The organism is Pseudomonas sp. GW821-FHT04C07, from assembly GCF_059420325.1.
The window spans coordinates 1-55357 of sequence record NZ_JBWKTM010000004.1 but is presented as its reverse complement, the minus strand read 5'-3'; the positions used below and the strand labels follow the sequence as shown (position 1 = coordinate 55357).

Below are 55357 nucleotides of genomic sequence, written 5' to 3'. Positions count from 1 at the left end.
AGCCGACAAATCAGATTGTTGGAGAAAGAACTCGGCACCTACCTGTTCGAGCGACACGGAAGAGGGATGGTGATTACCGATGTCGGTAGAGAAGTGTTGGCGCATGCCACCCGAATCATGGAAGAGATGGAGTCCATTCGAAGTTCGGTGGTCGGCGGAAGGTCTTCTTTTCGGGGAACGGTAGTCATCGGTACCACCCCGACGGTCGCGGAAATCGTTACCGTGCCCCTGGTGCGCAAGATCAGAGAGGCCCATCCGAATCTGGCCGTCAGGTTTTCCTCGGCCTTCAGCGGCTATCTGCTGGACTGGGTGCAGCGCGGCGAATTGGAACTGGCCATTTCCTATGACCCCCAACCCCTGCATACGCTGCGAATCGTGCCGGTGATGATGGAGAACCTCCTTCTGGTCGGTCCCCCCAGCGCAAACTTGCGCATCGATACGCCGGTAGCCTTTGCGTCTCTGGCCGAGCAGCAACTGGTATTGCCAAGCGCTCGACATGGCCTGCGGGTGATTATGGATAACTGTGCTCGAGAGGTCGGGATCAAGCTCAAGACCAGCGTTGAAGCAGACTCGTTCGGCGCAATGATCGACCTGGTCCGCAATGGCTTTGGTTTGACGGCTTTGCCTCTGGCGTCGATTTACACTCAAGTCGAATCCGGCGTGCTGTGTGCGGCCCCGTTGGTCGACCCCGTCCCCATGCGCAAACTGGTTCAGGTGTTTCCTGCAGACAGGCGAGTCAGTCCGGCAGCCAAATTTGTCGGGGATGCCTTCATCGAGATTGCCGCCGATCTGGTCAATCGCAAGATCTGGGCGGGACACATGCTCTGAACAACCGACGAACCCGATTCGTCGGTACCTCCCCATGCAACAGCCGCACAACCTTGACCGGATTTTTAGAGGGAGGCCACCGTTGGCTTTCGAAAACACTCCGCTCGTGCTCATCCCCGGATTGCTCTGCGATGAGCGCCTATGGGCACAGCAAAAAGTTGCCTTGGAACACTCAAGGCACCTCTGCATTCCAGATGTCTCACTCGACGCCAGTATTGCGCAGATGGCCAAAAGAACACTGGACGAAGCTCCACCGTTTTTTGCCCTCGCTGCGTTGTCCATGGGCGGATATGTGGCCATGGAAATCATGCGGCAGGCGCCTGAGCGTGTAACGAAGCTGGCCCTGATAGACACCATGGTGCGACCCGACGATGAAGCCAGAGCCAAGGCTCGACGCGGCCTGTTGGACCTGGCGCAGATGGGCAGGTTCAGGGGCGTGACGCCGCAACTGCTGCCCAGACTCATGCATCCACGCTGCATCGGAACATCGATTGCGGATACCGTCCAGGCGATGGCCGAAGCAGTAGGAAAGGAGGGATTCGTTCGACAGCAACTGGCGATCCTGGAGCGTCCTGACTACCGGCCGGTCCTTGAGACGATTGCTGTACCGACCTTGATCGTTGTGGGTGAAGACGACCAAATCACCCCCCCGGTAGAGTCTGAAATCATTCATCGAGGCATACCGCACTCCAGCCTGGTTGTGCTTGCTCAATGTGGGCACCTGCCGCCTCTGGAACATCCGGAACTCACCACCCGGCTGCTGAGTCGGTGGCTTGACGATGAGCATCCAGTTGCTCATTGCCTCGCGGCTTTTCATGTTCTCCACCACTGATGACACTGTTTTGAACGATCAAACTCGATTACCTGGCGTAGTGGGTATCTTTCTATTAGGGATGCTGCAAATTCTGGTTTGGGGAGGTTCTTTCTTCCTGATGGCCGTCATGGCCGATCCGATCATGAAAGAGACGGGTTGGGCCAGCCAATGGGTCTATGGCGCACTTTCTCTGAGCATTCTTGTTTCGGCAGTATTGGCACCGCTGACCGGCAGGCTTATTGCCCGCTACGGCGGTCGCACCATACTGGCCAGCAGCGGCCTGGGTGTCGCAATCGGCTTGTTCTTGATGGCCAACTGCGCCTCACTGCCAATGTTTCTTTTGTCCTGGGCCGTGATCGGTATGGGGATGGCGCTGGGGCTGTATGAAGCGCTATTCGCCTCTTTGGGCGCTCTATACGGGGAACGGGCGGGGAGTGCGATTACGGGGATCACGCTCATTTCAGGATTTGCGACAACGCTTTGCTGGCCGGCGGTTGCGCTCGTTATCGAACACTTTGGTTGGCGCAACACCTGCCTGGCCTATGGGGGACTGCTGGCGATTGCCGTTGCACCGACTTATCTGTGGGTGCTGCCCCGAGGCGTGGGCCTACTGGCAAAAAGCAATGGACTAGCTGATGAGAGCGCCTCGATCGACCGGCGGATCTATGCGCTCCTCACGATGATTTTTGCGCTGGGCGCAGTGATCATGACGGCGCTGTCCGTCCAGCTTGTTTCATTATTGCAGGGGCAGGGGTATTCCCTCGCAGCCGCCATTGGACTTAGCGCTTTGCTGGGTCCCAGCCAGGTGGGTTCACGTGTTCTCCAGGTGCTTTCGCGAAAGCGACACCCCATCTGGACGACATTGATTTGTGTCGTATTTGTGGCGATGGGTCTGTTGCTTGTGACCCTGGCTCCGGCGTTGACCGCTCTTGGCCTTGTGCTTTATGGCGTTGGTAATGGGCTGCGTGCGATCGTCCGGGGTCTGCTGCCACTGACCCTTATGTCGCCATCGCAGTATGTTCTGCTGATGGGGCGCATGGCTCGACCGTCACTCATCGGACAAGCGCTGACCCCCCTCGCTGGCGGTTACCTTTTGCAGACGCTGGGCGCCGGTGGTGTGCTCGCGGGCTTGAGCTCACTGGCGGTGTTGAATGTGCTTTTGGTATTTTTGCTCATTCGGCTGGTGTGAAAAATACGGGCAAGTCCAGGCACCTACAGGGGCAAGGTATTACAGTGTTTGATCTCCTTGAGTGAAAACCCGGTGTACATTTCCTTGATATTGCCGAGCGTACGTATGCGATGCATGGCGAGTTCATGGAATGCCTCCATGTCTTTGACGACTACCTGCAAGAGGTAGTCGTATTTCCCCGAAACTTTGTGACAGGCAACAATGTTGGGCAGCGCCAGAACACCCGCCTCGAATTGCTCCATGGCTTCCTGGGAGTGACTATCGAGGGTGACGCTGATGAACGCAAAAAGCCCCAGCCCCATGCTCTTTGGGTTCAAGTGCGCGTGATACCCGATAATCACCTCCTCCTCCAGGCGCTTTAGGCGCTTCCAGCAGGCTGGCGCCGACAGGCAAACACGAAGCGCTATCTCGGCGTTCGTCAGGCGGCCATTCATCTGCAGAATTTCAAGAATTGAACGATCAACCTTGTCCATTTCCGCCATGTGTTCTCTCCATTTAACAATGAGTACGTGGTAGGGCGATTGGTCCCACCTCGTGGGCCCTTGATCAAGCATCCATTTCTGCAAATTGAAAATATTAGAAAGAAAATTACCTGAAGAACACATTTTGGATAATTAACGTCTGAAAAATAATTCATTACAGAGGCGTTTCGAAAGCTAATTTTTAAGGCCCTGAAATACAATTTCTTGTCGTTTCCGACACCCAAGCCACTGGCTCAGACAATAAAAACAAGTAAAAACGGAGGCAATTTTGAGCATATTCAGAACAAAAGACCTGGACGCAATGATTGCTGCTGCCCGAGCTCCTGCCGGGTTGAAAAAAGTGCTGGGGCCGATGGATCTGGTCCTGATTGGTATCGGTGCAATCGTGGGAACGGGTATCTTTGTATTAACCGGAACCGGCGCATTGACTGCGGGACCGGCCCTCACGGTTTCATTCCTGATAGCGGCGCTGGCCTGTGCATTTGCCGCGCTGTGTTATGCCGAGTTCGCCTCATCTGTGCCGGTAGCAGGCTCGATTTACACCTACAGCTACGCGACGCTGGGAGAGTTGGTGGCCTGGATGATCGGCTGGGATCTGATGCTCGAATACGGACTGGCCAGCTCGGCGGTGTCTGTTGGGTGGTCGGGTTACTTCCAGTCCCTGTTGAGCGGATTTGGGCTGGGTCTTCCGGTTGTACTGACCGCGGCTCCAGGCTCGTTGCCCGGTGTGGAAACCTGGTTCAACCTGCCAGCGCTGGTGATCATGCTGGCAATCACCTGGATGCTTTCGGTAGGAATCAAGGAATCGGCACGTGTAAACAACGTGATGGTGATCATCAAAATCGCCGTGGTCCTGCTCTTTATCGCCGTTGGTGTGCGACATGTTCAGCCGGCCAACTGGCAACCCTTCGCACCCTTCGGCGGCCATGGCATTTTTAGCGCTTCGGCCTTGGTGTTTTTTGCTTTTATTGGTTTCGATGCGGTTTCTTCTGCCGCCGAAGAAGTGAAAAAACCGGCGCGTGACCTGCCCATCGGCATTATCGGTTCCCTGGCCGTTTGCGCGGTGCTGTACGTTGCCGTTTCAATGATCATGACCGGCATCGTGCCCTATGCCCAATTCCTTGGCGTTGATCATCCGGTCTCATTGGCGTTGCAATATGCCGGTGAAAGCTGGGTTGCCGGGTTCGTTGATTTAGGCGCGATCGTTGGCATGACGACCGTCATTCTGGTGATGGCTTACGGTCAAACCAGGATCATTTACGCGATGTCGCGGGACGGACTGCTTCCCCAGCGCCTTTCCAGGGTTCACCCACGATTTGGAACCCCATATTTCGCCACCTGGATGGTGGGAATAATCTTCGGGCTGATCTCGGCACTGATTCCGCTGAACGTCCTGGCCGAACTGATCAATATCGGTACGTTGGCAGCATTCAGTCTGATCTCGGTGGCAGTGATCGTATTGCGCAAGACCCGCCCCGATCTTCCTCGCGCATTCAGATGCCCTGGCGTGCCCATTGTCCCGTTGCTCGCTATCGGGTTCTGCGTGACCTTGATGACCTTCCTCAAGCAGACGACCTGGCTGGCATTTGGAGCGTGGCTGGCAATTGGCCTGGTGATCTATTTCGCCTATGCGAGACGCCGCTCGCTGTTGCATTAATCCCGCATCTCGTCAGTTCCCTTTGGGGTGTCAATCAGCATCCAATCGTTTTCAGGTGCGAAATTGCATCCCGGCGCCAGCAAGACAATGCCGGCGCTGACGACGGCCCGGGTCGAGATGCGATCGGCCAGAGAGCCGGAGAAGAGTCCGAGCGCGTAGTAGATGAAGGCCGTCAGTGAATACAGCGATGGCCACGAAAAAAGGTTCTTCACGGAATTCGCCGCTGTTATCAGGGAGAGGGCGGGGGATTGCCTTAATAGATTCCGGGAATCAGCCGCGACGTGCGGGCACGATAGGCCGCGTACTCGTCGCCGAAGTGCCTGCTCAACATCGCTTCTTCGGCGCGTATGCGCGCGATGAGCGGCAGGAGCATCAGCGCGGTGAGCAGCACGCCGATGACGGAGCGAAATGCCAGCGCCCATCCCAGCGAATTGATGAGAAAACCGAGGTAGCTGGGATGGCGAATGACGCTGTACACGCCATCGGTGACCAACTGATGCCCCGGCTGGATGGCGACCAGCCCGCTGAAGCGTCGACCCAGTATGAATACCGGCCAGAGTCGTAGCGCTCCACCGACGGCGAAGAGTAAGACGCCAAACCAGCGCATTGTCTCTGCGCCCAACGTCCATAGGTCCTGGCGATCGGTATAGGCCGGTAGATAGGCGCTCAGCAATCCGATCAGCGAAATGACGACAATGACCCAGCGGTTGGAGCGATCTTCGTACTCTCCGGAACTGAGATTTCCTTCGGAAAAAAGCCCCGTAACATAGAGGACGAAAAGTACCAGGGTAAGAGCGGTCAAGGCCCCGTGTGCAAAGAACGCGGCAAATCCTCCTTCGCCGAGAATGGCCAGTCCCAGGTAGGCCAGGGTTCCGACGAGTGTGACGGTGGTTAATCTAAGCGTGGGCGTCGTCATCCTGAGCTCGCTTGCTGTTTATCTATTTCCTGGCTGCGGCGCTACGCGGGGGCATTGAACACGATTGCGCTTCGCATCGAGGGTAATGACTGTTTAAGTATATCGCAGGGAACGACCTCGGTTGATTTGCAGACGAGAGCCATTCTCAGGTGGACCGCCCGTGTAACCTGCCGCCATCTGTACTCACGCGACGTCAGGTTCAAATACCCTTGCGTGGCCAAACACCGTGCACCGTGCAAGTATGTCTGGAGTCATCTGCGTTTGCCGGGGTGCGTGCCATGGCCACCACCGAACGTTCGCCACGCCTGACCGCCAACCGTCTGCGGGCTCTGCATAGAGAAGGTTTCGTCCTGCTGCCAGGGGTGCTCGATAGCGCGCGGATCGAAACCCTGCGCAATGCCATTGACCGCCTGAAGCCACAACACTGGGACTACAGCGGCCTGCTCGAGCACTACAAATGCGTGTTCAATCGTGATCCGCTGTGGCTGCCGTTTCTCGACTTGCCAGCAATTATCGAGCTGGCCGAAATGGCCCTTGGTGCCGATTGCCACGTGATCGGCCAGACCGCCTGGCGCTGCCATCCGGGCTTCGTTGGTGCCGCGCTGCATCTGGACTATCTGGTGATGGAACTGCCACAAAGTCTGCTGGACGATCCCGCATTCAAGTTGCCGATGCAGATCTGCACTGCGCACCTTTACCTCGACGATATCGACGCCGATCTCTGTCCCACCCTGGTGATCCCCGGCAGCCACCGGGCCGGACGACCGCCTATCGCCGGCGAGAGCCAGTGGCAGGGCCGCCCGGCTCAGCCAGTGCTGTGCCGGGCTGGCGATGTGCTGATGTTTCGCAGTGAACTGTGGCACGCCGGCAGCAGTAACCGCACGCCAGACCGCACCCGTTACCTGTTACAGGTGCACTACGGCAGGCGAATGGTGGCGCAGAAGTTCGCGCCATACCTGCACTGGCGCTTCAACCCTGCCGTGCTGGCCGCCGCCACGCCGCGACAACTGCGCCTGCTGGGAGAGCACCAGGAAGCCGAATACGACTGAACTGTTTGGCATCGCGAAGGCAGCGTTGAGTGGCGGGTGAAGGATTGCTCTGGTTTTCGAGGTGATTGGATAAATCAATTGTCGGCCCTGCGCACTTATGGCTTATACCTGGCGCGCATCGACAGGTCGCTCTCCATCCATCAGAACCTGATCGGATGATGAGCGCTGTCCATGAGACCCCCATGCATAAGGACTGAGTCATGAGCCAACCACAACTGACCCACGTTGATTTGTACCTGCAACGCCTGGGCTACGACGCGCCGCCGCCACCGACGCTGGAAACACTGCGCGAGCTTCAGTTGCGCCACACCAGCGTTTTTCCCTTTGAAACGCTTTCTACGATGTTGCGGGTTCCGGTTCCAATCGATCTTGCGTCGGTGGAACGCAAAGTCCTGCACGAGGGGCGTGGAGGATATTGCTACGAACTCAACAACCTGTTCCTGGCGTTGCTTCAACAGCTTGGATTCCAGGCCAGAGGCATTACCGGACGCGTGGTGATGGGCGGTCCTGAAGACGCTTTGACTGCCCGCACTCATCGCTTGAGTTTGTTGACGCTGGACGGAACCCGTTATATCTCGGACGTCGGTTTCGGCGGCATGGTACCCACGACGCCACTTCGACTGGACACTGAACAAGAGCAGGCAACACCCCATGAGCCGTACCGCATAACGCACCATGAAGGCAGTTATACCCTGCGTGCGAAGGTCGCCGGCGACTGGCGTGCCCTCTATGTATTTGATCTGCAAGCGCAGTCAGCGATCGATTACGAGGTGGGTAACTGGTACGTCTCGACTCATAAGGACTCGCCGTTTCTTGGGCAGTTGGTGGTGGCGAGGACGGGGGAAGGGCTGCGCCGTACGCTGAACAATGGCAGTTATGCCCTCCATCGTATGGGATGTGAGAGTGAACGACGGCAGCTCACTGACGCCGATGAGATCATCGAGCTGCTACAAGGTGAGTTCGGGATCCGTGTTCCGCAACATCCTGAGCTCAAGCAGATCATTGCGCGGTTAATCACCCAGACCGTATAGCACCGGGATCGACCAGCGAATACCTGATTGAAACCTCCGCGCGCCACGGCCTTACCGGGTCAATAGCCCCCGCCACTGTGCTCGGAGCGTTCTTTGGCAGCCTGTTCCAGGCTTTCCCGACCGGCGCAGCTGATAAAACCCTTGTGGTCCACTTTGCCGGTTGCATCGAGGCTGATGTGGTAGGTCTGTTGCTGTCCGCCCTGAATGAGCAGGTAGTCGAGGCAGGCCCCGGGGTTTACCGTGCGCTTGCTCACCGATGCAGGCTGCCCCCCGATGTCGAGGACCTGCTGTTTGCTCATGCCTTCCTTGACCCGCGCGACCAACGGCTGGTCCCGGAAAATCTGCTCTTGCGGGGGGGCGCAAGCCGCCAATGCTGCCAGTACAAAAAAGGTCGCGAGTAGAAGATTGGACATGACCGGGCTCCCACGTTTGCCTGGTGCGCCCAACGCCTTTGCACATCAAGGTTTGGGCGAGCGGGGTATGGATTATCAATGTAGACCGCTAAGACCCTGGCTGCTTGAACTGAGTGCGAAACCAGTCTGCGATCATGGCTTTTTCAGCGTAGAGCCGGTCACTGCTGGTGGCGCGGCCGGGACGCTGCAGATAGAACTTGTCGCTTAGATGGGCATCGGCCTGGCGAAGCGTCTGGTCGTTTTGCTTGAGTACGTAATGCAGTTGCATGGATGGCCAGGTAATGTCGCGCATAAAGCGCACATTACTGGAATAGGTATTCCAGAGTTCATAGCGACCGGCCAGATCAATGTCGCGGACTTCGATCTGCAGCACTTGGCCCGATTGCAGATAGCGTTTGCCGAGCTGTTCAAAATAGCTGCGCAACTCTTTCATGACGAAATCGTCGGCGCCGCGCTCATAGCCTGCAACGTTGAGGCTGGCATCACGGAACGTCTCGGGATTCTTGAAGCTGACCTCGACCGAGGTCGCTGCGGCGAGCGATTGCGCCATGCTGCTCATCAGCATCAGCAGGACCGCCGTGCAAGCGCCTGTGACGCGCATAACACACCTCCTGGCGCGGCTTCAGCGAGGGCCGCTACCTTGTAACAATTTTACGCCCCGCAAGGTATTCGGCAACTTCAGCGACGGTCGGCTTTGGCGCTTTTCAGTCAACCACCGCTCAAGCTCCCGGCTTTTCAGCGATCAGCAGAACTGCTGAGCCGCCCACCAGCCATCCAGCGTCTCCTGCAGCCAGTCGAAAACCTGTTCGTAGGCGTCGCTGTCATCCTGATCGCGGGGCAGGGGCGATTCCTCGGCGAAGTGGGCGTTGAGTGCCGCAACCGACTCACTGTTCCACTCTGGATGAAACTGCAAACCCACCCGCGTCGGACCGACCGAGTACATTTGCTGCGAGCACCGGGCACTGCTGGCCAGCAAGCGAGCGTCTGGAGGCAGATCGATCGCATCCTCATGCCATTCCAGCACCTTCAACACCCTGCCATCGGCAAAGGTCACTTCGGTCCAGCCCGTCTCGGTATCGGCCATCCGCCGCACATCTGCGCCAAGACCCCGCGCCAGCAGTTGCGCGCCAAGGCAAATCGCGAACACTGGCGCGTCCTGGGCGAGGCTTGCGGCCAACCATTTGCGTTCCTCGGCCAGCCATTGCGGCCCGGCGTTGGACTCGTATGGCCCACCCAAAATAATCACCGGTGCGGCGCTGATGGGCGGCAGCTCGCCGAGGTCGGCGCGATAGATGTTCAGCGTCAGCCCGCGAGCCTCGGCCCACTGGGCAATAGCGCCGGGGCCCTCGGCGGGATGGTGCTGGATCAGGCTCAATGAAGTCGGATTGTTCGACACGGCAACTCCTCAGTTTCAGTCGGTGATACGAACGTTATTTTTTTTTATATCTAATTGCCGTATCGGCACAATTTGCGCTGATTGCGCTTTTCTAGACTGCCGGTCACTTCGATGTTTGCCAATCGAAAAGTCCTGATAAGAACCTGCGCACCAGGAACTACAGATGAAGAAGCCAGCACTGCTCGGTGTTCCGGCACTGTCGGTGTTGTTCGTGTCCGCCATGGCCGGCGCGGTCAACCTCGATACAAGTACTCCAAGTTCGACGTATTCGGCGAGTAATCTCCCCGATCAAAAAAAGGTGGCAATCGTTAACGCGGCTGCCACCTTTTCCATGTGCTGTGAGTCGCGCCCCGAAGGAGCTGCCAAAGGCTACGATCTTCTAGGGCATCCCTATCTCCATCATTCGGAGTCTTACGTATGCAACGCATCGACCACTCACTCCCCTGGAGCCACCTGGGCACGGAGCGGCGCCTCAGCGTCTTCCGTTTCGGCGTCGGCACCCGCAAGGTCTACATCCAGGCCAGCCTGCACGCGGACGAACTGCCAGGCATGCGTACGGCGTGGGAGCTGAAAAAACGCCTCACCGAACTCGAGAGCCAAGACCAGCTCAAGGGCATCGTCGAACTGGTGCCGGTGGCCAACCCCATCGGTCTGGACCAGCACCTGCAAGGCAGCCACCTGGGGCGTTTCGAGCTGGGCAGCGGCAAAAACTTCAACCGCGCCTTCTATGAACTCAGCGGCCCGGTCGGAGAGTTGATCGGTGACCGGTTGGGCAACGATGCCCAGGCCAACATCGCGCTGATTCGCCAAACCATGGGCCAGGTGCTCGACGACTTGCCCACGCCGGCCTCACAACTCGAAGCCCTGCACCGGTTACTGCTGCGCCACGCTTGCGACGCCGACATCACCCTCGACCTGCATTGCGACTTCGACGCGGCGATTCACCTCTATGCACTGCCGCAGCACTGGCCGCAATGGCAATCCCTGGCTGCACGCTTGCAGGCCGGCGTCGCGCTATTGGCCGAAGACTCCGGCGGTAACTCCTTCGACGAATCCTGCTCATCGCCCTGGCTGCGACTGGCGAAGGCATACCCGCACGCCGCTATCCCTGCGGCCAACCTCGCCACTACCCTGGAACTGGGCAGCATAGGCGACACGCGCATCGACCAGGCCCAGGCCAATTGCGAAGCCATCCTCGGTTTCCTCGCCGAACAAGGCTTCATCGCAGGTCAATGGCCCGTAGCCCCGAGCCAGTGCTGCGAAGGCATGCCGTTCGCAGGCACCGAGTACCTGTTCCCACCACATCACGGTGTGGTCAGCTTCCTGCGCAGTGCCGGTGAATGGGTCGAGAAGGGCGATGCACTGTTTGAAGTGGTCGACCCACTGAATGATCGGGTCAGCACCGTCTGCGCCGGGACCAGTGGCGTGTTGTTTGCCATTGATCGCGGGCGCTATACGCAACCGGGGATCTGGTTGGCGAAAGTGGCAGGGCGGGAGGCGATACGGGTTGGGAAGCTGAGTAGTGATTGAGGGCACAGGGCAAGCTGATCGTTGAATGATCGTTCCCACGCTCCGCGTGGTAACGCCTCTGCGTCCGCTTCTGTGACGCAGAGCGTCACGGGCTGCATTCCCACGTAGAGCGTGGGAGCGATCAATGCACAACTGGGGATCTGGCAGCCGAAAGTGTCGGGGTGGGAAGCTGAGTAGTGATTGAGGGCACAGGGCAAAGCTGATCGTTGGATGATCGTTCCCACGCTCCGCGTGGTAACGCCTCTCTGGACGCTCTGCGTCTGCTTCTGTGACGCAGAGCGTCACGGGCTGCATTCCCACGCAGAGCGTGGGAACGATCAATGCACACGCTCCGCGTGGTAACGCCTCTGTGGACGCTCTGCGTCTGCTTCTGTGACGCAGAGCGTCACGGTTGCATTCCTTTGCTGCGCGTGGGAACGATCAACCTTCGTGATCCACCTTCGCAGTGCTAGGCTCTTGCGCGAATCCGCTACTCAGTAACAGGAAGATATATGTTCAAGTTTTTGGCCATGGCGCTGCTGTTGGCATCCACCGCCGTGCAGGCGCAAACCGAGATACAAACCGATCTGCCGTTGCAGTATCTGGAGCAGGCCGACCCCGATTCACGCAACCAGCCGCTGGTGATTTTTCTGCATGGCTACGGCAGCAACGAGGAGGATCTGTTCGGGATCAAGGATGAACTCCCCGCGCAGTACACCTATGTCTCGGTGCGGGCGCCGCAGGTGCTGGATGCGGACAGTTATCAGTGGTTTCACAAAAAAGGCGAGGGTGCATACGACGGCGAAACCGATGACCTGAACAGTAGCGCCAGGCTGATCGTCGATTTCATCGCCCAGGCCACCGCGAAGTATCACACCCAAAGCGACAAGGTCTTTCTGGTGGGCTTTAGCCAGGGGGCGATCATGTCCTACGAGGTTGGCCTGCGCCATCCAGAGATCGTGCGCGGGATCGCCGCGTTGAGCGGCAAGGTTTTACCGGTGCTGAAATCTGAGCTTAAACCCGACAAAAACCTTGAGCAGCTGGCGATTTTTATCGGCCATGGCACTGCCGATCAACGGCTTCCGTATACCGATGGCAGCGATGCCAACAGCCTGCTGCAACGCCTGGCGCTCAACCCCAGGTTCCATGCCTATCCGGGTATCGGCCACACCATCAGCGCAACCGAAATGCAAGACTTGAATAACTGGCTGCTGACACTCAATCGGTGAGCCTGGAGCGGTGTTTAGCGCTCGCGTCCGGCTTATTTCTCGCCAGTAATCTGTTTGACCAGCGCCGTGTGTCCAACCTGGTCATCGGCGCGCGAGATGATCTGGATCACCAGGATGCGGCTGCCTGAACCCGCCAGTAAGGTCGTGCCAAGGGTCTTGCCGCCGCCCATGGTAGCTGCACTGTCGATCTGACGCAGGCCCAGGCCTTTGATGGTCAGTTTCTTTTCATCCTGTTTTTTGAAGTCAGGCAGCGCCGTGCTTTGTTTCTGCAGGAAACTTTCGACTGCACCGTCGAGGAATTCGCTGTCGTTGTCTTTGGTCTGCACGCCGTCGGTACGGATGTTTTCGGCAACGATCACCACGGTTTTGCTGGTTTGGTTGGTGTACATGGTGCCCATTGCACCGGCCGTGCCATTGGCTGAGTCGCCAGGGGGCAAGGAGTTGGCCTCAAAGCCCTGGGGCAGGTTGAAGGTGAATTTGCCACCCAAGGTTGAGACCTTTTGCGCGGTCGAGGTTTTTGCCGCTGGCTGGGTCGCCGCGTAAACGCTCATGGCGCCGAAACTGGCTGCGGCGGCCAGTAGCAAAACGATGGCTTTGTTACCAAACAATGACATTCCAACTCTCCAGGGTAATCGCGCTGTGGAGGCGATCATCCCATGGGCGCAGTGAATCACTCCAGTGAGATGTTTTTGAGCGTTTCACTTTCAGGTTTGATCCTCCCCATGCTTTGTGTGGAAGCAATTGCTTTGGCGAGGGGGCTAGCCCTGATACCCGCCTTGCATTCTCAGTAACCGTGCCACAGTCGACTAACCTTACCCATGAGTGAAAAGCGCTCGCGCAAACTACTGCAAGCAAGCTTCGGCGTGGGCGGTTACTACGTAAAGTGTGGCGTTGCGGCCACGCTTCGACGACCACAACAATGGAGTCCAACCTATGAAAAATGACACCTGCGCCTGTAAAAGCTGCACCTGCAAAATCGGCGAGCATTCCATCGTCCGCCACGGCAAGCACTATTGCTGCCAGGCGTGTGCCGAACATCATGCTGACGGTAAACCTTGTGTCTCTGAAGGCTGCCAGTGTGCCAAGGGCGCCCATGGCTGACAGTGCAGGCTGAAGTGGAGTCTGGGGCGGCTCCACTTCCATTGGCAGAGGCTGGTTGGCCAGTGTCATGACTTTTTATTGTGCAAATGGTTTTTTTTTTGAATTTAACATCCGTTTGAGTGGCATCCGGTTTTTTTTCGCCAAGTGGTAACAATCCTGAGGCCTCGTTACGATAGGGCATCCTTCAAACGATCCCGATCTTTCGCCATGGCCCTTGCTGCGCCTCCCGATCTCAGTGACACCGATGTGCCCGTGCAGCCGTTGTCGCGCACCTATCCTCGTGGCTTGTATATCGAGCCGCACGAGCATGTCTGGGGCCAGTTGCTGTATGCGATGAGCGGGGTGATGTGGGTCGAAACACCAAACGAAGCGTTGGTGGTGCCGCCGCAACGAGCGGTCTGGTTACCGCCTGGGGTGGTGCACGGGATCCGCGTGGTCTCGGATCTGCAGATGCGCAATATCTATTTGCGACCGGCATTGGCCGCGACGCTGGACAGCAGCGTCCAGGTGATCGAGGTGGGCGGATTGTTGCGTGAACTGATCCTCGGGCTGGTGGAGCAGGGTGACGATCAGCAACAGGATTACTACGAAGCGTTGGTCCACCTGGCATTGCTGGAGCTCAAACGAGCCAGGCGTTCAGTGCTGAAGATCCCCATGCCCGACGACTCCGACCGGCGGCTGACAAGCCTGTGTCAGGCGGTCATGTCGGCGCCTTCGCTGGATATTCCGTTCGAACGACATGCAGAAAATGCCGGCGCCAGCGTGCGCACCCTCGCACGGCTGTTCAAGGTCGGGCTGGGGATGGGTTTCGCCGAGTGGCGGCGGCAGGTGCAGCTGGCGACGGCGGTGGCTGAGTTGATTCAGGGGGTGCCAGTAAGCTTGATTGCGCGCTCGCTGGGCTATTCCCCGAGCAGTTTCAGCGACATGTTCCGTCGCGAACTGGGCATGCCACCTTCGCACTATCCGCTGGGCAATCGCCCGCTCTAAACCGTCAGGCCAGCGGTTTTTGACCGAAAACCAGAAGTCCTTGGCCGATCCCTTCGGCGGCTGACTCTTACACTCTGTGCTTACCTTAACATCGTCGCACGCCCCTCATGGGCGGCGACACCCTGTGCACGGAGTCGAGCATGAACTACCTCATTTCACTGGCTATCGGGCTGGGTGTCGGCCTGCTTTACGGCGCGCTGGACTTCCGTTCGCCCGCGCCACCGGCCATTGCGCTGGTCGGGTTACTGGGCATGTTGGCGGGCGAGCAGTTGTGGCCCATGGGTCGGCAACTGGTTGCCGGCTGGCTCTCCTGAGGGGCGAGTGATCTCATTTAACTTCGGTGGAAAATCCCCATGAACGCATTGCAATTCTCCAAAACCGGCGACCTCGCGGCGCTGCAGTACGTCGACGTGCCAATGCCGGTACCGGGCGCCGGCGAGGTGCTGGTGCAGATCAAAGCCGCAGGCCTGAACCCCAGCGATGTGAAGAATGTACTGGGGCGCTTTCCGTACACCACCCTGCCACGGATTCCCGGTCGTGACTTTGCAGGCGTAGTTGTGGAAGGCCCGCAGGCGCTGCTGGGTCAGGAAGTCTGGGGCACGGGTAAAGAGCTGGGCTTTTTCGCCGACGGCTCCCATGCGCAATTCGTGACCCTTTCGGCCAAGGGCGTGGCGCGCAAGCCTGCACATTTGAGCTTTGCCCAGGCCGCCAGCCTCGGTGTGCCATACACCACGGCGTGGGATGCGTTGGAACGCAGCCTGGTCACTGCCCAGACGCGTTTGCTGGTGATTGGTAGCGGCGCGGTCGGTAGCGCTGCACTGGCGTTGGCGAAGATTCGTGGCGCACAGGTATTGGCAGCGGCCCGTCGGCCCGAACAGGTCAAGGCCTTGCAGGCCCAGGGTTTCAACGCAATCCACCTGGACAAGCCGGAAGATCTGGCGGCCCAGGTCAATGCCGTCTATGCCGGGGGCGCCGACGTGATTTTCGACACCACAGGTTTCTGGTTACCGTCGGCAGTACCGGCACTGGCCAATTTCGGGCGCATCGCAATTATCGCTGCTCCGGTGGACGGCTATGTGCAGTTGCCGGCACTGGCGCTGTATCGCCGGGGTGGTTCGGTGGTCGGGATCAATTCCTTGTTGTACGGCGTTGAGGCCTGTGCGGCCATGCTTGAGCAGTTCGGTCGGTTCTTCGATGAAGGGCTGCTGCCATTGCCTGAAGGGTTATTTGAATCGCCGCTGGCCGAAGGGCTGGAGCGGTATGCCGAGGTGAATCAGGGCAGCGGTGAGAAGGTGATCTTATTGCCGTGATCGGTCCGGTTTTTGTAGCAGCAGGCTTCGCCAGCTGCTACAGGAGACTTCATTCAGGCCTCTGGCACGCCATTCGCCGCAACCGCTCTGTTAGAATCGCTCACATTGAAATCAAGAGGTATTCCTATGAGCGAGCCGATTCGCCTGACCCAGTACAGCCACGGTGCGGGTTGTGGCTGCAAGATATCGCCCCAGGTGCTGGAGGTGATTCTGGCCGGTAGTGGTGCGCAGAACCTCGACCCCAAACTCTGGGTGGGCAATGCCTCCCGTGATGATGCGGCGGTGTATGCCATCGACGAAGAGCGCGGTGTGGTGTCGACCACCGACTTTTTCATGCCGATTGTCGACGACCCCTTCGATTTCGGGCGTATTGCCGCCACCAACGCCATCAGCGATATCTATGCCATGGGCGGCGATCCCTTGATGGCGATTGCGATCCTTGGCTGGCCGGTCAATGTCCTGGCACCGGAGATCGCCCGGGAAGTGATTCGCGGCGGACGTTCGATATGCGATGAGGCGGGAATTCCGCTGGCCGGCGGTCATTCGATCGACGCTCCAGAGCCGATCTTCGGTCTGGCCGTGACCGGGCTGGTGGAAAAGCGCCATATGAAGCGTAACGACACGGCCACCGCCGGTTGCCTGCTTTACCTGACCAAACCCTTGGGCATTGGCATCCTTACCACGGCGGAGAAGAAGGGCAAACTGCGCGCCGCCGATGTCGGCCTGGCGCGCGACTGGATGTGCACCCTGAACAAACCTGGCAGCCGCTTCGGCAAGCTGGCCGGCGTGACGGCAATGACCGATGTCACCGGTTTTGGTTTGCTCGGGCATCTGGTGGAAATGGCTGATGGCAGTGGTGTGACCGCGCGCATCGAATATGAGCGCGTGCCGCGCCTGCCCGGCGTCGAGTACTACCTCGATCTAGGCTGCGTGCCGGGCGGAACCCTGCGTAACTTCGACAGCTATGCCGGCAAGGTCGGTCGCGTTCAAGAGCTGCACAAGCGGGTTCTCTGCGATCCGCAGACCAGCGGCGGCTTGCTGGTCGCCGTGACGCCTGAGGGCCAACAGCAGTTCCTGGCGGTTGCCGCCGAACTGGGCCTGGCGCTCGAGCCGATCGGTGAACTGGTTGAACGACAGACCAACGCGGTAGAGGTGTTTTGATGCCCATCGACATCACCGACTACCGCGATATTTTCCTCAACGACCGGCCGATGATGGATACCCGTGCGCCGGTCGAGTTCGCCAAGGGCTCCTTTCCCGGGGTAATCAACCTGCCGCTGATGACCGACAGCGAGCGGCAACGGGTCGGCACCTGCTACAAGCAGCAAGGTCAGCAGGAGGCCATCGTCCTGGGCCATCAGTTGGTGTCCGGCGAAATCAAAGCCAAACGTGTCCAGGCCTGGGCTGATTTTGCCCGGGCCAATCCCGATGGTTGTTTGTATTGTTTTCGCGGTGGCTTGCGCTCGCAGATCGTCCAGCAATGGCTCAAGGACGAGGCTGGCATCGATTACCCGCGCGTCGCTGGCGGCTACAAGGCGATGCGCACCTTCCTGCTGGAAACGGTCGATCAGGCAGTCGCGCAGTGCGATTTCATTGTGCTCGGCGGCATGACCGGTACGGGCAAAACCGATGTGCTCACTCAGTTGAGCAACGCGCTGGATCTGGAAGGCCACGCCAATCACCGCGGCTCCAGTTTCGGCAAACGCGCGACCGGCCAACCCTCCAACATCGATTTTGAAAACAGTCTGGCCGTGGATGTGCTGAAGAAGCGCGCCAGGGGCATCGAGCGATTCGTCCTGGAGGATGAGAGTCGCATGGTCGGCGGCTGCGCCTTGCCGCTCCCGCTTTATCAGGGCATGCAGCGTTTCCCTATGGTCTGGCTCGAAGACAGCCTGCAAGGGCGGGTCGAGCGCATCCTGCGTGATTACGTGGTCAATCTGTGCGCGGAGTTCACTGCGGTGCATGGCGAGCAGGGCTTCGCACTCTTCTGCGAGCGAATGCTGGCGAGTTTGAATAATATTCACAAGCGCTTGGGTGGCGAGCGCCACCAACGGATGCTGGCACTCATGGAAACGGCGCTGGCAGAGCAGGCGCGTAGCGGGGCAGTGGATCTGCACCGCGATTGGATCGAAGGATTGCTGAGCGAATACTACGATCCGATGTACGCCTTCCAGCGGGAGCACAAAGGCGAGCGCATCGAATTCGCCGGCGAGCAGGCTGCCGTGCTCGAGTATCTGCGTGAGCGCGGCAGCCAGCGTGGCTGAGGGTTAAAGCAGCGTTGCGCCTGCCAGACCGCAGATCACACCGATCAACATGGTCAGCACCGCCACGGTCACCAGCACCCGGGTGTCGAAGTCTTTGCGCAGCATCAGCAGCGACGGCAGGCTGACACTCGGCAAGGTCATCAGCAGCGCGACTGCCGGGGCGGTGCCCATGCCCAGGGCCATCATGGTTTGCACGATCGGGATTTCTGCGGCGGTGGGGATCATGAACAGCGTGCCGGCGATGGCCAGCGGCACCAGCCAGAGCAAACTGTTGGCCATCGCGCCATCGATGTGGGGGAACATCCAGACCCGGGCGGCGCCCAGCACCAGAACGGCCACGATATAGACCGGAATGGTGCTCCAGAACAGTTGCCACAAGGTTCGCGCCCAGCGCACCAGGAATGATTGCGAGTCCGTTGTGCTGGCTTGAGCCACGGCTTCCAGTGCTGCTTCAGGCACGCTTTCGGGGCGAGAGATGCGCTGGGCCACCAACGACACGCCCAGCACCAACACGATGCCAGCCACCAATCGCAGTGCGGTAAAGCCCCAGCCCAGCACGAAGCCCATGAACACCAGCGTCGCCGGGTTCAGCACCGGGTTGGCGATCCAGAACGCCAGCGCCGCGCCCACTGACACTTGCTGGCGACGCATGCCCGCCGCCACGGGTGCGGCGCAGCAGGTGCACATCATCCCCGGCAGCGCGAACAACCCACCGCGCAGGGTCGAAGCAAAGCCGGCGCGACCGAACAACCGCAGCAGCCAGTCTCGCGGGACCAGCACTTGCAATAGCGAGCCGAGGATCACCGCCAGTACGGCGGCTTTCCAGATCGCCAGGAAATACACCTTGGCGTAGGTCAACGCAGCGGCCAGTGGTGCCGTCTGTTCATCGTTGAGGATCGAGGCGCCAATGCTGTGATTGTCGGCGGCTACGAAGGCTTTGAGGTAGTAGGGAGACCATTTGACGTAATAGAGGCCAATGAAGGCCACCAGCAAGAACAGGGCGGGTTTCCACCAGAGCGACAAGCCCCGGGCGGGGATTGCGGAGGAGATGGGCATGGCAGGGGTCCGGGCAGTAGGGAATTACGGTGCATGATAGCTCACCGTCGTTAACTCTGTTCAGCCCACTGCGTGTGGGCTGCAGCCAATCGGTTATATCGGACAGTCCTGCGGCCCGTTGTCCAGCCCTTGCTTATAGCTGTTGCTGAGCAAGGTTGCCTTGCCGTTATGCCAGGTCAGCGTCAGCACATAGAGCGAATCGAAATCGTTGGACGGCCAGTCTTCAGTGATAGTGCGTTTTTCGCCTATGGCTTCTTCAGCCACTTTGTTCATCAGTTCGGGCAGGTAGCCGTGGGACCAGGCGGTGTAGATAGTCGAGTTGTGGTACTTGTCTTGCAGCAACTCGTCAGCCAGGTCGCCGATGTCATTGACCGAGTAGTTGATGTTCACCGGCAATCCGAGTTTTATCGCGCTGGGACTGATGGTCATCAACGGCCGGATATAACTGTAAGAGTTGTCATCTTCGCCTTCCTGGACATTACGAGTCGGGTTGGCGGCAAACACGTAATTGGCCTTGCCGAACTTTTCCGGCAGCAGCGTCGCCAGATTGATGGCGCGGTTCAGGCCCTGGCAATTCAACTGCCCGAGGCCGCCGGCGGGTTTTTCCGCGTGGCGCAGGAACACCAGGGTCTGGGTTCCGTCAGCCGGCGGCGCAAGGCGTTCACGGGCTTGCAGCGCCAGGAACACTGCACCGGCTACCAGCAGCGCAGTTCCCAAAACATAGGGGCGATGTTTCAAACGTTTAACTAAATTCAGAGGATTGTTCATTGAATAGTCGATCTTCAGCGCATTCGATTAAGGCTGACAAACCTCACCACCGCGAGCTTCCTGCTGTGTGTGGTTGTCCATGGCGTTGACAGAGTATCAGCTGGTTCGTGTACCGGAAGGTCCTTCTCACCGTCCCTGGAAAGCCTTTGGTTCGCTCCCGGTCAATTCACCGCACTTTATCCGGGGCGGAGGGTGGCGGAACGGAACTGTTAGCGACAAGATGTTTCGGATTCAAGAGGGGCCGAATATGGCTGATGCCAGTCAGTCAAGACATTGCGCGAACCGTAGCAGCTGGCGAAGCCTGCGTCCGGCTGCGCAGCAGTCGTAAAACAGTCACTGCGGTATTCCAGACAAATCGTGGAAGCAGGATTTGCGACGGCTTCGCCGCCGGACGCAGCCTTCGGCAGCTGCTACGGGGGACAGTGCTGAACCTGAAATTCCTTAACTGACTGGCATTGGCCGAATATGGCTGCATCTATAATCAGCCCGCCGTGATAACCAGGCACGAGCGGACAATCCTCAAACGACACCGTCACTGGACGTTCACCATGACTGATCTTTCTGCCTTTCCCATCACCCGAAAATGGCCTGCCCGGTACCCTGAGTGGATTCAGCTCTATTCCTTGCCGACCCCTAACGGCGTCAAGGTGTCGATCATGCTTGAAGAAATCGGTCTGCCTTACGAGCCTCACCGTGTGGGCTTTGACACCAATGATCAACTGTCTCCCGAGTTTATGTCGCTCAACCCTAACAACAAGATCCCGGCGATCCTTGACCCTCACGGCCCGGGCGACCAACCGCTGGCACTGTTCGAGTCCGGGGCGATTCTGATCTACCTGGCCGACAAGAGCGGGCAACTGCTGGCGCAGGAGTCGGCAGCGCGCTACGAGACGATCCAGTGGCTGATGTTTCAGATGGGGGGGATCGGCCCGATGTTCGGCCAGGTCGGCTTCTTCAATAAGTTCGCCGGCAAGGATTTCGAAGACAAGCGCCCCCGCGATCGTTTTGTCGCAGAGACCAGGCGTTTGCTGAATGTGCTTGAAGCGCGGCTGACCGGCCGCAACTGGATCATGGGCGAGCGCTACACCATCGCCGACATCGCGACGTTCCCGTGGGTGCGAAATTTGATCGGGTTTTATGAGGCCGGGGATCTGGTGGGAATCAACGACTATCCCAACGTGTTGCGGGTGCTGGAGCGATTTGTGGCGCGGCCGGCGGTTGTTCGGGGGCTGGAAATCCCTAAGTCAGTGCTTTAGGCATACGTCAAGGCGCCGCCGAATATTCAGCTGCTCGGCGGTTTCACTGAGCAATCGAGGAAAAGACGATGAGCATTGTGCTGCCTGAACCCCTTGCCGATTATTTTTCGGGCGAGAAAACCACAGATTCCACTGCATTAGAACGCTGTTTCACCAACGACGCCAACGTCCGCGATGAAGGGCAGGTGTATCAGGGACTGGAAGCCATTAAAGCCTGGAAACAAGCGGCACAGGCCAAGTACCAATATAGCGTCGAGCCTCTGAGCGTCTCGCAAGAGAAAGGCACTACGCTGGTGCGCGCCCGGCTCGTCGGAAATTTTCCGGGTAGCCCGGTCGAGGTCACTTACCGCTTTGTCCTGCAGCAGGGACGGATTGCTTCGCTGGGTATCGGCGCATGAGCACGAGACCGTCCCTACGACCTCACTCGTCATTGTTGCGAAGTCTGTAACAAACTCTTTCTGAAGTGACGTTTGTGTCGTTCCGGGATGCGGGCATAAGCTCTCATCCCTTTAGACGTTCGTCTCGTTTACACCCTTGGCCTACCTTCAGGAAAACCAATGTCCAGCCAGTTCCCAGAAGCACGTCCACGTCGTCTGCGACGTTCCGCCAGCCTGCGCAGCCTGTTCCAGGAAACCGAATTCACGCTCAATGATCTGGTGCTGCCGATTTTCGTCGAGGAGGAAATCGATGATTTTGTCCCGATCAAAAGCATGCCCGGCGTGATGCGCATTCCCGAGTCGAAACTGGCAGGCGAAATCGAGCGTTATGCGCGGGCAGGTATCAAGTCGGTGATGACCTTTGGTGTGTCGCATCATCTGGATGGCGCGGGCAGCGACACCTGGAATGAGCGCGGTCTGGTCTCGCGCATGGCGAGCATCTGCAAGGACGCCGTGCCGGACATGATCGTCATGTCGGACACCTGCTTTTGCGAGTACACCGATCACGGCCATTGCGGCGTGATGCACGGCGGTGAGGTCGATAACGACAAGACACTGATCAATCTGGGCAAGCAAGCGGTCGCCGCCGCGCGCGCCGGCGCAGATGTCATCGCACCGTCAGCGGCGATGGACGGGCAGGTCCAGGCCATCCGTCGTGCCCTCGACGAGGCTGGTTTCAGTAACACGGCGATCATGGCCTACTCGACCAAATTCGCATCGGCGCTTTACGGCCCGTTCCGCGAAGCCGGCGGCAGTGCGCTGAAGGGCGACCGCAAAAGCTATCAAATGAACCCGATGAATCGCCGCGAAGCGGTGCGCGAGTCGCTACTGGATGAACAAGAAGGCGCCGACGCCTTGATGGTCAAACCAGCGGGCGCTTATCTGGACATCATCCGCGATATTCGCGAGGCCTCGCGGCTACCGTTGGCGGCTTATCAGGTGAGTGGCGAATACGCGATGATCAAATTCGCCGCGGCGGCGGGTGCTATAGATGAGGAACGTATCGTTCGGGAAAGCCTGGGCGCGATCAAGCGCGCGGGTGCGGACCTGATCTTCAGCTACTTTGCGATGGATCTGGCGCTGAGCGGGATTTGAAGCCTGATGTCTCCTGGCTTGGACTAAGCTGATCCACGTTCACGATCGGGAGGAGCCAGGCATGAACATCGAGCCGTCGGATGGGGTGGTAACGCTGCTGGTGCGGCACCGAGTCAAACAGGGCCAGGATGAGAAGTATGAAGCCTGGTTGCGCCGCACTATCGCTATTGCCCGCAATTACCCGGGGCATCTGGGAATCGATGTGGTGCGCGGGCAAGACGGTGGGCTGGCACTCTTCACCAGTGTGTTGCGCTTCGCCACGACCGGGCAATTGCAGCACTGGCTGGACTCAGAAGATCGTCAGCGTCTGGTAGCGGAAGCGCAGCCAATGCTGGCCGATGGTGATCAGACCGAGGTCAACGCCGACCGTGAGTTCTGGTTTACGCCGGTCGATGCTGACGGGCAGGCTCCACCACCGCGCTGGAAGCAGGCCTGCGTCACCTTTCTGGTGATCCTGCCCTTGAGCTTTCTGGTGCCGATGTTGTGGACGCCACTGTTCGTCCGGCAGCCGTGGCTGGGTGGTTACGTGCAGAGCAACGTGCTGATCACCTTGAGCATCGTGCTGTTGGTGGTCTATGTGTTCATGCCACCGGTGACCCGGCTGTTCAGCAAGTGGCTGCAGCCAAGGTCTGCGTCATGATGACTAAGGCCCGGGCCGGATCCCGCGCTCGCTGAAATAGCGTTCGAGAACCGTTGGGTCGCTGGACAGTTCAGCGAGCGCCACGTAGGTATCGGGCCGCAACAGATAGAACGCATCGCGCGCAAGGCCGGCGGCTTCATGGACAGGTCCCCAAGGGAAAATGTGCAACGCAATGTAGTGATCCGCGCACCATGCAACGAGTGCGTCGCTGGCAAGGCCGTACACATGGACCTGCCAGGACATCCCCGACAACGTATTGAAATTGTCGATATCGCCATCGTGTGCCCAGGGCAACCGATCACCGCCATGAACGTCGCCGGCGCTGCCGGCGCTCAGGGGCATTGCTCGATAGTTCAGGGTGATCTGCGAAATCGTGCGGAACATAAACTCGCGTACCGCTGCCAGTGAGGTGGCCTTGGCTAGCAGAAACGGTGCCAGGCGTGTCCGCACAATATTGGCAATGGGCCCATCGGCGGTGACGAAGCTGAACACCCGATCGGTGGTTGCCACCAGTCGTCGGGCAAATTCAATGCGCTCGGTTTCATAACTGTCCAGCAGCGTGTCCGAAGCGCTGCCCTTCAGCACGGCAGCGAGTTTCCAGGCGAGATTGATCGCATCGCCAATCCCGGTGTTCATCCCCTGACCGCCGGCGGGGCTGTGGACATGCGCGGCGTCGCCCAGCAGGAACGTTCGTCCGCTGCGGAAGTGGTCCGCCACCCGGTGATGCACACGATAGGTGGAAAACCAGTTCACCTTGAGTACTTGAACCTTGAGATGCTCGATGGCCCGGCTGCTGACGTCCTCGAACTTGAGCGTCTCGGCGTGTTCGGCGCGCTCGTCTCGTACCGTCCCGATCAACCGGGCACGTCCATGACCTGCATCTGCCAGGGGGAAGATTGCGAGGAAGTCTGCTTCGTCGAGGTCCACGTGCAGTTCACCGTTGATCGGCGGACCTGCTGCGTCCACATCGGCGACGTAGAAAACCTGCTGATAGGTGCCACCGGGAAAACCCGTATTAAGGGTTTTGCGCACCGTCGAACGGGCGCCGTCGCAACCCGCCAGGTAACGGGCTTCGCAGGTCTCTTCCTGCCCCTGAGCGTTGATCAAGTGCGCGGTGACGTATCCGTCGGCCTCCTCGAGGCTCTTCAGTTCGGTTTCGCGCTCTACCGAAACGCCGAACATTTCCAGACGTTCGATCAGCAGTTGTTCGTGTTCGTCCTGAGGGTACATTTCGAGGAAAGAATAAGGCGTCAGATCCTTGCCAATAGTCTCGAACGGCAAACGCGCAACCGGTTCGCCTTTGACCCAGAGGTTGGCCGCAGGCACCGTGTGACCGCGTTGCACAATGGCGTCTGCGAGGTCGAGCTGACGGTAGAGCTCGAGGGTTCGCGCCTGGACCGCCAGGGCTCGCGATGTTGTGCCTGGCAAAGCGGTCTTGTCGAGGATCCGCACCTTGATCCCCAGCTTGCTGAGCCAGAGCGCCAGAACCAGACCGGTCGGGCCGGCCCCAATGATCAGAACGTCACAGCGCTTCATGTCGTTGCCCTCCGGTAGAGATCAATTTCATGCCGTAGAGTGTGCGCCGATGTTGAGCAGCTGACAGCTGGGTAAAAGCGGTTTGTGAGGGAACGTGTGAATCCCGGATGATTAAGGGAGCAGAGCCGAACGCAGCCTTCGGCAGCTGCTACGGGGAATGTGCGGAGCCACAAACTACTTGACTGACCGGCATTGAACAGCGGCTCGACTCAAGGGTCGATATCCGCGGCGGCTTTGTTCATAGTCGTTCCATCAGCCCAACGCGATCATTCGAGGAAGCATGCGATCAATTCGACTCATTGCGAGTATCGCCACACTGCTGGTGCTGGCTGGTTGCGGTAGCCAGCGCACTCAGGAGTCGCCTGCGCGACCGGAGCAGGTGAGGGCGAAGATTGTTCGACTGTTACCGGCGAAGACGGTTGATCGAGAGGGGTGGGCCACCGACATCTACGCCGCGTTCGCGGCGCAAGGCATTGCCCCGACCACGGAAAACCTCTGTTCAGTACTGGCAGTGACCGAGCAGGAGTCCACTTTTCAGGTTGACCCGCCAGTACCGGGGCTGGGAAAAATTGCGCGAGATGAAATCGACCGCCGTGCGGCGAAGGTGCATGTCCCCAGTCTATTGGTGAGCGCGGCTTTGCAGGTTCGCTCGCCAAACGGCAAGAGTTACAGTGATCGGCTCAGTGCCGCGCGTACCGAAAAGGATCTCAGCGCCATTTTTGACGACTTCATCGGCATGGTGCCGATGGGGCGCAACCTCTTCGGGAACTTCAATCCGGTGCACACCGCCGGGCCGATGCAAGTCAGCATCGCGTTTGCCGAAACCCGGACGCGAGCCTATCCCTATCCCGTGGACGGCTCGATTCGCCACGAAGTGTTCAGCCGTCGCGGCGGCATGTACTTCGGCATTGCACATTTGCTGGGTTATCCGGTGAGTTACTCCAAACCGTTGTACCGCTTCGCCGATTTCAATGCCGGTTGGTACGCCAGCCGCAATGCCGCCTTCCAGAGCGCTGTCAGTCGCGCTTCGGGGATCGGGCTGGCACTCGATGGCGACCTGATTGCCTTTGGGTCCATCATGCCCGGAACGACCGAGTTGGCAGTGCGAACCCTGGGCAAGCAACTGGACATGCGTAACCCGACCATCAGAAGCCAGCTGGAGCAGGGCAATAGTCTTGAATTCGAAGACAGCACACTCTACAAGCGAGTCTTTGCTCTGGCCGAAAAGGCCGAAGGCAAGCCACTGCCACGGGCGATGCTGCCAGGTATCGTTCTGCAAAGCCCGAAAATCACCCGCAAACTCACCACTGCCTGGTTTGCCAAACGGGTCGATGAACGCCATCAGCGCTGCATGGCACAGGCTTCGGGTGGCTGACGGGGGGGAGCGGCTTCCTGCACGTTTGGAACATGTCTAGTCCTGAAATAGGTTTACACCTGTTTCACCCTAACGCTCGATGACGCTGAACTCGCCTTAGGCGACGTTCATGGTCTTGATCGTTCCCACGCTCTGCGTGGGAATGCCGCCCCGGACGCTCTGCGTCCGCTGTAGAGGTGACGCAGAGCGTCACAGGATGCATTCCCACGCGGGAGCGTGGGAACGATCAATTCCCACGTTTAGAACACCCATAAAAAAGCCCGGCTGATCAAGCCGGGCTTTTTGATTGAGTACCGCAGTAAGGCTATTCATGCACGATTCTGAGTCAGACGGTCGGAACCACCTTCAGCGACGCGGCTTTCGATCAGACGATCCGAACCACCTTCAGCGACGCGGCTTTCGATCAGACGGTCGGAACCACCTTCAGCGACGCGGCTTTCGATCAGACGATCGGAACCACCTTCAGCGACGCGGCTTTCGATCAGACGGTCGGAGCCACCTTCAGCGACGCGGCTTTCGATCAGACGGTCGGAACCACCTTCAGCGACGCGGCTTTCGATCAGACGGTCGGAACCACCTTCAGCGACGCGGCTTTCGATCAGACGGTCCGAGCCACCTTCAGCGATGACCGGGTGAGTGGAGGAAGCGGCAAAAGCGTTGGCTGCAAGTACCGAGAAAGCGATGCTGAGGATGATCTGGCGTTTCATGATGGTGTGCTCCGGGGTGTTATTGGTTGGGTATGGAGCAGATGTTACGCGTCAGGATTTTTATGAGAACTTCATTGGGTCGATGGTGAACATCGATGCGGATGATGGAAGACAGCCCCGCCTGCATCCCCCCGTAGCAGCTGTCGAGTAATGCGAGGCAGCGTTCGGCGGCGAAGCCGTCGTAAAACCGGACACCCCGGTCTTTCTGGAACACCGCGCGTGCAGACTTGGCGACGGCTTCGCCGCCGAACGTAGCCTCGCATTACTCGGCAACTGCTACGGGGGGATTGGCGTGTGTCGAGTGGGAAAAGAAAAGGCCCGGCTATCGTGGAGCCGGGCCTTGTCCATGTTGCTCGTTGAATCAGTTGCGCTCGATCGCCAGCGCTACGCCTTGACCGCCACCGATGCACAACGTGGCGAGACCTTTTTTGGCGTCACGCTTGATCATTTCGTGCAGCAAGGACACCAGCACCCGGCATCCCGAGGCACCGATAGGATGGCCGAGGGCAATCGCGCCACCGTTGACGTTGACCTTGCTCGCGTCCCATTCCAGCTCCTTGCCGACCGCCAGTGACTGCGCGGCGAAGGCTTCGTTGGCTTCGATCAGGTCCAGCTCACCCAGGCTCCAACCGGCCTTTTCCAGGCAACGGCGGGTCGCCGATACCGGGCCGATGCCCATGATCGCCGGGTCGACACCGGCGTTGGCGTAACTGGCGATCCGCGCCAGGACTGGCAAGCCCAATGCTTTGGCCTTGTCGGCGCTCATCAGCAGTACCGCCGCAGCGCCGTCATTGAGGCTTGAAGCGTTGCCCGCGGTGACGCTGCCGTCTTTCTTGAACGCCGGTTTGAGCTTGGCCAACGATGCTGCGGTGGTCTCGGCACGGGGTTGTTCGTCGACGGCAAAGGACAGCGGATCGCCTTTGCGTTGAGGGATCAGGATCGGTGTGATCTCGTCAGCGAAGCGACCGGCCTCAATGGCCGCCGTGGCTTTTTGCTGGGAGGCTACGGCGAAGGCATCCTGCTCTTCGCGGCTGAGCCCGTATTTCTCCACCAGGTTCTCGGCGGTGATGCCCATGTGGTAATCGTTGAAGGCATCCCACAGGCCATCGCTGATCATGCTGTCGATCATTTTTGCGTGGCCCATGCGCAGGCCGGTGCGGGCTGCGGGCAGGACGTAGGGTGCCAGACTCATGTTTTCCATGCCGCCGGCGATGACCACTTGCGCATCGCCGCAACGAATCGCCTGGGCGCCCAGGTGCAGGGCCTTGAGGCCCGAACCGCAGACCTTGTTCAGGGTCAGCGCCGGTACTGCGTGGGGCAGGCCGGCGAAGATCGACGCCTGGCGTGCCGGGTTCTGGCCTGAACCTGCGGTGAGCACTTGGCCGAGGATGACTTCATCCACTTCGCTACCGGCGAGGCCGGTCTGTTCCAGCAGACGGCGGATCACGGCCGCGCCGAGCTCCGGCGCGGGAATACTGGCCAGCGAGCCCTGAAAGCTGCCAATGGCAGTGCGGGTTGCGGCAACAATGACGACTTCTTGCATCGAATCTCTCCTCATTCAGTCGGCGTTCAGGCGAACTGCATTTCCGGGACGTGCTCAGGTACGATCAGCTTGCCGGCGGTCTTGCTGACGATTTCCTCGACGCTGACACCGGGTGCACGCTCCTTGAGGAGGAACGCACCGTCTTGGATTTCCAGGTAGGCCAGGTCAGTCAGTACACGTTTGATGCAACCTGCGCCGGTCAGCGGCAGGCTGCAGCGCGGCAGCAGTTTTGACTCACCGTCCTTGGAGGCGTGGGTCATGGTGACGATGATGTTTTCGGCACCGGCCACCAGGTCCATTGCGCCGCCCATGCCCTTGACCAGCTTGCCGGGGATCATCCAGGAGGCGATGTTGCCTTGCACGTCGACTTCAAAAGCGCCGAGCACGGTGAGGTCGATATGGCCGCCGCGAATCATCGCGAAAGACTCGGCCGAAGAGAAAATCGACGCGCCGATACGGGCGGTGACGGTCTGCTTGCCGGCGTTGATCATGTCGGCGTCGACTTCAGCATCGGTGGGGAAGGAGCCCATGCCGAGCAAGCCGTTTTCCGATTGCAGCATGACTTCCATGCCTTCCGGGATGTAGTTGGCGACCAGGGTCGGAATACCGATGCCGAGGTTAACGTAGAAGCCGTCCTGCATTTCGCGGGCGACGCGCTGAGCCATTTGTTCGCGGGTAAGAGCCATTGTTTTTCTCCATGCTCTGTTATCAAGAGCTTCGGGCTGGAAGGGAAGGGATCAGGAGCGCACGGTGCGCTGTTCGATGCGCTTCTCGAACGTGCCGCAAATGATCCGGTCAACGTAGATGCCAGGGGTATGGATCTGCGTTGGGTCCAGCTCGCCCGGTTCGACGATTTCTTCGACTTCGACCACGGTGATCTTGCCGGCGGTGGCGGCCAGCGGATTGAAATTCTGTGCGGTGTGGCGGTAGATCACGTTACCGAAGTGGTCGGCTTTCCAGCCTTTGACGATGGCGAAATCGCCGGTGATGGATTCTTCCATCAGGTACGGGCGACCCTTGAATTCGCGGGTCTCCTTGCCGTCGGCAACCGGGGTGCCGTATCCGGTGGCGGTAAAGAACGCCGGGATGCCAGCGCCGCCTGCGCGCATTTTTTCAGCCAGGGTGCCTTGCGGGGTCAGATCGACTTCGATTTCACCGCTGAGCAGTTGCTTCTCGAACAGGGCGTTTTCGCCGACGTAGGACGCGATCACCTTGCGGATCTGCCGGTCTTCCAGCAGCACGCCGAGGCCGAAACCGTCGACGCCGCAGTTGTTCGAGACCACGGTGAGTTCGCGAGTGCCTTTGCGCTTGATCTCGGCGATCAGGTTTTCCGGAATACCACACAGACCGAAGCCGCCGGAGATGACGGTCATACCGTCTTCCAGGCCGGCCAACGCTTCCTCGTAGGAAGCCACGCGCTTATCGAAACCTGCCATATGCACCATCCTCTTTTATTCTTTGTGGGCGGCTGGCTAGCCGTATGGGCAAGAGTGTTGCTCTGGATTATTTATTTGTTAAGTTGATTTTTAAGGTTGATTAATAGATAAAATTAAACAATCGATCCCTGGAGGCGTCACTGATGACCGTCAAGCAGATCCGCGCCTTTCTCGCCGTGGCGCAAAGCCTCAGTTTTGCCGTGGCCTGCGAGCGTCTGCATCTTTCGCAGTCGGCCCTCAGCCTGACGATCAAGGCGCTGGAGGAAGGCCTGGGTGGCCGACTGTTCAGCCGTACCACACGCAATGTCACGCTGACCCCGGAAGGCGAAGCGCTGCTGCCGCTGGCTCGACGACTGATTGCCGACTGGGACAACGCCGAGGACGAACTGCGTCAACGCTTCACCCTGCAACAAGGCCGGGTGACTCTTGCGGCGATACCATCGTTTGCCGGCAATCTGCTGCCGCCGATCCTGAAAGCCTTTCGTGCGCGCTACCCCAAGGTCAACGTCACGGTGAACGACGTGATCAACGAGCAGGTGCTGGAGATGGTCCGCGATCGTCAGGTGGAGCTGGGGGTGGCCTTCGAACCGCAGCAGAGTTCGTCGCTGGCGTTCACGCCCTTGTATATCGACCGGTTCGTGGCCGTGGTGCCCAGTGATTCAGCGCTGGCGGACTGCGGGGAAACCGACTGGGAATCCCTGTTGAAGCTGCCCTTCATTACCTTGCAAAGGCCCTCGACGGTGCGCGTCATGCTTGAGGAACACCTGCAGGCCCGCAACATGAAACTCCCGGTTGAACTGGAGAGTCACCAGCTGGCGACGGTCGGGCGGATGGTTGCCAGCGGGTTGGGGGTGAGCGCGGTGCCGGCGTTGTGTGCCGGGCAGATGCATGAGCTGGGCGCGCGTTGCATCACCCTGCGCGATCCGCTGATGAGAGCGATCGGTGTGCTGACCAAACCGGGTCATGAGTTATCGGCGGCGGCTCAGGCGCTATTTGATATCTTGCAGGATGAAAGGCTGGGGGAGCGGTTTTCAGTGTCGTGATTGCTTTCCCAAAACCCTTTGCTTTAATCAGCTCATCAGGAAATGGGCCGGGAGCTGGGTAATTGCACGGACGCTGCACGGCACTGATCACCGAGTCCGCACAGGCGTTCGTTGAAGATCGGACACTCCAGGGTATTCGGGTCGCCAAGGCGCTATTCGCGAACGCGGGGCAGATGGAGCGACTCCAGAAGTACCACGGCGACAAGGCACAATGGGTGCTGTCGGCCTGGACGGAGACCTGGTTATCGGAGACCTTCGCGGGCTGGACAATTGAAAGCAGTATCGCCTCGATTCACTGCCCATTGCTTGCCATTCATGGCGAAGACGACGAGTACGGGTCTGTTCTGCACCCAGCACGTATAGCCAAGCTGACGACGGCATCCAGCGAATGTTTGATCCTTGAGGAGTGCCGACACGTACCTCACCGAGAGGTTCGAGAAACTGTCTTGGATAGGGTAAGCCGGCACCTTCGAATTTGTTGCATCGACCGGTTGAATCCACAGCTGACTCCAGCCTGTCACGACTGACCGAATCGACCCGATATAGGACTTTCGAGATTAGACTGGGATTGCGCCGATTTGCTGCAACAGGGTCAGCAGATCTGGTTGACCTCGCTCCTCAATGAACTTCCCGCCCGCCAAGCGATAGAAGTTCATCGCTTGGACCTCGATTGGCTTGCCGGCCGGCGGGACACCGAAGAATGCTCCCTGGTGAGTCCCGCGCATGATGAAACGGGCAGCGATTTTATCGTCCTCGGCGATCATCTCTTCGAGTGTCCATTGAATATCAGGAAAGCCGGAACGCATCATGTCGATGATTTCCAGGTAACCCTGCGGTCCTTTCACGGGCTCGGGGCGTCCCGGCACATGGAAGACGGCATCGGGGGAAATGAGTTCTTGGGCAAGCGCTTCACTCGCGGTGTTGATGAAATCAAGGAAGCGAATCATCGCCGTCTTGTTGGTTTCGGTTGTCATGATCATTGCTCGCATTGCGGTGGGATGACCAAAGTTTAGAACTGGAAGTGATACATGATAAATACGTGTTATTTTTAGACATTCCAAATGGAATGTTTGTAATGGACCGACTTAGCAGCATGAGTGTGTTCGTCAAGGCCGTTGATTTGGGTTCGTTCACGGCCGCAGCAGACGCGCTCCAGATGTCCCCGCAATTGGTAGGCAAGCATGTGCAGGTGCTGGAGCAGCATCTCGGGGTGCGTTTAATCAACCGCACAACACGGCGTCAAAGCCTGACCGATATCGGCCGAGCGTTTTACGAACGGACCAGGATTATCCTTGCTGAGGTCGAGGCAGCCGAAAGCCTCGCAGCCGAGACAAGATTGGTGCCTAGTGGGCGACTGAAGGTCAATGCGCCGGTGAGCTTCGGCATGAACACCTTGGCGCCGAAGCTGCCGCAGTACATGAAGGCATTTGTGCAGGTCGCGGTAGAACTCACGTTGTCCAATCGCGCTGTCGATCTGATAGAAGAGGGGTACGACGCGGTTTTCAGGGTTGGTGAATTATCAGACAGCGGTTTGATAGCGCGGTCACTGGCCCCCTATCGGCTGGTCTTGTGCGCAACTCCATCCTATTTAGCCTCTAGTGCTCCACTAAGGCATCCCAGCGACCTTCAGCATCATGAGTGTCTGGGATTTATGCACACGGATCTTAGAACGCATTGGACGTTTGATGGCCCGGATGGACGCGTTTCCGTACCTGTATCAAGTCGATTCATGGCCGATCACGGGGAGCCGCTACTGTCGGCTGCGCTGGCAGGGATCGGGATCATGCTCCAACCTCTTGATCTGGTGAAAAACGAGTTGGATCGCGGACGCTTGGTTGTCCTGCTTCCGGAATACAGCGCGCCAACACGACCGGTGCACATTCTGTATGCCCCTGATCGGCGTATGACACCGAAGCTGAGGAGCTTTCTGGAGTTTGCTACAGAGCAATTTGGTGCAGGTAAGTGACCGACGGGGTCCGTTCATTGGCACTATGTATTCACTCCTCCAGCCCGGCTGTCTTGGCAGCCTGGAATAGCGTGCCGGTGGGACTGAGCTGAAGGATATTTCACTGTTGCGGTGAATGACTGCTTCTGGCCGATTTCTGCCTGTCACCAAGGGCCGCAGTCGACCCATTGTCGCCAGTCGCAAACCCTGAAAGCGGTCATTCAAATTTCGAGAAGCTGACACTGACGTCCGAGCTAAGGCCGCTGCCCGTCAGGGACGTCGGTCTTCAGCGAGTGGTTAGGCGTCCGTGTGCCCTTGGCGTCGCAGGACGACATGCGTGGCCTTTCCCGACGCTACGAATTCAACGCATTCGTATCCCAGAGCCCGCAAGTCAACCCCTTCGAACAGCGATTCTCCCCGGCCGAGCAGGACCGGCGCGATAGCAATGTGCAGTTCATCAATGAGGCCCTCACGAAGATACTGCTGGATTGTGTCCGGCCCACCGCCGATTCGAACGTCCATTCCGGCAGCGGCCTCGCGTGCACGGTCGAGCGCCTCGCGAATGCCTCCTGTTATGAAGTGGAACGTCGTGTCGCCTTCCATCTCGATGGGGGGACGAGCATGATGGGTCAAGATGAAGACTGGAACGTGATACGGTGGATTATCTCCCCACCAGCCTTTCCAGTTTGTGTCCGGCCAGTCCCCACGAATGGGCCCGAACATGTTCCTCCCAAGAATCCAGGCCCCGACATTCTGAAAGCCACGGGCGGCGAAATCATCGTCAACCCCGGTCGTACCGCCGTCCTTGCCGAACAAGGCCCGCTGGAACGTGCGTGTTGGGACTAGCCACTGGTGCAGTTCCGTCCCGCCAACGCCGAGCGGATTGTTGATGTCTTGATTCGGACCTGCTCCGTATCCGTCGAGCGAGATGGTGAAACCCTCAACGCGAACCCGAGTCATCGTTTGCCTCCGTTTGGACGCCTGGCAGGTAATCAGCGGACGCCGGCGTTCGGACATGCTTATTAGTAGGGACAAATTGTGTCGCGCGTAAGCTTTTTTTTCACGGCGAGTCCTTTCCGAGCTGTCTCGATATTACGGTTAATGTACCGGACACCATTGAAGGCAGTAAATCCGCATCAATGCCCGGTTTGGAGAAAAGCCAGAAACAACGCTCAACGCCCGCTAGTGGCAGATTTCTGTCTATCAGGAAGGGCGCCTATTGCCCCTTCGAGGTCATTCGGCTCAACATTGGCGAATGTCCGCTCCGCGTCGCCTGACCGGCCCTTCGGAGGGCAAGGTTGTCAGGTCCAGAGGCCACCCGGCGCGCATTCGATCACGATACGCCAAGCAGCGCCTTCGGCTCGAGAAACGCCTCAAGCCCGAACGTTCCGCTCTCGCGGCCGATACCCGAATGCTTGAACCCGCCGAAGGGCGCAGCCGGTTCGTGCGCGAGCGTGTTGACAAGCACGCGTCCCGCTTCGATTTGCGAGGCCACTGCGCTTGCTCGACCGGCGTCGGATGAGCATACGTAGGCTTGCAGGCCGTAGGTCGTATCGTTGGCAATCGCGATTGCGTCCTCCGTATCGCGGTACGCGATGATCGAGAGCACCGGACCGAATATCTCCTCACGCGCGATGGTCATATCGTTCGTCACATGGCTGAAGACGGTAGGGCGTACGAACCAGCCTCTGTTGACGCCGTGTGGACGCCCCTCACCACCGGCGATCAGGCGCGCGCCTTCGTCGATGCCGATGCGGATATAGCGCTGCACTCGGTCCCATTGTTTCTGGCTCACCATCGGGCCGATACTCGTGCGCGGGTCGCGCGGGTCGCCGGACTGAATGTCTGCGACTGCGTCCACGATTTTCTTCTCGAACTCTGAGAGCCGCGCCTGCGGCACCAGAATGCGCGTGCCGGCAATGCACGCCTGCCCGCTGTTCAAGAAGCCCGCCTGAAGCGAAAGCGGCACGGCTTCGTCGAAGTTCGCATCGTCGAGCACGATCACCGGGGACTTGCCGCCGAGCTCCAGCGTCACGCGCTTAAGCGTCTCCGCGGCAGTGCGCAGAATCGTCTTGCCGACTGCCGTTGATCCTGTGAACGATAGCTTGGCGACGTCGGGGTGCGAACTGATCTGCGCGCCTACCGTTTCGCCAAGTCCCGTGACGATGTTGAACACCCCCGGTGGGAGCCCCGCTTCATGCAGCGCCTCTGTGATGACTCGTGTCTGAATGGCGCTCATCTCGCTTGGCTTGACCACGGCTGTGCAGCCGGCGGCGAGCGCCGCCGCGAGCTTGCCGCAAATAAAGCCCGCGTCGCTATTCCAAGGCGTAATCAGTCCGGCGACGCCGAGTGGCTGCATCACCACTTCGGCGGACCCGGCGCGGCGGACAAACGCGTAGTCTTCAAGCACCTTCGCCGCTTCCAGCAGCACATTGCTCGCGTGTTGGGCCATCCAGCGGCCGCGAGACACAGGTGCGCCATATTCCTCAACAATGGCTTCGAAAAGCTCGTTCTCTTTCGCGACCACAGCCGCATGCATGCGCTTGAGCATATCAACACGCTCGAACTTGTCCGTACGGGAGAACGTTGGGAATGCCCGCTTCGCCGCAGCGATGGCGACGCACGCGTCCTCGGCGTCGGCAAGGCGCACGCGGCCAATTACCTGCTCGGTAGACGGATTGACGAGGTCGAAGAACTCGCTGCCATGCGGTGTGACGAATGCGCCGTCGATGTAGATTTTGTCGATGATTTGCATGGTTGGCCCCGAAAAATGTTGTCAGAGGCACAAGATAGATCGTCGCCATTACACTGACTAGCCGTACAATTGAGGATGACCTGTTGAAGGATTTAGGACAATGAGGACATCCGGTCTGAGCGAACTGGAAGCCGTTCTGGCCGTCGCACGCCATCGCAGTTTCCGCGCCGCAGCAAACGAAATTAACGTGTCGACGTCCGCGCTTAGTCACGCAGTCGCGGCGCTCGAAGCGCGTATCGGTGTGCGGCTCTTCAATCGTACGACCCGCAGCGTGTCGCTGTCGGAAGCTGGAGCGCAATTCGTGAACAGCATCGCGCCCGCTTTGTCGACCATTCATGCCGCGCTCGAGCAGGCCGGCAGCTTCCGCGACACGCCGTCGGGCACATTGCGGATCAATACGTCAGTGGGTGCGGCGAATCAGGTGATGCCGGCCTTCATCGCATTCCTGCAGCGCTATCCCGAGATGAAGCTCGACATCGTCACTGAAGGGCGGCTGATCGATATCGTGGTCGAAGGGTTCGACGCGGGCATCCGCCTGATGGGAAGCGTGCCGCAGGACATGATCGCGGTGCCTTTTGGCGACAGGCAGCGGTTTGCCGTCGTTGGCAGCCCCGCGTATTTTGCGCAGCACAAGCCGCCGTGCGCGCCTGTGGACCTCAGTGCACACCGGTGCATCCGCAGCCGGATGCCGAGCGGGTCAATCTATCAGTGGGAATTCCAACGGCACGGCGAGACGGTGCGCATCGACGGTGACGGCGCGCTGACGCTGAACGAGCCGGGGTTGATGCTGGCGGCGGCGCGCGCAGGCCTCGGCCTCGCGTATTTGACCGAATGGCACGTCAACGCGGATCTGGAGGCCGGCACGCTTGTGCGGGTGCTTGAAGACTGGACGCCGCCGCTAGACGGGCTATGCCTGTACTATCCGGGCCGGCATCATGTGCCAGCGGGACTACGCGCACTGACCGACATGATTCGCGAATACGCTGACGCGAAACGCGAGCGCGTGGCGGGGAAGAGGAATCGTCGCTCGCCGCTTCTCAAGAGCCTTGATTTAGGTTGACTGACTTCCTCAGGGCGTGAAGCTGCCGGTGGGAACCGGCAGAAACCGGCCAGGAGCGGAAGCGCGGGAAGTTGCATTGCATTTGAGTATCTACGGACTAACCTCAGTGCATCATGACACCGCGCGCAGGGGGACTTGCCGCCAAGGTGTCATTTCCCAACTGACCTCCATTTCACGTTGGCCAAGGAGCCTTATGAAGACCTTCTTGCTAAGGACGGCCCTGTTCGTTGTTTTATTTTTCTTTGCCTTGCTCTGCCTTCTCGTGTCTCTTTCCTCGTACAAGGAGGTGGACGAGACGAAGACTTGGCAGAAGTTGAATGCCACTGTCGCCACTGTCTCCATTTCTGAGGAGATGCGCAGTAAGGGTATGACCTATTGCCCTCTGGTTAACGTGACCTTTGAGTTGAACGGACAGCAATACACTTATCCGCTCGAAATATCGCTGCGGCCCTGCAGGACCAGCCTGGAGTCGGTCGAAAGATCAGTTGCAACATTCAGGGAAGGAAAAGTGATCGAAATTCTTGTCGACCCTGCAAAGCAGGGTAGAGTGAAGCCAGGTACTTACTCACTAGGTGGGGGGTTTTACATCGGCGTTTTCTTGGGCACGCTAACCTTTATCGGGGCCGTAGCTGTCCTGGTGTTTCCTGCTAAGAAATCTGTCAAGTTGACGCAAAGAGAAAGCATTTCACATTCAACTTTGAGCAAGAAAGAAGTTCAGGAAAAAGTTCGCGAGCTACTCGCCGCCGGCACTGCAAAGTCGGAAGTGTTTTCACAACTCTCCGGGCGGGGTGTAAAAGACAGTCAACTTGCTTACTTTATAGCCTCGTATGCAGATCCAATTCGTTGTGACGAGCACGATCGCAAGGTCAACATTCTCATCACGATAATGCTCGCTCAGGCTTTGATTGCATTCATTCTGGGATTGGATATCGGCGCCAGGATGGGACCAACGGCCAAATGGGTTATGGGTGTTTCAATGACCTTGATTCCCTTGTTTTTGGTATGGGGCTTCTACAACCATCGCGTCGGCGCCTACAACGCGTACATACTCCTTGCGCTTCCCCAATTCCCAAGATCGCTTGCGGGGTTTACATCGAGTCCGGCAACAACCGCTATCGCATTAGCTATAAGTATCGCTATCCTGGCTTTTGTTTGGTACGTCCGAGGAAAAATCTTTCCAGACTTCGTCTTCGTCACCCCCAGGAAAATCAAAGGCAAGTACTTATTTTCGGGCTGACCCATCATGCCGCCGGACCTGCCCGAACGGCTGTTCAGGCCTGTGAGTTCAATCGTTAGCGAAGACTGCTTCGGGTCGATTTCAGCCGGTTCCAGCAGGCAGCTTTTGGCCGATTTCTGCCTGTCACAACCGACCGAAATCGACCCATTGTCGCCAGTCGCAAACCCTGAAAGCGGTCATTCAAATTTAGAGAAGCTGACACTAACGTGGCGCTGTATCACCCGGAAGCGGGGGACACGGTATTCAAGCGCGGGCCGTGGCCCGGTGAAGTCGCGCTGGAAATTACTGGCTTTGCCGGCCGAGGCTGATGCGTTGATCACCCTTGCCTGCCCTCGTGTCGGCGATGACGATTTCGCTCGGTATGTCCAGTCGGTGGCTTGCCGATCACGCGCCTGAGAACTGTATCCGTGCTTTCTGGCCGTAGGAGACCCACGGTTTCAGTGGCTGAGACGTTCCGCCATGAGCGGTAACAGTTGCTCGCAAGATGCCTCGATTTTCAGGTCCAGCAGATCGTCGGCGCGGGTTTTACCCAGGTTGATCGCGATCAGCGGCTTGTGCTGCTCGGCCATCGCGCGGCATAAGCGAAAGGCCGAGTAAGCCATCAGCGACGATCCCACCACCAGCAATCCCGCAGCCTGCTCGACGCAATGTATGGCCTTGGCGGCGGTGCTTTGAGCGACGTTCTCGCCAAAAAACACCACGTCCGGCTTTAACCGTTCGCCGTCACAGTGGGGGCAGTGGGGGACCTGGAATCGTGCTTCGAAAGCCGGGTCCAGCAGGGTATCGCCATCGGGTGCCTGAACGGCGTCGACCCCGGCCAGATAGGGGTTTTGCGCTTCCATGACGATCTGGATCGCATGCCGATCAATACGTTGTCCGCAATCCAGGCAAACGACTTTATGCAGACTGCCGTGCAGTTCGATCACATCCTGGCTGCCCGCTTGATCATGCAAGGTATCGACGTTTTGCGTGATGAGCCCGGCGATACGTTGCTTTGCTTGCAACGTGGCGAGCGCCTCATGGGCGGCATTCGGTCGAGCCTGGCGGATCCGTGGCCAGCCCAGCATCGCTCGCGCCCAATAGCGCCGCCGCGATGCCGGTGCACTGAGGAACTCCTGATACATCATCGGTGCCTTTCCTCGACGTACGCCCTCGTTGTCCCGGTAGTCCGGTATCCCGGAAGAGGTGCTGATGCCCGCGCCGGTCAGGACCAGCAATGGCTGCTCGGCCATCATGTGGTAAAGGGTGTCAAGAGGGTTGCTGAGCTGGCCGTCGATCATGTTGAATACCTATTCCAATACCGGATATGAACCGCTTTAAGAACAAGGTGCAGGCAGGAAAAGATAGTCTGCTTTGGAGCCAATGCGAAGCGGCTGCGGGCTTGCATCAATCCGTAGCAGCTGGCGTAGCCTGCGTTCGTCTGCGCAGCAGTCGTAAAATCAGGCACTGCGGTATTCCAGACAAACCGTGGAAGCAGGATTTACGACTGCTGCGCAGCCGGACGCAGCCTTCGGCAGCTGCTACGGGTCGGTCCATCGCCTTCGTTATGCAACCACAACTGTGATCTTGAGATTGTCCCCGGCGTCTAGTGAAAGTATCCCCGCAGCCGCACGGGGAGTGGATACGGACCCCAAGCATGCAAGCGCTGTTGAACGAAATCCTTGATGCAGTTCGCCCCCTGATCGGACAGGGCAAGGTGGCTGATTACATCCCGGCGTTAAGTAATGTGCCGGCCGAACAATTGGGCATTGCCGTCTATGGCAATGACGGCGAGCTTTTTTGCGCGGGCGATGCGCATACACCGTTCTCGGTGCAGAGCATTTCGAAAGTGTTCAGTCTGGTGCAGGCCATCGATCATTCCGGCGAAGCGATCTGGGAGCGACTGGGACACGAACCCTCCGGCCAGCCGTTCAACTCGCTGGTGCAGCTGGAGTTCGAGCGCGGACGCCCACGCAACCCGTTCATCAATGCTGGCGCACTGGTGATCTGCGATATCAACCAGTCACGTTTTGCTGCACCGGCGTTGTCGATGCGTGATTTCGTCCGACGTTTGTCCGGCAATATGCAGGTGCTGGTTGACGGGAAGGTCGCTGAGTCGGAATACCAGCACCGCGCCCGAAACGCGGCCATGGCTTACCTGATGCAATCGTTCGGCAACTTCCACAACGATGTTGAAGCGGTGCTGCGCAGCTACTTCAGCCATTGCGCACTGCGCATGAGTTGTGTGGATCTGGCCCGCGCGTTCTGCTTTTTGGCCAACGACGGTTTTTGCAAACACAGCGGCGCGCAAATTTTGACCCCGCGTCAAACCCAGCAGGTCAACTCGATCATGGCCACCAGTGGCCTTTATGACGAAGCCGGCAACTTCGCCTATCGCGTCGGCTTGCCGGGCAAGAGTGGTGTGGGCGGTGGCATCGTGGCGGTGGTGCCGGGGCGGTTTACCGTCTGCGTCTGGTCACCGGAACTGAACGCTGCCGGTAATTCGCTGGCCGGTATGGCCGCTCTGGAGTTGCTGAGTCAGAGAATCGGGTGGTCGGTGTTCTAGGCGGGTGGGCGTTGCCGGGATGGGGGTCAACGTGCGGTCGATCACGATGATCGCTATGGCGCCCAGTCCGGTTCAGTCAGACCGCTGCACCGAATGAGATGCCCGCCAGCGCAGTAATCGCCATGGCGAGGGCCCCCCACAGTGTCACTCGCCATGCCCCCGGCAGCAGGCTGGCACCGCCAGCCTTGGCCGCAATAGCGCCTAATGTTCCCAGGAATACCAGTGACATGCCTGATATCCATGGAATAACGCTCTGAGTCGGAGCGAGGAACGTGACGGCCAGGGGCAATGCTGCGCCGACAAAAAAACTGGCCGCCGAGGCCAATGCCGCTTGCAGCGGTTTGGCGCTGAACGCATCGGAAATGCCCAGTTCGTCGCGAGCATGGGAGCCCAGTGCATCATGTGCCATTAATTGCGTAGCCACTTTTCTGGCCAGCTCAGGTTCAACGCCGCGATCCATGTAGAGGCTCGCCAGCTCATAGTGTTCAGCCAGCGGGTTGGTCTCAAGCTCTGTTTGTTCGCGCAAAAGATCGGCCCGTTCGCTATCCGCCTGGGAGTGCACAGAGACGTATTCTCCCGCCGCCATCGACATCGCACCCGCCACCAGCCCGGCAATACCGGTGATGAGCAATGTGCTGTGGGTGGCCTGGGCCGCGGCAACCCCGATCAAAAGACTCGCGGTCGATACAATGCCATCGTTGGCACCCAGTACCGAGGCGCGAAGCCAGCCGATCCGGTCGTTTCTATGGGACTCCGCGTGTCTGCGAAAGCGCTTCATCGTTGCAATCACCCACTGTCGTTGAGCCGACGCTGATCAACAGCCGGCATCTGTGAACGAGCCGGTGGTTCGCTGCTTCAGCGAGTTCCAATCTGCTCCTGGAGGCGTCCAGCGACAATCGATCCGACGTTGATTTGCTCGCGCAGCGTGTGCGTGTCATTCCCCAGCGTTTGGCGACGACGGGATGTTCCACTGGACGCTCAACTAATCTCCGCGGATGTACTGTTCCAGTTGCCGGATCAGGTCGGCCTGCTCGGCGATGGCTTCTTTGACCAGGTCGCCAATGGACAGTAACCCCAGCAGTTGTCCGTTCTCCACCACCGGCAAATGGCGCAAATGACTGTCGGTCATGATGCCCATGCAGGTCTCGATAGTTTGATGGGAGTCCACCGTCACCACGGGCGAGCTCATGATGTCTCTGACAGGCGTGCCGACCGAGGACCGCCCATGCAGGACCAGCTTGCGCGCATAGTCGCGTTCGCTGATAACGCCGACCACCAGGCCATGCTCTAACACTGGTAGTGCGCCGACATTTTTCTCGGCCATCATCATGAGGGCTTCCAGCACCATCTGGTCCGGGGCGATAGTGTGGACTTGCTGGTTGTGCTTGACCTTTAACTTCAGAAGTTGGGCAACGGTCTTCATGCGGGCCTCTCCAGTGCTGAACTTGGGGCGGCCGCGAACCGCCCTGACGGTCTATACAGAATCGTAGAGATACGCCAACAGGGCAAGGACCAAAGCGGCACACACACAATCAAAAAACGTCATCGAGGTGTTTTTTTGCATTCGCCGCAGGTCGGCGGCAACCGGGTTGATTTCGGCGCGCTACTATTGCGGCTTCGGCAACGGAGTCGAGCTGGATCTGCTGCACAACTTCACGCAGCGGACTCACCGTCACAGGTTCTGTGAGCTACAGTTGTTGTACTGCCTCCTCTCTATGGACTCCTTTGGTTGAGAGGCTGGTCTTGGGTGCCGACGTCAGGCACCTTTTTTATTTTCATCGGCTGAGCGTCATCCGCACAGCTGATCAGTCGCAGGCCTGGGTTAGCCTGCGGTGTGGCGTTGAGTGCGCCAAATGCCCGGACGAATAATAAAAAACGGCACCTGAAAGCCGATGCTAGTCTTGGTAGATACGTCGACAGGTCGGCGCTGTTTGCGACTCCAGTGGAGTCGCCGGTTAAAAAGGGGGGATTGAGCCAGCACACTTCGTGGTGGCCGGGGGGGATTGGCCGGCACTGTACCGGCAGGATAGGGATTATGAGTAGCTCCCAGACTATTCACCCGATTTGGCTCCGGCTGACCCACTGGGTCAACGTCATCGCGGTCATCATCCTGGTGATGAGCGGCTGGCGTATCTACAACGCCTCTCCGATTTTTTCCTTTCAGATTCCCGCTGGCATCACTCTGGGCGGCTGGTTGGCGGGTGCACTGCTTTGGCATTTTGCGGCGATGTGGGTACTGGTCATTAATGGCATTCTTTACCTTCTGCTCAATATTTTTTCCGGGCGCATCGCCTACAAGTTTTTCCCGATACGCCCTGGCGAAGTCTTTCATGATTTGCTGGCCGCCCTCAGGGGCAAACTCGCCCACGCTGACTTGCGGCAATACAACTCCCTGCAAAAACTCGCTTACCTCTTTGTCGTACTCGATCTGATTGTGCTCGTGCTCTCGGGCCTGGTGATCTGGAAGTCGGTGCAGTTTCCGCTGCTCAGGGAGCTGATGGGGGGTTATGACTCGGCGCGTATCGTGCATTTTGTCTGCATGGCCTTGCTGGTCGCCTTTATCGTGGTGCATCTGGTGATGGTGGCCCTCGTGCCGCGCACACTGGTTGCCATGCTGCGCGGACACTGAACCATGGTCAGGAAAATTAAAAAAGACGGGCTTGATGAGTCCGCCATCATCCAGTCGGTGGCGCTGGAACTCGACCTGCCCGCGCGTAGACAATTTCTTCGCCATGTCTGGACGCTGGGTGGGATTGCCCTGCTGACGGGCTGTCGTCTCGATGACGACGACTCCGTGGAGTCCATGCTGAAAATGGTCTCGCGCTTCAACGACAAGGTGCAGGCGGCGCTATTCGATCCGCGCAGGTTGGCACCGACTTATCCTGAGTCGATGATGACACGCCCCTTTCCGTTCAACGCCTATTACGACCGCGATGGCATTCCGGACATCGAAGGCGATGATTTCAAACTCGCGGTTGGCGGTCTGGTCCAGGATAAACATAGCTGGACCCTCGCCGAGCTGAACCAGTTGCCGCAAACCAGTCAGGTCACGCGCCTGATATGCGTGGAGGGTTGGAGCGCCATCGGCAAATGGGGTGGGGTGACTTTTTCTACTTTTCTGCAACGTGTGGGCGCCGACACCCGTGCCAAATATGTCGGACTCAAATGCGCCGATGACTATTACACCAGCATCGACATGCCCACCGCTCTACACGCGCAGACTCTGCTCACCCTGAGCTATGACGATCAGGTGTTGCCGGCGGAATACGGTTACCCCCTGCGGCTGCGTATGCCGACCAAACTGGGTTTCAAGAACCCCAAACATGTTGTGGAGATTTTTGTGACCAATGATTACCCCGGTGGCTATTGGGAGGATCAGGGTTACAACTGGTTCAGTGGCAGTTGAGTGATCGACTGTCCTGAAAATCGGCGCGTTGCGGCTGTCGTTAACGCGAACTATAGAGGAAGAGTGACATGAAAAAGCTGATTGCTACTGCGGTTGCCGCCGTTGTTCTGGGGCTGGCCGCCGCCCCGCTGATTGCAGCTGAAACAGGTACGGGTGATATGTACAAGGAGTCGATGGACAAGGGGACGATGAAAAAGGATGAAATGAAAAGCTCTACCGCGAAGACCAAGCACCACTACAAGACCAAGGGCGACAAGATGAAGAGTGGCGCCATGAAAAAAGACAGCATGGAAAAAAAGGATGATATGAGCAAAGACACGATGAAGCAGTAGGGCGCCCGGTCGCTCCAGCTAAACCGGCAATGTCAGACAATTGCCGGATGGAGCACTGTCGTGTACTGGAGAACCCGGTCGGGTGCTCGCAAGAGCAACGGATGCTCCGGACACACTGGCTAGTAGGGTCTGAGACATCCGATGCCGGAGGCAGGACATGAGCCGAGCCGTCAGGTTTTCAGTCGCGCCTTTCGTTTTGCTCGGCGTCCTTTTTTCAGTCGCCTGCAATCAAAACGAAACGTCTGAGAAGGCTTCGTTTGGCATCGAGAAGTCTGTCTCTGGAAGTTGGGCAGAAGGGACATGGAATCCTTCTTCGAAGGAGCAGGCACTTCCCGAGTTCCAGCTGTCAGGTGAGAAAATCACCCTGGGTCAGTGTGCCTTCTCTGTGCAGAGCCTGCTGAGTCATGATGAAAAACACGCCTATATCGTGCTCAAAAGAGGCAGTGCCTGCCCAATTGACCACGCGCCCGGAAATGTTGTCTTGACGCAAAGCGGGCACTGTCAGGCGCAGGTCGAAATGTATGTTTCAACGGAGGACATCCATAAAGGTTCCCCAGAGCATACCGGGATGTACAACAAGTCCGGCTGCTCTGAAGCCGCTCCTCAGTGATCAGTCAGCGATGTCCGCCTGAGTCGTCCCGGGTTTCGGGGCCAAAGGGAAAAAAGGCGCCCGAGGGCGCCCAAAAAAACACCTGAACCGAGGGAGGCCAGGTTAAGCCGTTCATGTTGATGCCGCGTTGGTAAGTCGCTGCATGAACGGAGTTGCGTATCGCGCCCGCAAAGGCGCGCAGGTTGTCTATTTGCCCAGTTTTACTCGTGTCCATCCGCGCGTCATCAACCGCTGGGTAGCGATGGGCAGGTCGGGTATTGCATAGAGCGTGGCCATTACCTCTTGCGGTGGATACGAACCTGGATCGTCACGAATCGCCTCATCAACCAATGGCGTGGCTGCTGAGTTGGCGTTGCTGTAACCCACGCTGTTGGTGATCTGGGCCATGATGTCCGGGCGCATCAGGAAGTTCATGAACAGGTAGGCGTTTTCGACGTTTGCCGCGTCCCTGGGGATGGCGACCATGTCATAGAAGCTGCCCGCACCTTCTTTCGGGATGCTGTAGGCGATGTTCACGGTGTCACCCGCTTCCTTGGCGCGCGCCTTGGCCTGGAGCACATCACCGGAGTAACCAACGGCTACGCAAATGTTGCCGTTGGCAAGATCCGAGATGTATTTGGATGAATGGAAGTAGGCCACCGATGGGCGGATTTTCATGAACAGCGCTTCGGCCTCGGCGATCTGCTGCTTGTCCCGGGAGTTCACCGGGTAGCCCAGATAGTGGAGGGCGGCCGGCAACATCTCGGTAGGCGAGTCCAGGAAACTGATGCCGCAGGATTTCAGTTTTGCCGCGTTTTCCGGTTTGAACAGCAGGTCCCAGGAGTTCACCGGAGCGTCTTTGCCCAAGGCCTGCCTGACCTTCTGCGGGTTGAAGCCGATACCGATCGAGCCCCACATGTAGGGGAAGGCGTGGCTGTTATCGGTGTCGCTGACGGAGGCATTTTTCAACAGTGTCTGGTTGAGGTTTTTCCAGTTGGGCAGCTTTGACTTGTCCAGCGGCTGATAGACCCCGGCCTTGATCTGCTTGGCCAGAAAACTGTTGGAGGGCACGACGATGTCGTAGCCCGACTTGCCGGCGAGCAACCTGGCCTCAAGGGTTTCATTACTGTCGAACACATCGTAGACGACACTGATACCTGTCTCGTCTTCGAACTTTTTGACGGTGTCCGGTGCAATGTAATCCGACCAGTTGTAGACGCGTAGCACCTTGTCATTGGCCTGGGCGCAAGTGACGACCGCGCCCAATAAGGACAGTGTAAGCAGAGTCCTGCCAAACATTTTCATGCGTACAACTCCATTTTTATCGTGTAATTCGCGGCACCATCATTGAAACGCGGCTGCTAGTGGCCTGTACGGCTAGTTCGTTAGCTCAAATTCGGATGCCAGAAGTCCATAGCCAAGGCGCTGTGACGAGTCATAGCCCGCTATGGCGAGGAACAGCAACGCAGGATATGGGCTTCTGGCGCCGAAGTTGACTAACAGAACTGGCCACACGGGCCACTAGGCTGCCGCACCCGCTAGTTGTTGCTCGGGTTGTTTCCAGGATTCGCTCGTGGTCTGTTCCATGGCTTCTTGAATCGAGCGTTTGCGATTGGCTTCGGCCCTGCGACCGAAATACCAGACCAGGAACGTGATCAAAGAGACAGCCAGCAGAATCAGACTGGCCACGGCGTTGATCTCGGGTTTCACGCCCAGACGCACTGCCGAGAAGACTTCCATCGGCAAGGTCGTCGAACCCGGACCCGACACGAAGCTGGCCAGCACCAGGTCGTCCAGCGACAGGGCGAAGGACATCATGCCGCCCGCCCCCAGCGATGGCGCGATCATCGGGATGGTGATCAGGAAGAACACCTTCCACGGCCGCGCGCCAAGGTCCATGGCCGCCTCTTCGATGGACAGGTCCAGCTCACGCAAGCGTGCCGAGACCACCACCGCCACATAGGCCGCACAGAACGTCGTGTGGGCGATCCAGATAGTGACGAGGCCACGTTCCTGGGGCCAGCCGATCAGCTGCGCCATGGCCACGAACAGCAGCAACAGCGACAGACCGGTGATCACTTCGGGCATCACCAGGGGCGCGGTCACCAGGCCACCGAACAGCGTGCGTCCCTTGAAGCGGGTCACGCGGGTCAGCACGAAGGCCGCCAGGGTGCCCAACGCCACCGCCGCAATGGCGGTGTAGCAGGCGATTTCCAGCGAGCGCACCACCGAGCCCATCAGCTGGGTGTTGTCCAGCAGGCCGACATACCACTTCACCGACCATCCGCCCCACACGGTCACCAGCTTGGAGGCGTTGAACGAGTAGATCACCAGAATCAGCATCGGCGCGTAGATGAACAACAGGCCGAGTACCAGCATCAGTCTTGAAAACCCGAAACGGTTCATGCCCGTCCCTCCATCTCTTTGGCTTGGCTGCGGTTGAAGAGGATGATCGGCACAATCAGGATCGCCAGCATCACCACGGCCAGGGCGGACGCTACCGGCCAGTCACGGTTGTTGAAGAACTCTTGCCACAGCACGCGGCCGATCATCAGGGTTTCCGGCCCGCCGAGCAGTTCCGGGATCACGAACTCACCCACCACCGGGATGAACACCAGCATGCAGCCGGCGATGATGCCGTTCCTGGCCAGTGGCACGGTGATTTTCCAGAAGCTGTTGAAAGTGCTCGAACCCAGGTCCGATGCGGCCTCCAGCAGGCTCTGGTCATGCTTGACCAGGTTGGCGTAGAGCGGCAGCACCATGAAGGGGAGGTAGGCGTACACCACCCCGATGTACACCGCGGTGTTGGTGTTCAATATTTCTATGGGCTGCTGAGTCAGACCTGTCCACATCAAGAATGCGTTCAGCAGACCGTTATTGCTCAAGATACCCATCCAGGCGTAAACCCGGATCAGGATCGCCGTCCAGGTCGGCATCATGATCAGCAGGATCAGCACGGTCTGCGTCTCCTTGCGGGCCCTGGAGATGCCATAGGCCATCGGGAAGCCAATCAACAGGCACATCAGCGTGCTGAAAAAAGCGACCTTCAGCGAGCCCAGGTAGGCAGAGATGTACAGCTCATCACCGACCAGCAGCGCATAGTTACTGATGTTCAGAAACAGTTGGAATTTCTGCTCGGCGAAGGTGTAGATCTCCGAGTAGGGAGGAATGGCCAAGGCTGCTTCGGAGAAGCTGATCTTCATCACCAGGAAGAACGGCAGCATGAAAAACAGGCACAGCCACAGGAAGGGAATACCGATGACGACTTTACGACCACTCGGTATCAGGCGCTGAATCCGCTTGTTGATAGTGATCATGAGCGCAGTACCACGCCGCTGTCGTCTTCCCACCACACATAGACTTCGTCGTCCCACGTCGGGCGTGCGCCGCGGCGTTCAGCGTTGGCCATGAACGACTGAACGATCTTTCCACCGGGCAATTGCACATAAAAGACCGAATGCCCACCCAGGTAGGCGATGTCGTGAACCTTGCCTTTGGACCAGTTGTAGCGGGTCTCGGGCTTGATCGTGGACACCAGCAACTTCTCTGGGCGAATGGCATAGGTGACAGACTTGTCTTGCACAGAAGTGCTGACGCCGTGGCCCACGTAAATCTTCTGCTCGAGGTCCGGGCTCTGAATGATGGCGTGACCTTCCTGGTCTTCGGTGACGAAACCGTCGAACGCATTCACGTTGCCGATGAATTCGCACACCATGCGGCTGACGGGTGCTTCGTAGATATCGACCGGACTACCGATCTGGGCAATCCAGCCCAGGTGCATGATGGCGATGCGCTGGGCCATGGTCATGGCCTCTTCCTGATCGTGGGTCACCATTACGCAGGTCACGCCGACCCGCTCGATGATCTCGACCAGTTCGAGCTGCATCTGCGAGCGCAGCTTTTTATCCAGTGCGCCCATGGGCTCGTCGAGCAGCAGCAGCTTTGGTCGCTTGGCCAGGGAGCGCGCCAGCGCCACTCGCTGACGCTGACCACCAGAGAGTTGATGCGGCTTGCGTCTGGCGTACTGGGTCATATGAACCAGCTTGAGCATTTCTTCGACGCGGGCTTCGATTTCGCTGGCGGGAAGCCGGTCCTGCTTCAGGCCAAAGGCAATGTTCTGCGCCACGGTCATGTGCGGAAACAAGGCGTAGGACTGGAACATCATATTGATGGGCCGCTCATAGGGCGGCATGTCGGTAATGTCTACGCCATCGAGGTAGATCCGCCCTTCGGTCGGGCGCTCGAAGCCTGCCAGCATCCGCAGGAGTGTCGATTTGCCTGAGCCTGAGCCACCCAGCATCGCGAAGATTTCACCCTGGTGGATATCCAGGGAGACATCGTCGACGGCAGTTGTCTCGTCGAATTTCTTGGTTACGCGGTCGACTTTAACCAGCACCTTTTTTGGGTGCGGGTTGCCTTCTAGAGCCTTCCTGTAAGTGCTGGAGGCGTTTGCCATGTAAAACTCCCAACCGGTGTCAGTAGTCCGGCCAAAGCGGCCTGACTTAATAGTTGATTGCAAACCCGCGCCAGGGGCCCCTGTAGGAGCCGAGCTTGCTCGCGATGGCGGCCTGACAGTCAACATTGATGTCGACTGTCAGGGCCTCTTCGCGAGCAAGCTCGGCTCCTACAGGGTTACCCGTGCCGGTCGGGCTAATTCGGCGCCGCCGTCCTGGCTGCCTGGTCGTACTTGTTGTTATTGCGGTTTGTTGTTTTCGTGAGTCACGGATGCGCAAGGGCGCGCCCGCCAGACTCACGAGGGCAGTAAATTGATTAATCGAGTTTTAAGTCAGCGCGTATTACGCAGCGCCGCGCGTTGCCGGCACGCGTCGCCAAACGCCTGGAAAATACTCAAGTAGGGAGGGTTCGACAGGACCTGCCATTCCGGGTGCCATTGCACGCCAACGGCAAATGCCTGGCCGTGCTCGACAGGCCCTCTATCAACAGAGAAGGCCTCGATCAATCCATCGGGCGCGATGGCTTCGACCCGTAAACCGGGTGCCAGCCTGTCGATGCCTTGGCCGTGAATGGAATTGACCTGAATCACCGGGGGCAGGTCGAGTGCCGCGAACACGCCGCCAGGTTGAACATTGACGGCATGCGCCGGGGCGTACTGGACGGCCAGGTCAGGATGATCGGCTTCGCGATGATCCATGAAGGTGCCGGTTTCGTGGACCTTCTGATGAAGGCTGCCACCGAACGCCACGTTCATTTCCTGAAAGCCGCGGCAGATGCCGAGCACTGGAACGCCCGCCGCCACGGCTGCACGTAACAAGGGAAGGGTGGTGCCGTCGCGCTGAGGATCGTGTGCCGTCCCCGGTTCGCTGGCTGGGCCCTGATAGTGGAATGGCTCCACGTTGGAAGGCGAGCCGGTAAACAGCAGGCCGTCCAGATGCTCGAGCAGACCGTCTATATCGGTCAGTTCAGCCAGGGAAGGAATGATTACCGGGAGCCCCAGTGCAGCAACGCTGACAGCACGTACGTACTTGTCTGCGCTGACATGGTAGGGATGCAGCCCAATATCTTTGACGCACGCAGTAACGCCGATCAATGGCTTGAGTGCCATTTTTATCACCTCGAAGTTTCACACTTGAACGAGCTTTTCCGGAGCTTAGCCTTGTTGATTTTAATTAACAACTCTCATGTAAAAAATTCTAAACGGAAAAGGAGCTGAGGATCTGAGCTGGCGCGGGCTTTAGGCAGTAAAACGGTCGATGAGCGGCTGACACGGCAAATAAATTCAACGCTGATGGTGCTCTGTTCGCTATTGACTTCACTTTGCCTTTCGGATTGACTGGGCTCGTGAAAGGGCGGTGAACATAATAATTAACATAATAGGTGCATCATGTCGGTACCCCTGCGTGCCGTTCAGCTCAACGAAGCGAACGCATTCCTTAAGAAACATCCTGAGGTTTTGTACGTCGACCTTCTGATTGCGGATATGAACGGCGTGGTGCGCGGTAAGCGCATCGAGCGCACCAGTCTCCACAAGGTCTACGAAAAAGGCATTAACCTCCCGGCCTCGCTGTTTGCCCTGGATATCAACGGCTCTACAGTAGAAAGCACAGGTCTGGGCCTGGATATCGGCGACTCTGACCGAATCTGCTATCCCATCCCCGGCACCCTGTGCATCGAACCCTGGCAGAAGCGCCCGACCGCGCAATTGCTGATGACCATGCACGAACTCGAAGGTGAACCCTTCTTCGCCGATCCTCGCGAAGTGCTGCGTCAGGTCGTGAGCAAGTTCGATGCAATGGGCCTGACCATCTGCGCCGCATTCGAGCTTGAGTTCTACCTGATCGACCAGGACAACGTGAACGGTCGTCCGCAGTCGCCACGTTCGCCGGTGTCCGGCAAGCGTCCGATGTCGACTCAGGTGTATCTGATCGACGATTTGGACGAATACGTCGATTGCCTGCAAGACATCCTTGAAGGCGCGAAAGAGCAGGGCATCCCTGCCGACGCCATCGTCAAGGAAAGTGCGCCGGCGCAGTTCGAAGTGAACCTGCATCACGTTTCCGACCCGGTGAAAGCCTGCGATTACGCGGTGCTGCTCAAGCGTCTGGTGAAGAACATCGCCTACGACCATGAGATGGACACCACCTTCATGGCCAAGCCTTACCCGGGCCAGGCGGGCAACGGTCTGCACGTGCACATTTCGATCCTTGATAAAGAAGGCAACAACATCTTTGCCAGCGAGGATCCCGAGCAGAACGCCGCATTGCGTCACGCGATCGGCGGTGTGCTCGAGACCCTGCCGGCGCAGATGGCCTTCCTCTGCCCGAACGTCAACTCCTACCGTCGTTTCGGCGCACAGTTCTACGTGCCGAATTCGCCGAGCTGGGGCATCGACAACCGTACCGTTGCGGTACGCGTTCCGACGGGCTCGGCTGACGCCGTACGTATCGAGCACCGGGTCGCCGGCGCCGACGCTAACCCGTACCTGTTGATGGCGTCGGTCCTGGCCGGCATTCACCACGGCCTGACCAACCAGATCGAGCCGGGTGCACCGGTTGAAGGCAACAGCTACGAGCAGAACGAACAGAGCCTGCCGAACAACTTGCGCGATGCCTTGCGCGAGCTGGACGACAGCGAAGTCATGGCTCGCTACATCGACCCGCTGTACATCGATGTGTTTGTGGCGTGCAAGGAAAGCGAACTCGCCGAGTTTGAAAACTCCATTTCAGACCTTGAGTACAACTGGTACTTGCACACGGTCTGAGGCGAACAACCTGTAGGAGCTGTCGTTCACATTTGTTGTGCCCGACACACAACCCCTGTAGGAGCCGAGCTTGCTCGCGATGGCGGTGTGTCAGTCAACATTGATGTCGCCTGACACACCGCCATCGTCGGAACGCCGCCCGGAACAAGCTCAGCTCCTACAGGGCATCAGTCCGACGACTACTTATTTCTCTGCGTTGAGTCACTTCAATGGCAATTACTCGCAGCGACTGGGAGCAACGCTTTCAGTCCTTGACACTAGAAGGCCGGGCATTCATTGACGGCCAATACTGCTCGGCACTCAGCGGCGACACCTTTGAATGCATGAGCCCGGTGGACGGTCGCTTTCTGGCGAACGTCGCCAGCACCGACGAAGCCGACGCGAATGTGGCGGTGCAGGTTGCGCGTCGCACGTTTGAGTCCGGCGTCTGGGCCAGACTGGCCCCGGCAGAGCGCAAGCGCATCCTCATTCGTTTCGCCGATCTGATTCTGGATCACCAGGAAGAACTGGCGCTGCTGGAAACGCTGGACATGGGCAAGCCCATCAGCGATTCCATGGCCATCGACGTACCCGCGACCGCCAATGCGATCCGCTGGAGCGCCGAGGCGATCGACAAAATCTACGACGAAGTGGCGGCGACGCCGCACGATCAGTTGGGCCTCATCACTCGTGAACCGGCGGGCGTGGTCGCGGCCATCGTGCCGTGGAATTTCCCGTTGATCATGGCCAGCTGGAAGTTCGCGCCAGCCCTGGCGGCGGGTAACTCGTTCATCCTCAAGCCTTCGGAAAAATCGCCGCTGACGGCGATCCGGATTGCTCAGCTGGCGCTGGACGCGGGGATCCCCAAAGGGGTGTTCAACGTCCTGCCGGGCTTCGGTCACACCGTTGGCAAGGCCCTGGCCTTGCACATGGATGTCGATGTGCTGGCGTTCACCGGCTCGACCGCGATTGCCAAGCAACTGCTGGTCTACGCCGGGCAAAGCAACATGAAACGCGTTTGGCTTGAAGCGGGGGGGAAAAGCCCGAACGTGGTGTTTGCCGATGCGCCGGATTTGCGCGCGGCAGCACAGGCAGCGGCCAGCGCCATTGCCTTCAACCAGGGCGAAGTCTGCACCGCAGGTTCGCGTTTGCTGGTGGAGCGTTCGATCCGCGAGCAGTTCATTCCGCTGCTGGTGGAAGCATTGCAAGCCTGGAAACCGGGGCATGCCCTGGACCCGGCGACAACGGTCGGCGCAGTGGTCGATCAGCGCCAGCTGGAATCCGTGCTGCGTTACATCGAAGTCGGCAAGGAGCAGGGCGCTCGACTGATCGCGGGTGGCAAGCGCACCCTCGAAGAAACGGGCGGCCTGTACGTTGAGCCGGCGATTTTCGATGGCGTGACCAACGCGATGACGATTGCCCGGGAAGAGATCTTCGGCCCGGTGCTGTCGCTCATCACCTTCGACACCGTTGAAGAAGCCCTGCACATCGCCAACGACAGCATCTTCGGTCTGGCGGCCGGTGTCTGGACCAGCAACCTGAGCAAGGCCCACACCTTCGCTCGTGGTCTGCGTGCCGGCAGTGTCTGGGTCAACCAGTACGACGGTGGCGACATGACTGCGCCGTTTGGTGGGTTCAAACAGTCGGGTAACGGTCGCGACAAGTCGTTGCATGCGTTCGACAAGTACACCGAACTCAAAGCGACCTGGATCAAGCTCTAACATTTTCACAGCAGCGGTCGCCGACATCTGCGTGCGACCGCTCGGGAATTCAATCATGCAAAAACATGTAAACAGCTACTACGCCGCGACCCGCAACGAGACCATCGATTTTCCGGTGCTCGATCAACTGGTCGAGTGCGATGTCTGCGTGATCGGCGCAGGCTACACCGGTTTGTCCTCGGCACTGTTTCTCGCAGAAGCGGGCTACAGCGTCACGGTGCTGGAAGCCGCCAAAGTCGGCTTCGGCGCCAGCGGTCGCAACGGTGGCCAACTGGTCAACTCCTATAGCCGTGACGTCGATGTCATCGAGCAGCGCTACGGCGACAAGACTGCAGAAATCCTCGGCAGCATGATCTTCGAAGGCGCGGACATCATTCGTTCGCGCATAAAACAGTACGACATCAAGTGCGACTACAAGCCTGGCGGTATTTTCGCGGCGCTGAACAAGAAGCAGCTCAAAGGTCTGGCCGAGCAAAAAAGCAGCTGGGAGCGTTACGGCAACCAGAACCTGAAAATGCTCGATGCAAAAGACATCGCCAAAGAAGTCGGCTCGGACAACTACATCGGCGGCCTGCTGGACATGCAGGGCGGTCACGTACACCCCTTGAACCTGGCCTTGGGTGAGGCAGCCGCCATCATTGGCCTGGGAGGGAAAATCTTCGAGCAATCCGGTGCGCTCGAAATCACCTACGGTGAGCCGATTGTCGTCAGAACCGCCAAGGGCGTGGTACGGGCCAAGTACTTGCTGATTGCCGGTAACGCCTACCTGAACCAGGACCTCGACGCCCGCGTGACGCGCAAGAGCATGCCGTGCGGTTCGCAGATCGTCGTCACCGAGCCGTTGTCGGCCAAAGTGGCCAAGAGCCTGATCAGCAACAACTACTGCGTCGAAGACTGCAACTACCTGCTCGACTACTACCGTCTCACGGCCGATAACCGCCTGCTCTACGGCGGCGGCGTGGTCTACGGCGCTCGCGAGCCGGATGACATCGAGCAACTGATCAAGCCGAAAATCCTCAAGACCTTCCCGCAGCTCAAGAACGTGAAGATCGACTACCGCTGGACCGGCAACTTCCTGCTGACCATGTCGCGCATGCCGCAATTCGGCCGTATCGAAAAGAACGCCTACTACATGCAGGGCTACAGCGGCCACGGCGTCACTTGCTCGCACCTGGCCGGCAAACTGATCTCGGAAATGATCCGCGGCGACGCCGAGCGCTTCGACGCGTTTGCGTCCTTGCCACACATGCCGATGATCGGCGGCCGAACCTTCCAGGCGCCACTGACCGCCATGGGCGCCGCGTATTACGCGCTGCGTGACCGTTTCGGCATCTAAGCGGCGCAATCCATGTGGGAGCGAGCCTGCTCGCGATGAGGTCGACACATTCAACATTGATGTCGCCTGACACACCGCCATCGCGAGCAAGCTTGAACTGGCCTAATAATTCCGGACACCTCTTAAGGGCGATATGATTTCGCCAACTTGGAGGTTTCATGAACGA

At 58.6% G+C, this 55357-nt stretch carries 56 protein-coding genes (1 of these 56 cut by a window edge); 31 read left to right on the top strand and 25 right to left on the bottom strand.

The annotated features are described in order from the left end of the window. From AC07UI_RS09310 to AC07UI_RS09300, 3 genes are all read left to right on the top strand, one after another. A protein-coding gene (locus AC07UI_RS09310; protein ID WP_494992208.1) for a LysR family transcriptional regulator crosses the window boundary here: on the top strand, window positions 1–828 show its 3' portion. The gene continues 96 nt to the left of window position 1, outside the view; only the last 828 of its 924 coding nucleotides appear in the window; the start codon falls outside the window, past its left edge; it ends in the stop codon at window positions 826–828. 82 nt (window positions 829–910) lie between these two features. Next, window positions 911–1660 (top strand): alpha/beta fold hydrolase, encoded by a 750-nt coding sequence (locus tag AC07UI_RS09305; RefSeq protein WP_494992207.1) that lies wholly within the window; start codon window positions 911–913, stop codon window positions 1658–1660. Between the two features lie 61 nt (window positions 1661–1721). Then, window positions 1722–2831, top strand: coding sequence for an MFS transporter (locus AC07UI_RS09300; RefSeq protein WP_494992472.1), 1110 nt, complete (start codon window positions 1722–1724; stop codon window positions 2829–2831). Window positions 2832–2854: 23 nt separating this feature from the next. Here the strand turns inward: AC07UI_RS09300 and AC07UI_RS09295 are convergent, their stop codons facing one another. Then, window positions 2855–3313 carry an Lrp/AsnC family transcriptional regulator gene (locus tag AC07UI_RS09295; RefSeq protein WP_494992206.1) on the bottom strand — a complete coding sequence of 153 codons (459 nt, stop codon included), beginning with the start codon at window positions 3311–3313 and terminating at the stop codon, window positions 2855–2857. A 268-nt stretch (window positions 3314–3581) separates the two neighbouring features. On the opposite strand from AC07UI_RS09295, the gene bcaP reads away from it, so the two are divergent. Further along, window positions 3582–4970: a branched-chain amino acid transporter BcaP gene (gene bcaP / locus AC07UI_RS09290; protein WP_494992205.1), complete on the top strand. Its 1389-nt coding sequence runs from the start codon at window positions 3582–3584 to the stop codon at window positions 4968–4970. Here the strand turns inward: bcaP and AC07UI_RS09285 are convergent. Both AC07UI_RS09285 and AC07UI_RS09280 read right to left on the bottom strand, forming a co-directional pair. Further along, a complete protein-coding gene (locus AC07UI_RS09285) occupies window positions 4967–5182 on the bottom strand; it encodes a hypothetical protein (protein ID WP_494992204.1) in 216 nt (71 codons plus the stop codon). The two genes, bcaP and AC07UI_RS09285, sit on opposite strands and share 4 nt — an antisense overlap. Window positions 5183–5223: 41 nt before the next feature. After that, window positions 5224–5886 (bottom strand): methyltransferase family protein, encoded by a 663-nt coding sequence (locus AC07UI_RS09280; RefSeq protein ID WP_494992203.1) that lies wholly within the window; start codon window positions 5884–5886, stop codon window positions 5224–5226. A gap of 278 nt (window positions 5887–6164) precedes the next feature. Between AC07UI_RS09280 and AC07UI_RS09275 the strand changes: the two genes are divergently transcribed. Both AC07UI_RS09275 and AC07UI_RS09270 read left to right on the top strand, forming a co-directional pair. Continuing rightward, entirely contained in the window at window positions 6165–6935 is a 771-nt protein-coding gene (locus tag AC07UI_RS09275) for a phytanoyl-CoA dioxygenase family protein (protein WP_494992202.1), read from the top strand. 200 nt (window positions 6936–7135) lie between these two features. Continuing rightward, window positions 7136–7966 (top strand): arylamine N-acetyltransferase family protein, encoded by an 831-nt coding sequence (locus tag AC07UI_RS09270; protein ID WP_494992201.1) that lies wholly within the window; start codon window positions 7136–7138, stop codon window positions 7964–7966. A gap of 59 nt (window positions 7967–8025) precedes the next feature. Here AC07UI_RS09270 and osmE read toward each other — a convergent pair whose 3' ends face one another. The 3 genes from osmE to AC07UI_RS09255 all read right to left on the bottom strand — a co-directional run bounded on the left by osmE (window position 8026) and on the right by AC07UI_RS09255 (window position 9775). Then, complete coding sequence (gene osmE, locus AC07UI_RS09265) at window positions 8026–8379, bottom strand: osmotically-inducible lipoprotein OsmE (protein ID WP_494992200.1); 354 nt, start codon at window positions 8377–8379, stop codon at window positions 8026–8028. Window positions 8380–8467: 88 nt separating this feature from the next. Continuing rightward, on the bottom strand, window positions 8468–8980 hold the full coding sequence (locus AC07UI_RS09260) for a DUF3016 domain-containing protein (protein ID WP_494992199.1): 513 nt from the start codon (window positions 8978–8980) through the stop codon (window positions 8468–8470). Window positions 8981–9121: 141 nt separating this feature from the next. Further along, the gene (locus AC07UI_RS09255) at window positions 9122–9775 is read right to left on the bottom strand and encodes a type 1 glutamine amidotransferase (protein WP_494992198.1); all 654 of its coding nucleotides are present in this window, start codon (window positions 9773–9775) and stop codon (window positions 9122–9124) included. Between the two features lie 417 nt (window positions 9776–10192). On the opposite strand from AC07UI_RS09255, the gene AC07UI_RS09250 reads away from it, so the two are divergent. Together AC07UI_RS09250 and AC07UI_RS09245 are read left to right on the top strand one after the other, a co-directional pair. Continuing rightward, entirely contained in the window at window positions 10193–11305 is a 1113-nt protein-coding gene (locus tag AC07UI_RS09250; RefSeq protein WP_494992197.1) for a succinylglutamate desuccinylase/aspartoacylase family protein, read from the top strand. 491 nt (window positions 11306–11796) lie between these two features. Next, window positions 11797–12513 carry an alpha/beta hydrolase gene (locus tag AC07UI_RS09245; protein WP_494992196.1) on the top strand — a complete coding sequence of 239 codons (717 nt, stop codon included), beginning with the start codon at window positions 11797–11799 and terminating at the stop codon, window positions 12511–12513. 32 nt (window positions 12514–12545) lie between these two features. Here the strand turns inward: AC07UI_RS09245 and AC07UI_RS09240 are convergent, their stop codons facing one another. Next, on the bottom strand, window positions 12546–13127 hold the full coding sequence (locus AC07UI_RS09240) for a DcrB/PsbP domain-containing protein (protein ID WP_494992195.1): 582 nt from the start codon (window positions 13125–13127) through the stop codon (window positions 12546–12548). 319 nt (window positions 13128–13446) lie between these two features. On the opposite strand from AC07UI_RS09240, the gene AC07UI_RS09235 reads away from it, so the two are divergent. From AC07UI_RS09235 to mnmH, 6 genes are all read left to right on the top strand, one after another. After that, entirely contained in the window at window positions 13447–13614 is a 168-nt protein-coding gene (locus tag AC07UI_RS09235; protein WP_494992194.1) for a metallothionein, read from the top strand. A gap of 207 nt (window positions 13615–13821) precedes the next feature. Then, complete coding sequence (locus tag AC07UI_RS09230; RefSeq protein ID WP_494992193.1) at window positions 13822–14601, top strand: AraC family transcriptional regulator; 780 nt, start codon at window positions 13822–13824, stop codon at window positions 14599–14601. Between the two features lie 140 nt (window positions 14602–14741). Beyond that, window positions 14742–14915 carry a DUF1427 family protein gene (locus tag AC07UI_RS09225; RefSeq protein ID WP_007969534.1) on the top strand — a complete coding sequence of 58 codons (174 nt, stop codon included), beginning with the start codon at window positions 14742–14744 and terminating at the stop codon, window positions 14913–14915. 39 nt (window positions 14916–14954) lie between these two features. Next, on the top strand, window positions 14955–15911 hold the full coding sequence (locus tag AC07UI_RS09220; protein WP_494992192.1) for a quinone oxidoreductase family protein: 957 nt from the start codon (window positions 14955–14957) through the stop codon (window positions 15909–15911). A 126-nt stretch (window positions 15912–16037) separates the two neighbouring features. Further along, complete coding sequence (gene selD, locus AC07UI_RS09215; RefSeq protein WP_494992191.1) at window positions 16038–17072, top strand: selenide, water dikinase SelD; 1035 nt, start codon at window positions 16038–16040, stop codon at window positions 17070–17072. Next, window positions 17072–18175, top strand: coding sequence for a tRNA 2-selenouridine(34) synthase MnmH (mnmH, locus tag AC07UI_RS09210; protein WP_494992190.1), 1104 nt, complete (start codon window positions 17072–17074; stop codon window positions 18173–18175). The genes selD and mnmH overlap by 1 nt, the downstream gene beginning before the upstream one ends. A 3-nt stretch (window positions 18176–18178) precedes the next feature. Here mnmH and AC07UI_RS09205 read toward each other — a convergent pair whose 3' ends face one another. Continuing rightward, a complete protein-coding gene (locus AC07UI_RS09205; protein ID WP_494992189.1) occupies window positions 18179–19231 on the bottom strand; it encodes a permease in 1053 nt (350 codons plus the stop codon). Window positions 19232–19324: 93 nt separating this feature from the next. Further along, a complete protein-coding gene (locus AC07UI_RS09200) occupies window positions 19325–19999 on the bottom strand; it encodes a histidine phosphatase family protein (protein WP_494992188.1) in 675 nt (224 codons plus the stop codon). Window positions 20000–20547: 548 nt separating this feature from the next. Here AC07UI_RS09200 and AC07UI_RS09195 point away from each other — a divergent pair. The 4 genes from AC07UI_RS09195 to AC07UI_RS09180 all read left to right on the top strand — a co-directional run bounded on the left by AC07UI_RS09195 (window position 20548) and on the right by AC07UI_RS09180 (window position 23427). Continuing rightward, a complete protein-coding gene (locus AC07UI_RS09195; protein WP_494992187.1) occupies window positions 20548–21255 on the top strand; it encodes a glutathione binding-like protein in 708 nt (235 codons plus the stop codon). A gap of 68 nt (window positions 21256–21323) precedes the next feature. After that, window positions 21324–21653 (top strand): nuclear transport factor 2 family protein, encoded by a 330-nt coding sequence (locus AC07UI_RS09190; protein ID WP_494992186.1) that lies wholly within the window; start codon window positions 21324–21326, stop codon window positions 21651–21653. Window positions 21654–21812: 159 nt separating this feature from the next. After that, window positions 21813–22787: a porphobilinogen synthase gene (hemB, locus tag AC07UI_RS09185; protein ID WP_494992185.1), complete on the top strand. Its 975-nt coding sequence runs from the start codon at window positions 21813–21815 to the stop codon at window positions 22785–22787. A 61-nt stretch (window positions 22788–22848) separates the two neighbouring features. After that, window positions 22849–23427: an antibiotic biosynthesis monooxygenase gene (locus tag AC07UI_RS09180; RefSeq protein ID WP_494992184.1), complete on the top strand. Its 579-nt coding sequence runs from the start codon at window positions 22849–22851 to the stop codon at window positions 23425–23427. Window positions 23428–23430: 3 nt separating this feature from the next. On the opposite strand, the gene AC07UI_RS09175 is transcribed toward AC07UI_RS09180, so the two are convergent. Further along, window positions 23431–24963, bottom strand: a complete 1533-nt coding sequence (locus AC07UI_RS09175) for an FAD-dependent oxidoreductase (protein ID WP_494992183.1) — start codon at window positions 24961–24963, stop codon at window positions 23431–23433. Between the two features lie 280 nt (window positions 24964–25243). Here AC07UI_RS09175 and AC07UI_RS09170 point away from each other — a divergent pair, with 280 nt between their 5' ends. Further along, window positions 25244–26338 (top strand): DUF1615 domain-containing protein, encoded by a 1095-nt coding sequence (locus AC07UI_RS09170; RefSeq protein WP_494992182.1) that lies wholly within the window; start codon window positions 25244–25246, stop codon window positions 26336–26338. A gap of 308 nt (window positions 26339–26646) precedes the next feature. On the opposite strand, the gene AC07UI_RS09165 is transcribed toward AC07UI_RS09170, so the two are convergent. The 4 genes from AC07UI_RS09165 to AC07UI_RS09150 form a co-directional block, all read right to left on the bottom strand. Next, the gene (locus AC07UI_RS09165; RefSeq protein ID WP_494992181.1) at window positions 26647–27045 is read right to left on the bottom strand and encodes a hypothetical protein; all 399 of its coding nucleotides are present in this window, start codon (window positions 27043–27045) and stop codon (window positions 26647–26649) included. A gap of 361 nt (window positions 27046–27406) precedes the next feature. Beyond that, entirely contained in the window at window positions 27407–28588 is a 1182-nt protein-coding gene (locus AC07UI_RS09160) for an acetyl-CoA C-acetyltransferase (RefSeq protein ID WP_494992180.1), read from the bottom strand. A gap of 26 nt (window positions 28589–28614) precedes the next feature. Further along, on the bottom strand, window positions 28615–29274 hold the full coding sequence (locus tag AC07UI_RS09155; RefSeq protein WP_494992179.1) for a CoA transferase subunit B: 660 nt from the start codon (window positions 29272–29274) through the stop codon (window positions 28615–28617). Between the two features lie 51 nt (window positions 29275–29325). Next, window positions 29326–30024, bottom strand: coding sequence for a CoA transferase subunit A (locus tag AC07UI_RS09150; protein ID WP_494992178.1), 699 nt, complete (start codon window positions 30022–30024; stop codon window positions 29326–29328). Between the two features lie 143 nt (window positions 30025–30167). On the opposite strand from AC07UI_RS09150, the gene AC07UI_RS09145 reads away from it, so the two are divergent. After that, window positions 30168–31067: a LysR family transcriptional regulator gene (locus tag AC07UI_RS09145; RefSeq protein WP_494992177.1), complete on the top strand. Its 900-nt coding sequence runs from the start codon at window positions 30168–30170 to the stop codon at window positions 31065–31067. A gap of 557 nt (window positions 31068–31624) precedes the next feature. Here AC07UI_RS09145 and AC07UI_RS09140 read toward each other — a convergent pair. Then, window positions 31625–32041, bottom strand: a complete 417-nt coding sequence (locus AC07UI_RS09140; RefSeq protein WP_494992176.1) for an ester cyclase — start codon at window positions 32039–32041, stop codon at window positions 31625–31627. Window positions 32042–32142: 101 nt separating this feature from the next. Between AC07UI_RS09140 and AC07UI_RS09135 the strand changes: the two genes are divergently transcribed. Then, the gene (locus AC07UI_RS09135; RefSeq protein WP_494992175.1) at window positions 32143–33033 is read left to right on the top strand and encodes a LysR family transcriptional regulator; all 891 of its coding nucleotides are present in this window, start codon (window positions 32143–32145) and stop codon (window positions 33031–33033) included. 276 nt (window positions 33034–33309) lie between these two features. Here AC07UI_RS09135 and AC07UI_RS09130 read toward each other — a convergent pair whose 3' ends face one another. Both AC07UI_RS09130 and AC07UI_RS09125 read right to left on the bottom strand, forming a co-directional pair. Next, entirely contained in the window at window positions 33310–33972 is a 663-nt protein-coding gene (locus AC07UI_RS09130) for a dihydrofolate reductase family protein (protein ID WP_494992174.1), read from the bottom strand. A gap of 373 nt (window positions 33973–34345) precedes the next feature. Then, entirely contained in the window at window positions 34346–35767 is a 1422-nt protein-coding gene (locus tag AC07UI_RS09125; protein WP_494992173.1) for an aldehyde dehydrogenase family protein, read from the bottom strand. Between the two features lie 100 nt (window positions 35768–35867). Here AC07UI_RS09125 and AC07UI_RS09120 point away from each other — a divergent pair, with 100 nt between their 5' ends. Both AC07UI_RS09120 and AC07UI_RS09115 read left to right on the top strand, forming a co-directional pair. Next, entirely contained in the window at window positions 35868–36827 is a 960-nt protein-coding gene (locus AC07UI_RS09120; RefSeq protein ID WP_494992172.1) for a LysR family transcriptional regulator, read from the top strand. A 193-nt stretch (window positions 36828–37020) separates the two neighbouring features. Beyond that, window positions 37021–38064, top strand: coding sequence for a DUF3592 domain-containing protein (locus tag AC07UI_RS09115; protein WP_494992171.1), 1044 nt, complete (start codon window positions 37021–37023; stop codon window positions 38062–38064). Window positions 38065–38501: 437 nt separating this feature from the next. Here AC07UI_RS09115 and AC07UI_RS09110 read toward each other — a convergent pair whose 3' ends face one another. Then, the gene (locus tag AC07UI_RS09110; RefSeq protein ID WP_494992170.1) at window positions 38502–39344 is read right to left on the bottom strand and encodes an NAD-dependent protein deacetylase; all 843 of its coding nucleotides are present in this window, start codon (window positions 39342–39344) and stop codon (window positions 38502–38504) included. A gap of 356 nt (window positions 39345–39700) precedes the next feature. Between AC07UI_RS09110 and glsB the strand changes: the two genes are divergently transcribed. Beyond that, the gene (glsB, locus tag AC07UI_RS09105; RefSeq protein WP_494992169.1) at window positions 39701–40609 is read left to right on the top strand and encodes a glutaminase B; all 909 of its coding nucleotides are present in this window, start codon (window positions 39701–39703) and stop codon (window positions 40607–40609) included. A gap of 76 nt (window positions 40610–40685) precedes the next feature. On the opposite strand, the gene AC07UI_RS09100 is transcribed toward glsB, so the two are convergent. Beyond that, entirely contained in the window at window positions 40686–41387 is a 702-nt protein-coding gene (locus AC07UI_RS09100) for a VIT1/CCC1 transporter family protein (protein ID WP_494992168.1), read from the bottom strand. Between the two features lie 204 nt (window positions 41388–41591). Then, window positions 41592–42032, bottom strand: a complete 441-nt coding sequence (locus tag AC07UI_RS09095; protein WP_494992167.1) for a CBS domain-containing protein — start codon at window positions 42030–42032, stop codon at window positions 41592–41594. A 612-nt stretch (window positions 42033–42644) separates the two neighbouring features. Here AC07UI_RS09095 and AC07UI_RS09090 point away from each other — a divergent pair. From AC07UI_RS09090 to AC07UI_RS09075, 4 genes are all read left to right on the top strand, one after another. Then, entirely contained in the window at window positions 42645–43238 is a 594-nt protein-coding gene (locus AC07UI_RS09090) for a cytochrome b/b6 domain-containing protein (protein ID WP_494992166.1), read from the top strand. A 3-nt stretch (window positions 43239–43241) separates the two neighbouring features. Further along, window positions 43242–44015: a molybdopterin-dependent oxidoreductase gene (locus AC07UI_RS09085; protein ID WP_494992165.1), complete on the top strand. Its 774-nt coding sequence runs from the start codon at window positions 43242–43244 to the stop codon at window positions 44013–44015. Window positions 44016–44083: 68 nt separating this feature from the next. Continuing rightward, window positions 44084–44347: a hypothetical protein gene (locus AC07UI_RS09080; RefSeq protein ID WP_494992164.1), complete on the top strand. Its 264-nt coding sequence runs from the start codon at window positions 44084–44086 to the stop codon at window positions 44345–44347. 157 nt (window positions 44348–44504) lie between these two features. Then, complete coding sequence (locus tag AC07UI_RS09075; RefSeq protein WP_494992163.1) at window positions 44505–44957, top strand: hypothetical protein; 453 nt, start codon at window positions 44505–44507, stop codon at window positions 44955–44957. Window positions 44958–45143: 186 nt separating this feature from the next. Here the strand turns inward: AC07UI_RS09075 and AC07UI_RS09070 are convergent, their stop codons facing one another. The 5 genes from AC07UI_RS09070 to AC07UI_RS09050 all read right to left on the bottom strand — a co-directional run bounded on the left by AC07UI_RS09070 (window position 45144) and on the right by AC07UI_RS09050 (window position 50499). Beyond that, window positions 45144–46241 (bottom strand): polyamine ABC transporter substrate-binding protein, encoded by a 1098-nt coding sequence (locus tag AC07UI_RS09070; RefSeq protein WP_494992162.1) that lies wholly within the window; start codon window positions 46239–46241, stop codon window positions 45144–45146. Between the two features lie 216 nt (window positions 46242–46457). Continuing rightward, the gene (locus AC07UI_RS09065) at window positions 46458–47342 is read right to left on the bottom strand and encodes an ABC transporter permease subunit (protein ID WP_494992161.1); all 885 of its coding nucleotides are present in this window, start codon (window positions 47340–47342) and stop codon (window positions 46458–46460) included. Continuing rightward, on the bottom strand, window positions 47339–48220 hold the full coding sequence (locus AC07UI_RS09060) for an ABC transporter permease subunit (protein WP_494992471.1): 882 nt from the start codon (window positions 48218–48220) through the stop codon (window positions 47339–47341). Before AC07UI_RS09060 ends, AC07UI_RS09065 begins: the two co-directional genes overlap by 4 nt. A gap of 29 nt (window positions 48221–48249) precedes the next feature. Beyond that, window positions 48250–49392: a polyamine ABC transporter ATP-binding protein gene (gene potA, locus AC07UI_RS09055; RefSeq protein WP_494992160.1), complete on the bottom strand. Its 1143-nt coding sequence runs from the start codon at window positions 49390–49392 to the stop codon at window positions 48250–48252. Between the two features lie 330 nt (window positions 49393–49722). Further along, a complete protein-coding gene (locus AC07UI_RS09050; RefSeq protein WP_494992159.1) occupies window positions 49723–50499 on the bottom strand; it encodes a gamma-glutamyl-gamma-aminobutyrate hydrolase family protein in 777 nt (258 codons plus the stop codon). A 279-nt stretch (window positions 50500–50778) separates the two neighbouring features. Between AC07UI_RS09050 and AC07UI_RS09045 the strand changes: the two genes are divergently transcribed. The 3 genes from AC07UI_RS09045 (at window position 50779) to AC07UI_RS09035 (ending at window position 55191) form a co-directional block, all read left to right on the top strand. Then, window positions 50779–52155 (top strand): glutamine synthetase family protein, encoded by a 1377-nt coding sequence (locus tag AC07UI_RS09045; protein ID WP_494992158.1) that lies wholly within the window; start codon window positions 50779–50781, stop codon window positions 52153–52155. 209 nt (window positions 52156–52364) lie between these two features. After that, window positions 52365–53855 (top strand): aldehyde dehydrogenase, encoded by a 1491-nt coding sequence (locus AC07UI_RS09040; protein WP_494992157.1) that lies wholly within the window; start codon window positions 52365–52367, stop codon window positions 53853–53855. Window positions 53856–53907: 52 nt separating this feature from the next. Beyond that, window positions 53908–55191: an NAD(P)/FAD-dependent oxidoreductase gene (locus AC07UI_RS09035; protein WP_494992470.1), complete on the top strand. Its 1284-nt coding sequence runs from the start codon at window positions 53908–53910 to the stop codon at window positions 55189–55191. The last annotated feature ends 166 nt before the right edge of the window (window positions 55192–55357 follow it).

Bases quoted from the DNA above. Each gene is read 5' to 3' on its own strand.
- AC07UI_RS09300 (WP_494992472.1), top strand. From the start codon at position 1,722: ATGCTGCAAATTCTGGTTTGGGGAGGTTCTTTCTTCCTGATGGCCGTC.
- AC07UI_RS09295 (WP_494992206.1), bottom strand. From the start codon at position 3,313: ATGGCGGAAATGGACAAGGTTGATCGTTCAATTCTTGAAATTCTGCAG.
- AC07UI_RS09280 (WP_494992203.1), bottom strand. From the start codon at position 5,886: ATGACGACGCCCACGCTTAGATTAACCACCGTCACACTCGTCGGAACC.
- AC07UI_RS09275 (WP_494992202.1), top strand. From the start codon at position 6,165: ATGGCCACCACCGAACGTTCGCCACGCCTGACCGCCAACCGTCTGCGG.
- AC07UI_RS09270 (WP_494992201.1), top strand. From the start codon at position 7,136: ATGAGCCAACCACAACTGACCCACGTTGATTTGTACCTGCAACGCCTG.
- osmE (WP_494992200.1), bottom strand. From the start codon at position 8,379: ATGTCCAATCTTCTACTCGCGACCTTTTTTGTACTGGCAGCATTGGCG.
- AC07UI_RS09260 (WP_494992199.1), bottom strand. From the start codon at position 8,980: ATGCGCGTCACAGGCGCTTGCACGGCGGTCCTGCTGATGCTGATGAGC.
- AC07UI_RS09250 (WP_494992197.1), top strand. From the start codon at position 10,193: ATGCAACGCATCGACCACTCACTCCCCTGGAGCCACCTGGGCACGGAG.
- AC07UI_RS09245 (WP_494992196.1), top strand. From the start codon at position 11,797: ATGTTCAAGTTTTTGGCCATGGCGCTGCTGTTGGCATCCACCGCCGTG.
- AC07UI_RS09240 (WP_494992195.1), bottom strand. From the start codon at position 13,127: ATGTCATTGTTTGGTAACAAAGCCATCGTTTTGCTACTGGCCGCCGCA.
- AC07UI_RS09235 (WP_494992194.1), top strand. From the start codon at position 13,447: ATGAAAAATGACACCTGCGCCTGTAAAAGCTGCACCTGCAAAATCGGC.
- AC07UI_RS09230 (WP_494992193.1), top strand. From the start codon at position 13,822: ATGGCCCTTGCTGCGCCTCCCGATCTCAGTGACACCGATGTGCCCGTG.
- AC07UI_RS09225 (WP_007969534.1), top strand. From the start codon at position 14,742: ATGAACTACCTCATTTCACTGGCTATCGGGCTGGGTGTCGGCCTGCTT.
- AC07UI_RS09220 (WP_494992192.1), top strand. From the start codon at position 14,955: ATGAACGCATTGCAATTCTCCAAAACCGGCGACCTCGCGGCGCTGCAG.
- selD (WP_494992191.1), top strand. From the start codon at position 16,038: ATGAGCGAGCCGATTCGCCTGACCCAGTACAGCCACGGTGCGGGTTGT.
- mnmH (WP_494992190.1), top strand. From the start codon at position 17,072: ATGCCCATCGACATCACCGACTACCGCGATATTTTCCTCAACGACCGG.
- AC07UI_RS09205 (WP_494992189.1), bottom strand. From the start codon at position 19,231: ATGCCCATCTCCTCCGCAATCCCCGCCCGGGGCTTGTCGCTCTGGTGG.
- AC07UI_RS09200 (WP_494992188.1), bottom strand. From the start codon at position 19,999: ATGAACAATCCTCTGAATTTAGTTAAACGTTTGAAACATCGCCCCTAT.
- AC07UI_RS09195 (WP_494992187.1), top strand. From the start codon at position 20,548: ATGACTGATCTTTCTGCCTTTCCCATCACCCGAAAATGGCCTGCCCGG.
- AC07UI_RS09190 (WP_494992186.1), top strand. From the start codon at position 21,324: ATGAGCATTGTGCTGCCTGAACCCCTTGCCGATTATTTTTCGGGCGAG.
- hemB (WP_494992185.1), top strand. From the start codon at position 21,813: ATGTCCAGCCAGTTCCCAGAAGCACGTCCACGTCGTCTGCGACGTTCC.
- AC07UI_RS09180 (WP_494992184.1), top strand. From the start codon at position 22,849: ATGAACATCGAGCCGTCGGATGGGGTGGTAACGCTGCTGGTGCGGCAC.
- AC07UI_RS09175 (WP_494992183.1), bottom strand. From the start codon at position 24,963: ATGAAGCGCTGTGACGTTCTGATCATTGGGGCCGGCCCGACCGGTCTG.
- AC07UI_RS09170 (WP_494992182.1), top strand. From the start codon at position 25,244: ATGCGATCAATTCGACTCATTGCGAGTATCGCCACACTGCTGGTGCTG.
- AC07UI_RS09165 (WP_494992181.1), bottom strand. From the start codon at position 27,045: ATGAAACGCCAGATCATCCTCAGCATCGCTTTCTCGGTACTTGCAGCC.
- AC07UI_RS09160 (WP_494992180.1), bottom strand. From the start codon at position 28,588: ATGCAAGAAGTCGTCATTGTTGCCGCAACCCGCACTGCCATTGGCAGC.
- AC07UI_RS09155 (WP_494992179.1), bottom strand. From the start codon at position 29,274: ATGGCTCTTACCCGCGAACAAATGGCTCAGCGCGTCGCCCGCGAAATG.
- AC07UI_RS09150 (WP_494992178.1), bottom strand. From the start codon at position 30,024: ATGGCAGGTTTCGATAAGCGCGTGGCTTCCTACGAGGAAGCGTTGGCC.
- AC07UI_RS09145 (WP_494992177.1), top strand. From the start codon at position 30,168: ATGACCGTCAAGCAGATCCGCGCCTTTCTCGCCGTGGCGCAAAGCCTC.
- AC07UI_RS09140 (WP_494992176.1), bottom strand. From the start codon at position 32,041: ATGACAACCGAAACCAACAAGACGGCGATGATTCGCTTCCTTGATTTC.
- AC07UI_RS09135 (WP_494992175.1), top strand. From the start codon at position 32,143: ATGGACCGACTTAGCAGCATGAGTGTGTTCGTCAAGGCCGTTGATTTG.
- AC07UI_RS09130 (WP_494992174.1), bottom strand. From the start codon at position 33,972: ATGACTCGGGTTCGCGTTGAGGGTTTCACCATCTCGCTCGACGGATAC.
- AC07UI_RS09125 (WP_494992173.1), bottom strand. From the start codon at position 35,767: ATGCAAATCATCGACAAAATCTACATCGACGGCGCATTCGTCACACCG.
- AC07UI_RS09120 (WP_494992172.1), top strand. From the start codon at position 35,868: ATGAGGACATCCGGTCTGAGCGAACTGGAAGCCGTTCTGGCCGTCGCA.
- AC07UI_RS09115 (WP_494992171.1), top strand. From the start codon at position 37,021: ATGAAGACCTTCTTGCTAAGGACGGCCCTGTTCGTTGTTTTATTTTTC.
- AC07UI_RS09110 (WP_494992170.1), bottom strand. From the start codon at position 39,344: ATGATCGACGGCCAGCTCAGCAACCCTCTTGACACCCTTTACCACATG.
- glsB (WP_494992169.1), top strand. From the start codon at position 39,701: ATGCAAGCGCTGTTGAACGAAATCCTTGATGCAGTTCGCCCCCTGATC.
- AC07UI_RS09100 (WP_494992168.1), bottom strand. From the start codon at position 41,387: ATGAAGCGCTTTCGCAGACACGCGGAGTCCCATAGAAACGACCGGATC.
- AC07UI_RS09095 (WP_494992167.1), bottom strand. From the start codon at position 42,032: ATGAAGACCGTTGCCCAACTTCTGAAGTTAAAGGTCAAGCACAACCAG.
- AC07UI_RS09090 (WP_494992166.1), top strand. From the start codon at position 42,645: ATGAGTAGCTCCCAGACTATTCACCCGATTTGGCTCCGGCTGACCCAC.
- AC07UI_RS09085 (WP_494992165.1), top strand. From the start codon at position 43,242: ATGGTCAGGAAAATTAAAAAAGACGGGCTTGATGAGTCCGCCATCATC.
- AC07UI_RS09080 (WP_494992164.1), top strand. From the start codon at position 44,084: ATGAAAAAGCTGATTGCTACTGCGGTTGCCGCCGTTGTTCTGGGGCTG.
- AC07UI_RS09075 (WP_494992163.1), top strand. From the start codon at position 44,505: ATGAGCCGAGCCGTCAGGTTTTCAGTCGCGCCTTTCGTTTTGCTCGGC.
- AC07UI_RS09070 (WP_494992162.1), bottom strand. From the start codon at position 46,241: ATGAAAATGTTTGGCAGGACTCTGCTTACACTGTCCTTATTGGGCGCG.
- AC07UI_RS09065 (WP_494992161.1), bottom strand. From the start codon at position 47,342: ATGAACCGTTTCGGGTTTTCAAGACTGATGCTGGTACTCGGCCTGTTG.
- potA (WP_494992160.1), bottom strand. From the start codon at position 49,392: ATGGCAAACGCCTCCAGCACTTACAGGAAGGCTCTAGAAGGCAACCCG.
- AC07UI_RS09050 (WP_494992159.1), bottom strand. From the start codon at position 50,499: ATGGCACTCAAGCCATTGATCGGCGTTACTGCGTGCGTCAAAGATATT.
- AC07UI_RS09045 (WP_494992158.1), top strand. From the start codon at position 50,779: ATGTCGGTACCCCTGCGTGCCGTTCAGCTCAACGAAGCGAACGCATTC.
- AC07UI_RS09040 (WP_494992157.1), top strand. From the start codon at position 52,365: ATGGCAATTACTCGCAGCGACTGGGAGCAACGCTTTCAGTCCTTGACA.